Origin of the sequence: Nocardia sp. NPDC051911 (assembly GCF_040681035.1) — a bacterium.
Lineage (GTDB): Bacteria > Actinomycetota > Actinomycetes > Mycobacteriales > Mycobacteriaceae > Nocardia > Nocardia sichangensis.
Map to the genome: position 1 here is coordinate 191,442 of NZ_JBFAXY010000007.1, position 56,627 is coordinate 248,068.

General features: G+C 67.8%; 51 protein-coding genes (2 of these 51 cut by a window edge). 21 read left to right on the forward strand and 30 right to left on the reverse strand.

Annotated elements, in window-relative coordinates:
- A protein-coding gene (gene glnA / locus AB0L97_RS11410; RefSeq protein WP_355072810.1) for a type I glutamate--ammonia ligase crosses the window boundary here: on the forward strand, positions 1–553 show its final stretch. The gene continues 785 nt to the left of window position 1, outside the view; the window shows 553 of its 1,338 coding nt (coding positions 786–1,338); its start codon lies off the left edge, out of view; the stop codon is at positions 551–553.
- A gap of 57 nt (positions 554–610) precedes the next feature.
- Positions 611–3,622 (forward strand): bifunctional [glutamine synthetase] adenylyltransferase/[glutamine synthetase]-adenylyl-L-tyrosine phosphorylase, encoded by a 3,012-nt coding sequence (locus AB0L97_RS11415; RefSeq protein ID WP_356965079.1) that lies wholly within the window; start codon positions 611–613, stop codon positions 3,620–3,622.
- Between the two features lie 58 nt (positions 3,623–3,680).
- Here the strand turns inward: AB0L97_RS11415 and AB0L97_RS11420 are convergent, their stop codons facing one another.
- Positions 3,681–4,016, reverse strand: a complete 336-nt coding sequence (locus AB0L97_RS11420) for a helix-turn-helix domain-containing protein (protein WP_355072814.1) — start codon at positions 4,014–4,016, stop codon at positions 3,681–3,683.
- A 91-nt stretch (positions 4,017–4,107) separates the two neighbouring features.
- Between AB0L97_RS11420 and AB0L97_RS11425 the strand changes: the two genes are divergently transcribed.
- The gene (locus tag AB0L97_RS11425; RefSeq protein WP_356965081.1) at positions 4,108–4,449 is read left to right on the forward strand and encodes a hypothetical protein; all 342 of its coding nucleotides are present in this window, start codon (positions 4,108–4,110) and stop codon (positions 4,447–4,449) included.
- Positions 4,450–4,451: 2 nt separating this feature from the next.
- Positions 4,452–5,099 (forward strand): cysteine hydrolase, encoded by a 648-nt coding sequence (locus tag AB0L97_RS11430; protein WP_355072994.1) that lies wholly within the window; start codon positions 4,452–4,454, stop codon positions 5,097–5,099.
- A gap of 227 nt (positions 5,100–5,326) precedes the next feature.
- Here the strand turns inward: AB0L97_RS11430 and AB0L97_RS11435 are convergent, their stop codons facing one another.
- The gene (locus AB0L97_RS11435) at positions 5,327–5,638 is read right to left on the reverse strand and encodes a hypothetical protein (RefSeq protein ID WP_364427770.1); all 312 of its coding nucleotides are present in this window, start codon (positions 5,636–5,638) and stop codon (positions 5,327–5,329) included.
- 228 nt (positions 5,639–5,866) lie between these two features.
- Here AB0L97_RS11435 and AB0L97_RS11440 point away from each other — a divergent pair, with 228 nt between their 5' ends.
- From AB0L97_RS11440 to AB0L97_RS11450, 3 genes are all read left to right on the forward strand, one after another.
- Positions 5,867–6,559 (forward strand): class I SAM-dependent methyltransferase, encoded by a 693-nt coding sequence (locus AB0L97_RS11440; protein ID WP_364427773.1) that lies wholly within the window; start codon positions 5,867–5,869, stop codon positions 6,557–6,559.
- Positions 6,560–6,697: 138 nt separating this feature from the next.
- The gene (locus AB0L97_RS11445) at positions 6,698–7,642 is read left to right on the forward strand and encodes an endonuclease/exonuclease/phosphatase family protein (RefSeq protein ID WP_364427776.1); all 945 of its coding nucleotides are present in this window, start codon (positions 6,698–6,700) and stop codon (positions 7,640–7,642) included.
- Between the two features lie 298 nt (positions 7,643–7,940).
- Entirely contained in the window at positions 7,941–9,377 is a 1,437-nt protein-coding gene (locus tag AB0L97_RS11450; protein WP_364427779.1) for a metallopeptidase, read from the forward strand.
- A gap of 3 nt (positions 9,378–9,380) precedes the next feature.
- On the opposite strand, the gene AB0L97_RS11455 is transcribed toward AB0L97_RS11450, so the two are convergent.
- From AB0L97_RS11455 to AB0L97_RS11470, 4 genes are read right to left on the reverse strand one after another with little or no spacing between them, the layout of a single operon-like run.
- Positions 9,381–9,833, reverse strand: a complete 453-nt coding sequence (locus tag AB0L97_RS11455) for a 6,7-dimethyl-8-ribityllumazine synthase (RefSeq protein ID WP_364427783.1) — start codon at positions 9,831–9,833, stop codon at positions 9,381–9,383.
- Positions 9,834–9,842: 9 nt separating this feature from the next.
- Positions 9,843–10,730, reverse strand: a complete 888-nt coding sequence (locus AB0L97_RS11460) for a lysophospholipase (RefSeq protein ID WP_364427786.1) — start codon at positions 10,728–10,730, stop codon at positions 9,843–9,845.
- On the reverse strand, positions 10,727–12,097 hold the full coding sequence (locus tag AB0L97_RS11465) for a M20/M25/M40 family metallo-hydrolase (protein ID WP_355072825.1): 1,371 nt from the start codon (positions 12,095–12,097) through the stop codon (positions 10,727–10,729). The genes AB0L97_RS11460 and AB0L97_RS11465 overlap by 4 nt, the downstream gene beginning before the upstream one ends.
- Positions 12,094–13,761 carry a CocE/NonD family hydrolase gene (locus AB0L97_RS11470; protein WP_364427791.1) on the reverse strand — a complete coding sequence of 556 codons (1,668 nt, stop codon included), beginning with the start codon at positions 13,759–13,761 and terminating at the stop codon, positions 12,094–12,096. Before AB0L97_RS11470 ends, AB0L97_RS11465 begins: the two co-directional genes overlap by 4 nt.
- Positions 13,762–13,872: 111 nt before the next feature.
- Between AB0L97_RS11470 and AB0L97_RS11475 the strand changes: the two genes are divergently transcribed.
- Positions 13,873–14,787 (forward strand): DMT family transporter, encoded by a 915-nt coding sequence (locus AB0L97_RS11475; RefSeq protein WP_364427794.1) that lies wholly within the window; start codon positions 13,873–13,875, stop codon positions 14,785–14,787.
- Between the two features lie 331 nt (positions 14,788–15,118).
- Here AB0L97_RS11475 and AB0L97_RS11480 read toward each other — a convergent pair whose 3' ends face one another.
- A complete protein-coding gene (locus AB0L97_RS11480; protein ID WP_356965094.1) occupies positions 15,119–16,228 on the reverse strand; it encodes a glycosyltransferase in 1,110 nt (369 codons plus the stop codon).
- Between the two features lie 8 nt (positions 16,229–16,236).
- Positions 16,237–16,977, reverse strand: a complete 741-nt coding sequence (locus AB0L97_RS11485; RefSeq protein WP_364427798.1) for a polysaccharide deacetylase family protein — start codon at positions 16,975–16,977, stop codon at positions 16,237–16,239.
- Between the two features lie 614 nt (positions 16,978–17,591).
- On the opposite strand from AB0L97_RS11485, the gene AB0L97_RS11490 reads away from it, so the two are divergent.
- On the forward strand, positions 17,592–18,035 hold the full coding sequence (locus AB0L97_RS11490; RefSeq protein ID WP_364427802.1) for a hypothetical protein: 444 nt from the start codon (positions 17,592–17,594) through the stop codon (positions 18,033–18,035).
- Positions 18,036–18,097: 62 nt separating this feature from the next.
- Positions 18,098–18,832, forward strand: coding sequence for a DUF4191 domain-containing protein (locus tag AB0L97_RS11495; protein ID WP_355072836.1), 735 nt, complete (start codon positions 18,098–18,100; stop codon positions 18,830–18,832).
- A gap of 74 nt (positions 18,833–18,906) precedes the next feature.
- On the opposite strand, the gene AB0L97_RS11500 is transcribed toward AB0L97_RS11495, so the two are convergent.
- A complete protein-coding gene (locus tag AB0L97_RS11500) occupies positions 18,907–19,362 on the reverse strand; it encodes an RDD family protein (protein WP_364427805.1) in 456 nt (151 codons plus the stop codon).
- A 252-nt stretch (positions 19,363–19,614) separates the two neighbouring features.
- On the opposite strand from AB0L97_RS11500, the gene glnA (AB0L97_RS11505) reads away from it, so the two are divergent.
- The 6 genes from glnA (AB0L97_RS11505) to AB0L97_RS11530 all read left to right on the forward strand — a co-directional run bounded on the left by glnA (AB0L97_RS11505) (position 19,615) and on the right by AB0L97_RS11530 (position 25,999).
- Positions 19,615–21,051, forward strand: coding sequence for a type I glutamate--ammonia ligase (glnA, locus tag AB0L97_RS11505; protein ID WP_355072839.1), 1,437 nt, complete (start codon positions 19,615–19,617; stop codon positions 21,049–21,051).
- A 369-nt stretch (positions 21,052–21,420) separates the two neighbouring features.
- Positions 21,421–21,750, forward strand: coding sequence for a hypothetical protein (locus AB0L97_RS11510; RefSeq protein ID WP_364427810.1), 330 nt, complete (start codon positions 21,421–21,423; stop codon positions 21,748–21,750).
- 21 nt (positions 21,751–21,771) lie between these two features.
- Positions 21,772–22,119, forward strand: a complete 348-nt coding sequence (locus tag AB0L97_RS11515) for a hypothetical protein (protein WP_364427813.1) — start codon at positions 21,772–21,774, stop codon at positions 22,117–22,119.
- 85 nt (positions 22,120–22,204) lie between these two features.
- Positions 22,205–22,525 (forward strand): hypothetical protein, encoded by a 321-nt coding sequence (locus AB0L97_RS11520; RefSeq protein ID WP_364427816.1) that lies wholly within the window; start codon positions 22,205–22,207, stop codon positions 22,523–22,525.
- 254 nt (positions 22,526–22,779) lie between these two features.
- Positions 22,780–24,954, forward strand: coding sequence for a hypothetical protein (locus AB0L97_RS11525; protein WP_364427819.1), 2,175 nt, complete (start codon positions 22,780–22,782; stop codon positions 24,952–24,954).
- Positions 24,955–24,967: 13 nt separating this feature from the next.
- Positions 24,968–25,999 carry a hypothetical protein gene (locus AB0L97_RS11530; RefSeq protein ID WP_364427822.1) on the forward strand — a complete coding sequence of 344 codons (1,032 nt, stop codon included), beginning with the start codon at positions 24,968–24,970 and terminating at the stop codon, positions 25,997–25,999.
- Positions 26,000–26,003: 4 nt separating this feature from the next.
- Here the strand turns inward: AB0L97_RS11530 and AB0L97_RS11535 are convergent, their stop codons facing one another.
- From AB0L97_RS11535 to AB0L97_RS11550, 4 genes are all read right to left on the reverse strand, one after another.
- Positions 26,004–26,747 carry a hypothetical protein gene (locus AB0L97_RS11535; protein WP_364427825.1) on the reverse strand — a complete coding sequence of 248 codons (744 nt, stop codon included), beginning with the start codon at positions 26,745–26,747 and terminating at the stop codon, positions 26,004–26,006.
- A 245-nt stretch (positions 26,748–26,992) separates the two neighbouring features.
- A complete protein-coding gene (locus AB0L97_RS11540; RefSeq protein ID WP_364427827.1) occupies positions 26,993–29,188 on the reverse strand; it encodes an elongation factor G-like protein EF-G2 in 2,196 nt (731 codons plus the stop codon).
- A gap of 96 nt (positions 29,189–29,284) precedes the next feature.
- Positions 29,285–30,775, reverse strand: coding sequence for a serine hydrolase domain-containing protein (locus AB0L97_RS11545; protein ID WP_364427829.1), 1,491 nt, complete (start codon positions 30,773–30,775; stop codon positions 29,285–29,287).
- Between the two features lie 130 nt (positions 30,776–30,905).
- Positions 30,906–32,330, reverse strand: a complete 1,425-nt coding sequence (locus AB0L97_RS11550; RefSeq protein ID WP_364427832.1) for a WGR domain-containing protein — start codon at positions 32,328–32,330, stop codon at positions 30,906–30,908.
- Between the two features lie 135 nt (positions 32,331–32,465).
- On the opposite strand from AB0L97_RS11550, the gene AB0L97_RS11555 reads away from it, so the two are divergent.
- On the forward strand, positions 32,466–35,909 hold the full coding sequence (locus tag AB0L97_RS11555) for an aminoglycoside phosphotransferase family protein (RefSeq protein ID WP_364427835.1): 3,444 nt from the start codon (positions 32,466–32,468) through the stop codon (positions 35,907–35,909).
- Between the two features lie 25 nt (positions 35,910–35,934).
- Here AB0L97_RS11555 and AB0L97_RS11560 read toward each other — a convergent pair whose 3' ends face one another.
- From AB0L97_RS11560 to AB0L97_RS11595, 8 genes are all read right to left on the reverse strand, one after another.
- Positions 35,935–36,432: a hypothetical protein gene (locus AB0L97_RS11560; RefSeq protein WP_364427838.1), complete on the reverse strand. Its 498-nt coding sequence runs from the start codon at positions 36,430–36,432 to the stop codon at positions 35,935–35,937.
- A 994-nt stretch (positions 36,433–37,426) separates the two neighbouring features.
- Positions 37,427–38,188 (reverse strand): ESX secretion-associated protein EspG, encoded by a 762-nt coding sequence (locus AB0L97_RS11565; protein WP_364427841.1) that lies wholly within the window; start codon positions 38,186–38,188, stop codon positions 37,427–37,429.
- Between the two features lie 61 nt (positions 38,189–38,249).
- Positions 38,250–39,533 (reverse strand): hypothetical protein, encoded by a 1,284-nt coding sequence (locus tag AB0L97_RS11570; protein ID WP_364427844.1) that lies wholly within the window; start codon positions 39,531–39,533, stop codon positions 38,250–38,252.
- 13 nt (positions 39,534–39,546) lie between these two features.
- Positions 39,547–39,921 carry a hypothetical protein gene (locus AB0L97_RS11575; RefSeq protein WP_364427847.1) on the reverse strand — a complete coding sequence of 125 codons (375 nt, stop codon included), beginning with the start codon at positions 39,919–39,921 and terminating at the stop codon, positions 39,547–39,549.
- A gap of 15 nt (positions 39,922–39,936) precedes the next feature.
- Complete coding sequence (locus AB0L97_RS11580) at positions 39,937–40,434, reverse strand: DUF3558 domain-containing protein (protein WP_364427850.1); 498 nt, start codon at positions 40,432–40,434, stop codon at positions 39,937–39,939.
- Positions 40,435–40,626: 192 nt separating this feature from the next.
- Positions 40,627–41,136, reverse strand: a complete 510-nt coding sequence (locus AB0L97_RS11585; RefSeq protein ID WP_364427853.1) for a DNA-directed RNA polymerase subunit beta — start codon at positions 41,134–41,136, stop codon at positions 40,627–40,629.
- Positions 41,137–41,250: 114 nt separating this feature from the next.
- Complete coding sequence (locus tag AB0L97_RS11590) at positions 41,251–41,460, reverse strand: hypothetical protein (protein WP_364427856.1); 210 nt, start codon at positions 41,458–41,460, stop codon at positions 41,251–41,253.
- On the reverse strand, positions 41,457–41,672 hold the full coding sequence (locus AB0L97_RS11595) for a hypothetical protein (RefSeq protein ID WP_355072875.1): 216 nt from the start codon (positions 41,670–41,672) through the stop codon (positions 41,457–41,459). Before AB0L97_RS11595 ends, AB0L97_RS11590 begins: the two co-directional genes overlap by 4 nt.
- 280 nt (positions 41,673–41,952) lie before the next feature.
- Here AB0L97_RS11595 and AB0L97_RS11600 point away from each other — a divergent pair, with 280 nt between their 5' ends.
- Together AB0L97_RS11600 and AB0L97_RS11605 are read left to right on the forward strand one after the other, a co-directional pair.
- Entirely contained in the window at positions 41,953–43,170 is a 1,218-nt protein-coding gene (locus AB0L97_RS11600) for a helix-turn-helix transcriptional regulator (RefSeq protein ID WP_364427860.1), read from the forward strand.
- A 412-nt stretch (positions 43,171–43,582) separates the two neighbouring features.
- A complete protein-coding gene (locus tag AB0L97_RS11605; RefSeq protein WP_364427863.1) occupies positions 43,583–44,398 on the forward strand; it encodes a triacylglycerol lipase in 816 nt (271 codons plus the stop codon).
- Positions 44,399–44,583: 185 nt separating this feature from the next.
- Here the strand turns inward: AB0L97_RS11605 and AB0L97_RS11610 are convergent, their stop codons facing one another.
- From AB0L97_RS11610 to sucB, 7 genes are all read right to left on the reverse strand, one after another.
- The gene (locus tag AB0L97_RS11610; protein WP_364427866.1) at positions 44,584–45,171 is read right to left on the reverse strand and encodes a transglycosylase SLT domain-containing protein; all 588 of its coding nucleotides are present in this window, start codon (positions 45,169–45,171) and stop codon (positions 44,584–44,586) included.
- Positions 45,172–45,838: 667 nt separating this feature from the next.
- Positions 45,839–47,272: a DUF234 domain-containing protein gene (locus tag AB0L97_RS11615; protein WP_364427869.1), complete on the reverse strand. Its 1,434-nt coding sequence runs from the start codon at positions 47,270–47,272 to the stop codon at positions 45,839–45,841.
- A gap of 130 nt (positions 47,273–47,402) precedes the next feature.
- Entirely contained in the window at positions 47,403–48,443 is a 1,041-nt protein-coding gene (lipA, locus tag AB0L97_RS11620) for a lipoyl synthase (RefSeq protein WP_355072885.1), read from the reverse strand.
- Positions 48,440–49,201 carry a lipoyl(octanoyl) transferase LipB gene (gene lipB / locus AB0L97_RS11625; RefSeq protein WP_364427874.1) on the reverse strand — a complete coding sequence of 254 codons (762 nt, stop codon included), beginning with the start codon at positions 49,199–49,201 and terminating at the stop codon, positions 48,440–48,442. The genes lipA and lipB overlap by 4 nt, the downstream gene beginning before the upstream one ends.
- Positions 49,202–49,560: 359 nt before the next feature.
- A complete protein-coding gene (locus AB0L97_RS11630) occupies positions 49,561–50,097 on the reverse strand; it encodes an N-acetyltransferase family protein (protein ID WP_355072888.1) in 537 nt (178 codons plus the stop codon).
- Complete coding sequence (locus AB0L97_RS11635) at positions 50,094–51,002, reverse strand: TIGR01777 family oxidoreductase (protein ID WP_355072890.1); 909 nt, start codon at positions 51,000–51,002, stop codon at positions 50,094–50,096. Before AB0L97_RS11635 ends, AB0L97_RS11630 begins: the two co-directional genes overlap by 4 nt.
- Before the next feature lie 19 nt (positions 51,003–51,021).
- Complete coding sequence (gene sucB, locus AB0L97_RS11640; RefSeq protein ID WP_364427879.1) at positions 51,022–52,815, reverse strand: 2-oxoglutarate dehydrogenase, E2 component, dihydrolipoamide succinyltransferase; 1,794 nt, start codon at positions 52,813–52,815, stop codon at positions 51,022–51,024.
- Between the two features lie 326 nt (positions 52,816–53,141).
- On the opposite strand from sucB, the gene AB0L97_RS11645 reads away from it, so the two are divergent.
- The gene (locus AB0L97_RS11645; RefSeq protein ID WP_355072995.1) at positions 53,142–53,438 is read left to right on the forward strand and encodes an oxidoreductase; all 297 of its coding nucleotides are present in this window, start codon (positions 53,142–53,144) and stop codon (positions 53,436–53,438) included.
- Positions 53,439–53,641: 203 nt separating this feature from the next.
- On the opposite strand, the gene AB0L97_RS11650 is transcribed toward AB0L97_RS11645, so the two are convergent.
- Positions 53,642–55,153 (reverse strand): leucyl aminopeptidase, encoded by a 1,512-nt coding sequence (locus tag AB0L97_RS11650; protein ID WP_364427882.1) that lies wholly within the window; start codon positions 55,151–55,153, stop codon positions 53,642–53,644.
- Positions 55,154–55,162: 9 nt separating this feature from the next.
- The gene (locus AB0L97_RS11655) at positions 55,163–55,966 is read right to left on the reverse strand and encodes a TetR/AcrR family transcriptional regulator (protein WP_364427885.1); all 804 of its coding nucleotides are present in this window, start codon (positions 55,964–55,966) and stop codon (positions 55,163–55,165) included.
- 109 nt (positions 55,967–56,075) lie between these two features.
- Between AB0L97_RS11655 and AB0L97_RS11660 the strand changes: the two genes are divergently transcribed.
- Positions 56,076–56,627, forward strand: partial view of a GNAT family N-acetyltransferase gene (locus AB0L97_RS11660; protein ID WP_364427888.1) — the 5' portion only. The gene runs 102 nt beyond the window's last position; the window shows 552 of its 654 coding nt (coding positions 1–552); it begins with the start codon at positions 56,076–56,078; the stop codon falls past the right edge of the window.

The window sequence follows — 56,627 nt, forward strand, 5'->3', positions numbered from 1 at the left end:
CCCGATCAACCTGTCGGAGACGGCGCGCGCGTTCATCGCGGGCATCCTCGAGCACGCCCCGGAGATCAGCGCGGTCACCAACCAGTGGGTCAACTCCTACAAGCGCCTCATCCACGGCGGCGAGGCGCCCACGGCGGCCTCGTGGGGCCGGTCCAACCGCTCCGCCCTGGTCCGTGTGCCGATGTACACACCGAACAAGTCCTCCTCGCGGCGCGTCGAGATCCGCAGCCCCGATTCCGCGTGCAACCCCTACCTGGCCTTCGCCGTGCTGCTCGCGGCCGGTCTGCGTGGCATCGAGAAGGGCTACACGCTGCCGCCGGAGGCCGAGGACGACGTGTGGTCGCTGACCGTCGCCGAGCGGCGCGCGATGGGCTTCCGCGAGCTGCCCGGCACGCTGGACGAGGCGCTGCAAGCGATGGAGCGCTCCGAGTTGGTCGCCGAGACCCTGGGCGAGCACGTGTTCGACTTCTTCTTGCGCAACAAGCGCCGGGAGTGGGCGGACTACCGCAGCCAGGTCACGCCGTTCGAGCTCAAGGAATACCTGGGTTTGTAATCCGAGCGATGCCCGGGGGCGGCGTGCCCCCGATCGCGGCCAGGTAATTTGAGAACCATGGTCCGGCCCCCCTCTGCGCGCTCCGCTGTCCCCGGTGTCGGTCGGCTCGGATTGCTCGAGCCGTCCGCCGCCGCGTCGCTGCGCGAATTGGGCTGGGACAACGTCGAGAGCATTCCCGTGCTGTGGTCGCTGTCCCGCGCGCCGGACGCCGACCTCGCGTTGAGCACGCTCATGCGATTGCGCGAGAGCATCGGGGACGGTTGGGACGCGGTCGATTCGGCCATCCGTACGGATACGTCGCTGCGGGGCAGGCTGTTCGCGCTGCTCGGCTCCTCCAGCGCGTTCGGCGATCATCTCGTCGCGGCGCCGGAGTCGTGGGAAGGCTTGCGCCGCAAGGAGTTACCTGGACGCGACGAGCTGATCGCCGATCTGCTCGCCGTGGTCGACGCGGCACCGGAGGAGGGGCCGAACGCGACCCCGATGCTGTTCCGCGCCGCGATCTCGGGCCCCGAAGTGGCGGCGTCGCTGCGCAAGCGGTACCGCGATCACTTGATGCTGCTGGCCGCGCTGGATCTGGCGGCCACGGTGGAGAACGAGCCCGTGCTGCCCTACCAGGTGGTCGGCAGGCAGCTCACCGACCTGGCCGACGCCGCGTTGACCGCTGCGCTGGCGGTGGCGGTGGCGCGGGTCTGCAAGGACGAGCCGGTGCCGGTGCGGCTGGGCGTGATCGCGATGGGCAAGTGCGGCGCGCGCGAATTGAACTATGTCAGCGACGTCGACGTGGTGTTCGTCGCCGAGCCCGCCGACGCCACCGCCACGCGTCTGGCCGCGGAGATGATGAGCGTGGCGAGCCAGGCGTTCTTCGAGGTAGATGCGGCGCTGCGACCGGAGGGCAAGGCCGGTGCGCTGGTGCGGACGCTGGATTCGCACATCGCCTACTACAAGCGCTGGGCACGCACCTGGGAGTTCCAGGCGCTGCTGAAGAATCGTCCGGCGACCGGTGACATCGCGCTCGGCGAGCAGTACCGAGCCGCGCTCATGCCGATGGTGTGGTCGGCGTCGGAGCGTCCCGATTTCGTCGCCGACGTGCAGGCGATGCGCCGCCGCGTGGAGGATCTGGTGCCCGCCGACCTGCGCGAACGCGAACTCAAGTTGGGGCGCGGCAGCCTCCGGGACGTCGAATTCGCCGTGCAGCTCCTGCAATTGGTGCACGGGCGGGTGGACGAGACGCTGCACGTGCAGGGCACCGTGGAGGCGCTGACCGCGCTGGCCGCGGGCGGCTACGTCGGTCGCGACGACGCGGCCAATCTCACGGCTTCCTACGAGTTCCTGCGGTTGCTGGAACACCGGCTCCAGTTACAGCGGTTGCGTCGCACCCACACCCTGCCCGCCGACGACGACGAGGAGGGCATGCGCTGGCTGGCCCGCGCGGCGCACATCCGGCCCGACGGCAGGCAGGACGCGGTGGGTGTGCTGGGCAGCGAGATCCGCCGGAACGCGGTGCGCGTGCGGCGCTTGCACGCCAAGCTGTTCTACCGGCCGCTGCTGGATTCGGTGGTGCGGCTGGAACCCGACGCGCTGCGCCTGAGCCCCGAAGCCGCCATCCGGCAGCTGGCCGCTCTCGGCTACGCGGCGCCGGAACACGCCCTCGGCCACCTGAAGGCCCTCACCGGCGGCGTGTCCCGCAAAGGGCGCATCCAAGCCCTGCTGCTGCCGACGCTGCTCGAATGGCTCGGTGAGACACCGAATCCCGACGCGGGCCTGCTGGCCTATCGCCGCGTGTCGGAGGGGCTCGCCGACCAGATCTGGTTCCTGCGCGAACTACGCGACGAGGGGGCGATCGCCCAGCGGCTGATGATCGTCCTCGGCTCCTCCGAGTACCTGCCCGATCTGCTGATCAACGCGCCGGAGACGATCCGGATGTACGCCGACGGCCCGAGCGGCCCGCTGCTGCTCGGACCGCAGCCCGACGAGGTGGCCCGCGGCATCCTCACCGCCGCCGCGCGCTACGAGGATCCGAAACGCGCCGTGGCCGCGGCCCGTTCGCTGCGCAGGCACGAACTCGCGCGGGTGGCGTCGGCCGATCTGCTGGGCATGCTCGAAGTGCCGCAGGTGTGCCGGGCGTTGTCGTCGGTGTGGGTGGCGGTGCTCGAGGCGTCGTTGCGTGCGGTGATCCGGGCGGGCGAAGCGGAGCGGGGTGCGCCCGCGCCTGCCGACATCGCGGTGATCGGCATGGGCCGACTCGGTGGCATGGAGCTCGGGTACGGCTCGGACGCGGACGTGCTGTTCGTCTGCGACCCGCGGCCGGGCGAGGACGAGACCAAGGCGGTGAAGTGGGCGATCGGGGTGGCCGACCGGGTGCAGCAGCTGCTCGGCGCGCCGAGCACCGACCCGCCGCTGCACGTGGACGCCGGGTTGCGCCCGGAGGGGCGCAACGGCGCGCTGGTGCGCACGTTGGCCGCCTACGAGGCGTACTACCAGCAGTGGGCGCAACCCTGGGAGGTGCAGGCGTTGCTGCGCGCGCACCAAGTGGCCGGTGACCAGGAACTCGGGGTGCGTTTCCTGCACGTCATCGACAAGGTGCGGTACCCGGAGGGCGGTGTGTCCGCCGAGGCGGTGCGCGAGATCCGGCGGATCAAGGCCAGAGTGGACGCCGAGCGGTTGCCCCGCGGCGCCGATCCGGCCACGCACACCAAACTGGGGCGTGGGGGCCTGGCCGACATCGAGTGGACGGTTCAGCTGGTGCAGTTGCGGCACGCCCACGAGGTGCCCGGCTTGCACAACACCTCCACACTCGAGGCGCTGGACGTGATCGAGCGAACCGAGCTGCTGGACGCGCAGGACGTCGCGCTGCTGCGTGACGCGTGGCTGACCGCCACCAATGCCCGCAACGCCTTGGTCCTGGTACGCGGCAAACCCAGCGATCAGCTACCGGGTCCGGGGCGGCTGCTTTCCGCCGTCGCCCGCGTCGCGGGGTGGCCCAACGACGACGGCAGCGAATTCCTCGACCACTACATGCGCGTCACCCGGCGCGCCAAAGCGGTCGTCGAACGAGTCTTCGGCGCGTGAGGTTCCTGTCCGTGCGCACGTCCCTTTCGGCCTGACGAAATCGAGCCCGCGGCCGGGCTCAAGGACCGACGGTCAGACCCGCGCGGGCGGCGCGCTGTTCGCCCCAGTCGTAGAGCGCGGTGAGGACCGGGACGAGTGTGCGGCCCTCGTCGGTGAGGGTGTATTCGACCTGCGGAGGCACCGTGTCGAAGGTGGTGCGCCGGACCAAGCCGTCGGACTCCAGTTCGCGCAACTGCTGGACCAGCATCTTCTCGCTGGTGGTCGGCATCCGCCTGCGCAACTCGCCGTAACGGTGCACACCCTCCTTCAAGTGGGCCAGGATCACCGGCTTCCACTTGCCGCCGATCAGGTCGACGGTCACCTCCACGGCGCAGTTGTAGCGCTTGTCGGGCACCTGTCCTCCGGGTACTCACTGAAAAGTGCGTTCTTGTAACACTGTAATCATCGCGATTCCATGAATGCCGTTGGTATCGACCACCGCAATCATGGAGCGAAACATCGTGAAGGTCATCGTTTTCGACCGCTTCAAGCCAGGCGTCACCCTGGAGACGATCAACCCGTACCTGCCCGAGGAGGTCGCCAACGTGTGGCGGCTGTGGAAGGCGGGCATCGTCCGCGAGAACTACGCCCGCGCCGACGAGCCCGGCGTGGTGATCGTATTCGAGGTCGACAGCGTCGAGGAGGCGCGGAAGTACGTCGCGGACTTCCCGCTCACCAAGGCCGGATACCTGGAATGGACGTTCGTCCCGGTGCAGGCGCCGTTGCCGCTGGAGGCGCTGATGGATCCCGCCGTCGACGTCGCCGAGCCCTACGACCGGACCGCGTGAGCATGCGCCACGCCTTCGGCCTGAGCATCCCGCAGACCGTGCAGGAGGCCTGCGATCCCGCGCGGATGGCGCTGCTCATCTACGACATGCAGGTCGGCATCGTGCGGCAGATTCCCGGCGGCGAGGAGATCGTGCGCGCGTGCGTGCGGCTGCGCGACGCCGCCCGGGCGGGGGGTTTCCGGGTGTTCTACACCCGGCACATGTCCTTGCCGGTGGCGGCGTCGGGCGTCGCCCAGCTGCGCACCGCGATGTCCTGGCAGCGGGTGGACGACCCGGCGGACGTGCGTTCGAGCTTCCCGCAGGGTTCGCCGCAATTCCACTTGGTGCCCGAGTTGACGCCGGGTCCGGACGAGGTGGTGTTCGACAAGATCACCATGTCGGCGTTCGCGGCCACCCCGCTGGACTTCGCGCTGCGCGACTGCGGCATCGACACCTACGCCGTGGCGGGCATCGCCATGGAGGTGGGCATCGAGCCGACGGTTCGGCACAGCCTGGACCTGGGTTATCTGCCGATCATCGTCACCGACGCGTGCGGCGCCGGTCATCCGGCGGCGGCCGAAAGGTCGCATGCCACACTCGAATTCACCGGCGGATCGCTCACCACGGACACCGCCGCGCTGACCGAGGCCATGAGTCGGCACGCCCACTGACGCTGCGGTCCGCCGAACCGGTGTGCGTCGCGCGCCGGTTCCGTGGCCTTCAGCCTGCTCGCCCGGCCGAATGTGCCGCTATATCTCGGCAGGGAGCGAATCGGCCGATCCACGTTCCTGCGCGCGGTCTCCATGCGGCGCCCAAGTCGACCACCGGCCGGACGAGGCGCTGCTCGGTGTGGGATCACCACCAGGCCCGCGCGGTGATCTCCACTGCGCGGGCCGGGTCACGGACTCCCGCACGCCAGGTCGTCCTGCGGTGGGGTGTTCGCGGCGCCGGTCAAGATCTGGAAGCGATCGACGAACCGGCGCAAGGCGAGCCGGTCTTCGTCGCCGAGCCCGTTCGCGGTAGTGACGGTGACCTCGGTGCCGGAGCGGATTCGCAGGACGTCCCAGGCCACCGGCAGGACGGGCGCGTGCACGCGGCGGCCGTTGCCGCTGATCGTGATGGACGAACGATACGAGCCCGGAATGAATGCCAGCTCTTCCGCGATCTCGGCGGTGAGCGGTCCCTGTGCGCGAAATTGCTCGACGTACATTCTTCCCCCTCGTCACGTCGCCATCAGTTCTGGGCCAAGGGTAGACCGGCCGACTTCGTCATGGACGACGATCCGCCGCCCAGCCCACGGTCCGGCTTCGATCAGTGGCGTGTCGAGCGGTGCGGGAGATCTCGCCCAGCCCCGGTGTCATCCCGCCCGTCGAGCGGATCGAGCGCGTCGTGGGCGAGGGTCCCCGATATCGGACAGGTGCACTGATATTCGTTTGCTATGACGACGCCAGAGGATTTCGATTTCGATGCCATCTATAGGGGCACCGGCGGCCCGTTCGGTCCGGGTGTCAAAGCACCGTGGAGTATCGGCGAACCCCAACCCGAACTCGCCGCCCTGATCGACGAAGGGAAATTCCATGGTGACGTGCTCGACGTCGGCTGCGGGGAGGCGGCGATCTCGCTGTATCTGGCCGAGCGGGGTTACACCATCGTGGGATTGGATCTGTCGCCGACCGCGGTCGAGCTGGCCCGTGCCGAGGCAACCCGGCGCGGCCTGACGAGCGCTTCGTTCGAGGTCGCCGACATCACTTCTTTCACCGGCTACGACGGCCGCTTCGGCACCATCGTCGACAGCACGCTGTTCCATTCGATCCCGGTCGAGTCGCGGGATGGTTACCAGCAGGCGATCGCACGCGCCGCCGCGCCGGGTGCGTCCTACTTCGCGCTCGTGTTCGACCGGGCGGGCCTGCCCGAAGTGCCCCAGCCGGGGCCGTCGCCGGTCACCGCCGATGAGCTTCGGGAGGCGGTGTCGAAGTATTGGACGATCGATGAGATCAGGCCGGCGCGAATTCACGCCAACTTGCCCGCGGAGTTGCCCGAGGGCGCGCCTGTCCGGTTCGAAGGGATACGCGACGAGCCCGGCGGCCGCAAGTCGGTTCCGGCCTGGCTGCTGTCGGCCCACCTGGGCTGATTCTCCGACAGCGAAGTCGCGAGGTGCGTCGCCCGGGCGAGGGACATCGCCAGGCATCGAAGTGGCCGGGTTTCCTATGTGCCGGTCTCGAGCTGCACCAGATCAACAGCTTCACCGGCATTGCCTAGGCTCGACCGCATGCGTAGATGGATGGACCGGGCATTGTTCGGTGTGGGGTGGTGCGCAGTAGCCGCAGGCGCCATCGGGATAGCGCTGCACTTCGGGGCGTGGCAGCGGCGAGTGCTGGTGTTGCTCGCGTCGGGGGCGTCGTACTTCATGATCGGCGCGATCGTCGGCCTGGTGCTCTTGCTGATCGCGCACGGATGGCGCAGCGCCGCTGTCGCCGGGGTGCTGGCGGCGGCGACGCTGTGGACGCTGGTGCCCGCGTTCGTGCCGCAGGGCCGGGCAGCCGACGGTCCGAAGCTGACCGTCATGCAGTCGAATCTGCTGTTCGGCGGCGCCGACCCGGCCGCCGTTGTGCGCGCGGTGCGGGACGACCGGGTCGACGTGCTGACCGTGGACGAACTGACCGACGCCGCGCTGGAGCGGTTGGCGGGCGCGGGCCTGGTCGGTGAACTGCCCTACCACTACACCGAGCCCACCCGCGACGGCGGTGGCGGCACCGGCATCTACAGCCGATATCCGCTGCGCGACACCAAGAAATACGACGGATACATCCTCAACAACATCTCCGCGACGATGGATCACCCCGAACGGGGACCGATCACCGTCTTCGCGTTCCATCCGGTCCCGCCGCCGTTCGATTTTCCCGCGTGGCAGACGGAGATGCGCAAGACCAGGGAAATCCTCGACGCGCAACGGGGCCCGGCCATCGTGGGCGCGGATTTCAACGCGACCCGTGACCACACCGCCTTCCGCGATCTGCTACGCGGAAGCTTCGCCTCGGCCGCCGACCAGGCAGGCGCAGGCTTGCTGCCCACCTTCCCCGCCGACCGCGCGTGGGGACCGGTGATCGGCATCGACCACATCCTGCTCGCCGACGCCACCGCCGAAGAGGTGCGCACCCTCTCGGTCCCCGGCTCCGATCATCGAGCGCTGCTCTCCCACATCCACCTTCAGTGACCCCACACTGTCGGGCGCGCACAGACCCCGCGCGACGGCCGCCACATCGAACTTCGCCGCCAGCAGGGTCGCGATGCGCCCCGGTCGGCTTCTGGTGATCTTCGATTGTCGCGCTGAGGCCGCTCCCATCATCGACCGCACCGGATTCCCTGCTGCGCGCCTGACCAGGCGTGAAAGTGCTGCGCGCCTTGCCGATCCGGAGACGATCGTGGCGCTGTGATGCGCGCAGCGCGCTCGCGGCGATTACGATGTGAGCGCTCGGCGAGCCCGAGACGCGGTACTCGGGGAGGCGAGTTCGATGAGGAAGTACAGGCGATTCGGTGTGGCCGTGCTCGCGGTGGTGGCGCTGGTGTCGGCCGGATGCGCGCAGGGCACGAACGACCGTGCCGCACGGCAGGTCTCGCCGCCCGCCGACACCTGGGAACTGGCCGGGTCGATGACGGCTTCGGGCCCGAACGGTCCCCGCAAAGGTGTGCCGGACACGCCGATCACGGCGGAGAACGGCGATGGCGGCGCCATCGACAAGCTCGCCCTCAATACCATCGCCGACGTGCAGGACTTCTGGACCAAGGAGTACCCCGCGCACTTCCCCGGCACGTTCAAGCCGGTGATCAGGTTCATCTCCTGGGACGCCAAGGCGCCCAGAACGCAGTCGGTCAAGTTCTGCAAGTCCGACACCTACCAGGTGGTGAACGCGGCCTACTGCGGCGGTGACCACACCATCGGCTGGGACCGGGGTGTCCTGCTGCCGAAACTGGTGCAGAAGTACGGCGAGATGGCGGTGGTGATGGTGCTCGCCCATGAGTACGGGCACGCCATCCAAGGGCAGGCCAGACTCGCGGGCCTGCTGACCCCGCCGCTCGTGCAGGAACAGCAGGCGGACTGCCTCGGCGGTGTATTCCTGCGCCATGTGGCCGAAGGGAATTCGGCGCACTTCACGCTCAACACCACCGACGGCCTCAACGCCGTGCTCGGAGCCACGGTGGCGGTGCGCGACCGGGACCCGAACGATCCGGACAACGTGCACGGCTCGGCCTTCGAGCGGGTGACGGCGGTGCAGATCGGTTACACCGACGGCGCCGACGGGTGCAAGAAGATCACCAGGAAGGAGATCGCCCAGCGCCGCGGCAATCTCCCCACCACCTTCGAGCCCGGGGAGGAGCAGGCGCAACTTCCGGTGGACGCCGCCGCGCTGACCAGCCTGAGCCAAGCGCTGACCAAGATCTTCCCGGTCACGCGGACGCCGCAGTTCGACTACTCCGGGGTCGGCCGCGGTTGCTCGGACGGCACCGTCACCCGGCCGGTGTCGTACTGCCCGAGCGCGAACCGGATCGGCACGGACGTGCCCGCTCTGGCCCGCCGCGGCGGAACGATGACCGACGGCGACCCGCTGTCGGCGGTCGTGGACGGCGACTACAACGCGTTCGTCGTCTTCGTCTCGCGCTATGTGCTCGCGCTGCAACAGGATCGCAAGCTGTCGCTGACCGGCGCGGAGACGGCGGGCCTGCGCACCGCATGCCTCAGCGGCGTGGTGACCACCAAGTTGAGCGAGCCGGGCAGCGACCCGCACCTGTCCGCGGGTGATCTGGACGAAGCGGTCTCCGGCCTGCTCGCCGACGGTGCGGCGGCCGCCGACGTGAACGGAAAGGTAGTGCCGAGCGGCTACCAGCGGCTCGAAGCGTTCCGGACCGGCGTCCTGGACGGTGAGAGCGCCTGCCTGGCCAAGTTCCGGTAGTCGCTACACCGGCAGCGATCGCAGCGAGCTGAGCGTGCCCGCCAGTGCGCGGGCCGCCTCGGCGCCCTTGGTGAGGAAATGCTCGGTGAAGTACGTGACGTGCTCGCTGTGCTCGTGGAAGTGGTGCGGGGTGAGCACGACCGAGAACACCGGCACGTCCGTGTCCAGCTGGACCCGCATCAGCCCGTCGATCACCGCCGAGGCCACGAAATCGTGCCGGTAGATGCCGCCGTCCACCACCAGCGCGGACGCGACGATCGCGGCGTACCGGCCGGAATGCGCCAGGCGCTTGGCGTGCAGCGGGATCTCGAAGGCGCCCGGCACCTCGTAGACGTCGATGCCCGCGGGATCGAAACCGAGGTCGGCGTATTCGGCGCGGAAGCCCTCGTACGCCTTCTCGACGATCGAGCTGTGCCAGCTGGCGCGGATGAACGCGATGGATCCGGTAGTACTCATGGAGAGATACTACTGTTCGGTAAGGTGCGCTTCCAGCCAGCCGACGACGTCGTCGAGCACCTTCTGCTGCTCGGGCTCGTTGAACACCTCGTGGTAGAGGCCCTCGTAGCGGATCACCGTGAGGTCCTCCGACCCGGCGCCCCGCTCGATGAGATCGGAGCTGGACGGCGCGGCGATCGCGTCGGCGGTGCCGTGCAGCACCAGCAGCGGCACGGTGACCTTCGCCAACCGCTGCTTGACCGTATTCGTCGCGCTCAGCATCTCGGCGCCGGTGCGCGCGGGCAGCATGCCGCGATAGACCAGCGGATCGTTGTCGTAGGCCGTGACGACCGCCGGGTCCCGGCTGATCTGCGACGAATCCAGTTTCAGCACACCCAGATTCGGGGTGAGCCTGCTCAACACCGGTGCGAGCATGCGCTGCACCGGATTGCCCACCGGGATGTCCAGCGGCGGGGCGGACAACACGATGCCCGCCACGTCGATCGGCGCGCGGGTGGCCAGATACAGGGTGATCAGGCTGCCCATCGAGTGCGCGACCAGGAAGCGCGGCACGCCGGGCTGCTCTCGGGTCGCGATGTCCAGCATGGCGGCGACGTTGTCCGCGGCGCCCGCCATGGAGCCGATGTTGGCCTTGCTGCCCGCGGACTTCCCGTGCCCGATGTGATCGAGCGCGTAGACCGCGAAACCGGCGGCGACCAGACGCTGCCCCACATGGGCATAGCGGCCGGAATGCTCCGCCACGCCGTGCACCAGGACGATCACGCCCCGCGCCGCGCCCTCCGGCAGCCACGCCCGCCAGGCGACTCCGCTGCCGACACCGTCGAACTCGCCGGACTCGGTGCGGATCGCGGGCTGCTCGGTGGACGCGGTGTCGCCCGCCGTCGGCTCGGTCGTCATCCCTGCGCTCCTGACGTCGAAGGCGCGCCGACCGTAGCGAAATGCTCGATCAGCCGCCGGTTGAACTCGATGAGTCGAGCGTAGTTGACTCGCGAGATGCGCTCGTCGGTTCCGTGGATCGAGGCCAGGTCGCGCTCGTCCAGCACGATCGGGGCGAAATTGCACCGGGTGCCCGCCAGGTCGTCGTAGTGCCTGGAGTCGGTGGCGCCGGGAACGATGCCGGTGGTCACCGCGATGCCGGGGACGACGGCGCGGGCGAGATCGGCGATCAGATCGAATGCGGGGCCGGGCCGCGTTATCCGCGACGGCTCCGACGACATGCCTACCAGATCGAAGCGAATCCCCTTGTCGCGCACGACTTTCCGGCAGTGCGCCAGCACCGAGGCGACGGTGTCGCCGGGCAGGATGCGGAAGTTCACCATGGCCTCGGCCCGCTGGGGCAACACGTTCGCCCGCACTCCGCCGCGGATCACCGTCGGCGCCGTGGTGGTGCGCACCATCGCTTCGGTCTGCGGCTGGGCCGCCATCACCCGGGTGACCACCGGTGCGGCGAGATTCGCCAGGCCCAGCAGCAGTCGCCGCGGCGCGGGCATGACCTCGCGCACCCTGGTCAGCATGTCCGCGATCACCGGGGTCAGGCGCAGCGGCATCGGATGGTCCTGGATGCGGCCCACCGCCCGCGCGATCCGGCCGACCGCCGTCTGCCTGCCCGGCATGGACGAGTGCCCGCCGACCTCGGTGACCGACAACCGGACCGTCGCGTAGCCCTTCTCGCCGAGCATGATCGTCGCCACCGGCTGCCGCACGCCATCGACGACGCCAGCGGTGATCACCCCGCCCTCGTCGAGCAGCAGCTCGGCGCGCACGCCCGCCTGCCGCAGATGCTCGGCCATGCGCTCGGCGCCCTCGCCGCCGAAGACCTCCTCGTCATGCCCGAAAGCCAGGTACACGGTGTGCCGGGGGCGCAGGCCCGCGGCGAGCGCCGATTCGGCCGCCTCCAGGATGGCGAGCACGCGGCTCTTGTCGTCGATCGCCCCGCGGCCCCAGATGAACTCGTCGTCCACCACTCCCGCGAACGGCGGGTGGGTCCAGCGCTTGGCGTCGTCCACCGGGACCACGTCCTGATGCGCGAGCAGGATCGCGGCCACCCGGTCCTGGTCGGCGCCCGGCCAGCGGTAGAGCCTGCTGTGCGCGAACTTCCGCAGTTCGAGTTCGGCGTGCACCCGGGGGAACGACGTCCGCAGGTGCGCGTCGAGGCGGTCGAACGCCGCGCTGTCGGTGTCGCGCGGGTCGTCGGTGGACACCGTCGCGCACCGCAGCGCGGTGGCGAGGCGTTCGGCGGTCAGGTCGTCGACCGGCTCCGTCATCGGTCACCGGTGCGGTCGGGCAGATTCATGGACACCGTTGCATTGTTCAACATGCTCGGGTCGAGGGCGATGGTCTTCTCGTTTCGCCACTTCACGATGCCTTCGGTGAGCTCGCCCGGCAGATCGGGACGGCGCGTCGCCGTCAACAAGGGCAACTCGATGCTCGCGGAGGTCACCGTGACCGCGGCGAGGGCGGGGGAGTGCGACCACACGTCGTCGACCACGTCGGTGATCCGCACGCCGATGCGGTGGCCCGCGGCGATCGGCCAGTCCTGCGCGAGCAGCCTGACCTCGGCGGTGTCGCGGACCGGGGCGATCCCTCGGGTGATGACGGTCGCGCGCAGGTCGGGCGCGATGTCGTAGAGCTCGACCGCGACCGTCGCGTTCGGCGGGCCGCTGAGCCGGAGGATGGCGGTGGGAATGCCGGACAGATGCTGCTCGCCGGTAAGCGGCGCGGAGACCGACCAGATCTCGCGATCGGGTCCGGGAATCAACCCGCGATCGGTGTAATCGCCGGTCCGCAGCTCGACCGGAACCCGCCGGGCGTCGGCGGGCGGCCAGGCGCTCTCCGCGCGCCAGCGGCCGTCGAACTGGCCGACGGTGATCGGCGGGCCGGGCACCCGCACGTCGCGGGCGGCGACGTGCTTGTCGAAGAACGCGAGCAACTCGGTGTCGAAGTGGGGCGTGCCGCATTTGTCGTGGCAGGTGCGGTGTCCCCACTGGCCGAACCAGGCGCGGTGCTCGCCGGGCCCGAGGCCGTTCCACAGATCGAACACACGGTAGGCACGGGTGTTGTAGTCGACGAAGCCTTGACCGAGGAACAGCGGAATCGTGGCGCCGCGCAGCCGCGCGACGAGGTCGCGATCACGCCAGAAGGCGGTGTCGGGGTTGTGGTCGCCGATCTGGGTCAGGTACTGCTGGTAGCACTGCCACGGCAACTGCGTCGCGTTCGCCTGATATTCGCCGGAGTCTTCCGGACGCGGTGGAATGGAGGCGATCAGCAGGTGCTCGAGTCCCGCGAAGTCGGCGGGACGCACGCCGCTCTCGGTGATCGGTTTGCCGGAGAACTTCCACGAGACGCCCTGCATGTACAGGTAGGAGTACGGGTCGACGACCGGCTCGAACGCGCCCACCGCCGCGAGGCCCTTCGGGGCGGCGGCCAGGCCCATCAGGCCGGTCCAGGCTTCGTACGACGTGCCGAACAGCCCGACCCTGCCGGTGGACCACGGCTGGCTCGCCGCCCACTCCACGGCCGTGGCGACGTCGGCTCGTTCCCCCGGCCCGCCGAAGTCCGGGCAACCGTCGGAGCCGCCGAACCCACGCAGGTCGACGATGACGTAGGTGTAGCCCGCGTTCATGAAGAGGTCGGCGGTGAGGTTGTCGGTGGACGGGCCGCCGGTCAGGCGCGGCTCGCTCAGATAGGCCAGGTGCGCGCGATACGGACTGACGGTCAGGATGACGGGTGTGCGGGTGTCGTCGGAGACACCGGCCGGGCGCAGGACGTCCGCGTGCAGCCGGGTGCCGTCCGTGCCGTCGATGAACGCTTGCTTCCACTGATAGGGCACCGCCAGCGGTTCGGCGGCCGCTCGCATCGGGGTGAACGCGGCCAACAGCAACAACAGGCCGCACAGGGCACGAGACAGGACGGCTCGTTCGATCACCATAGGACTATCGAGTCTGCCCGGACGGCCGTCCAGCCCCCGGAACCGGGGTGGTCGTCCAGTAGCCGGGCGAACGCCATCCGGTGTTCATCCGGACCGGTCAGCATCGAGGCCATGCCGGAGCGCGGTTTCGGGTCCGTCGACTCGGTAGGGACGGTCGGTTTGGCGTTGTCGGCCGCGTTCCTGTTCGCGGTGTCGGCGTTCCTGCAACAAGGCGCTGCCAGGCAGGCGGCCACCGCGTCCGGGCAGGGACGATTCCTGGTGATCGCCGCGATCGCTCGTCGTCTGATCACCGACCGCCGCTGGCTGGCCGGACAGGGCGCGAACGTGGCCGGATTCTTCGTGCACGCCGTCGCGCTGCGCTTCGGCGCCATCGCGGTGGTGCAGGCGCTGCTGGTCGTGCAGTTGTTGTTCGCGCTGCCGTTCGCGGCATTGCGGCGTGGTCGCGCGCTGCTCGCCAGAGACTGGGCGGGGACGTCGGCGGTGTGCGCGGGGCTGATGCTGCTCGTCGGGCCGGGGATTCCCGAGCATTCGGCGGTGCGCACGCAGCTGCTCCCGGGGGCGTGCGCGGAGGTGTTCGGCACGGTCGTCGTGTTGTTCGGTCTGTCCCGGACGGTCCGCTCCACCCAGGTGCGGTCCGCGCTGGTGGCGGTGGCGGCGGGCTGCTGTTTCGCCACTACGGCGGTCCTCGTCGTGGTGGCGACGAGGACGCTGCCGGACCCGAGCTGGGCACTGCTGGGCATTCCGGTGTCCACCGTCCTCGGCGGCATCCTGACCCAGGAGGCGTACGCACGCGGGTCACTGCCCACGGCGCTGACCGCGATGACGATCACCGACCCGGTGCTGAGCTACCTGGCCGGTCTCACGCTGTTCACGGCGACGATCCACCCGCGCCCGACGCTGCTTGCCTGCGCGGCCACCGCGGTGATCGTCGGTGTCGCACTGCTGGCGAATTCACCGACGCTGCACGACGAGCGGGAGATGTCGGCGGAAGCGACCCGCCCGGCGGTACGGGCGAAGGCCGGGTGAACTCCGGCGCAATGCGGGGGCGCGCTGACCGAGGAAGGGGATCCGACGGGCACGAGCGGGGCGAACCACCGGGCCGATGCGAGCATCCGGCGCGATACCGGTCGCTGGGCATCCTGCGCGGTTGGAAACGGCGAATCATTCGCCGTGAGCGGCATTCGCACGCCGAGGCGCGGTGACCCGCACTTGCCCCATCGAGGCCAGCGCACGTGCCTTTGCCCGGCTCGTCGACGCCGGGAGTCCTGCGCGGAATCGGCGGCACGCAGGTCGACGCCCCGGGTGGGCGACTTCAGCGGTTGGATCAACGCGATCGTGCCAACGCCGGGGTTGTTCCTCAGGCCGAGCGGGCCGGAGTCTCGTAATCGGCGTAGAGCGCGAGCATGCTCTGCACCGTCGCCGACCACGGAAAGCGTTCCGCCGCGGCACGGGCCGCGCGACGACGCTGGGCCGCGGGCAGGGCGAGCAGTTCACGCACGCCGTCGGCGAGGCCGCGCGGAGTCCCGTCGCAGACGAGGCCGGAGCCGGGGTCGCCGACGAGTTCGCGAGCCGCGCCCGCCGCGGGAACGACGACCGGAGTCCCGCAGGCGAGCGCCTCCAGCACGGCGAGGCCGAAAGTCTCGGCAGGGGAGGGAAACACTGCGACGTCGGCCGCGGCGACCAGGGCGGCCATCGCGGTCCGGTCGGTGAGATGGCCGTGGAAGACGACCGGAAGCCCTGCCGCCAGCTGCTCCAGGCGAGAACGCAGCGGGCCGTCCCCGATGACCGACAGCACGCAGCGCACACCGGATTCGACCAGGACGCGGACCGCCTGGATGGCGCGTTCGGCTCGTTTCTCCCGGGACAACCTGCTCACCAGGACCAGCCGCACCGGATCGTCGGAGCGGTCGTCGCGCCGGTTCTCGGTCGACGGGCGAAAGGTCGTGAGGTCGACGCCGAGCGGGATCCTGCGCACGTTGCGCGCGCCGACCCGGGCGAACTCGGCGGTGGCGAAACGCGAAGTGACCACGACCTTCTCGGCGCGCACCCAAAGCCGCCGGTTGGCCAGGTCGGCCGCGGCGGTGAGCGGGAAGCCGCGCGGCACCCGCGAGCGCAGGATGGCGTCGATGCGTTCGTGGGAGAACAACACCAGCGGAACGCCCGCCCCGCGCGCCCACGGCGCCAGCCAGCGGACGCTGAGTTTGTCGCTGCACTCGAGCACGTCCGGGGCCAGCCGATCGAGCACGGCACGGGTGCGCCGGGCGGTGAGCACGTGATAGCCGGCATCGCCGAACTTGGGGCTGCGCACGGTGATCCGATGCCCGGACGCGGTGTGCTCGTCGGCGTCGCGCGGACCGGGCACGACGAGGACCCGGTCGTGCCCCGCCGCCGAATAGCCGCGTCCGATTTCGTCGAGGCACGTGCGCAAACCGCCGGAGGCGGGAGTGTAGAAGTTGGCGATCTGCACGATCCGCACTAGTCGACCGCCGATCCGACCAGCTGGCGATAGGTGATCGCGTGCGCGCCGGTGCGCAGCACCGCGTCGATGGCGCGCAACGTGGTGTCGCGCAGGCCCGGTCTGCTCAGATCGTCGGGATGCAGCGCCAGACGGACCAGCCCGCCGCGTTCGGCCGTGCGGCGCGCCGCCGTCTCCAGCAGCGCCGCGCCGAACCGCTCGGACCAGCCGCCGCCCGGCCGGTGCGAGAGCGCGAACCCGTGGAACCGGCGTCCGGTGCGCAATTGCTCGGCGCCGAAGTGGGAGGTGGTGTAGGTGAAACCCGCCGCGCGCAACGCCTGTTTCGCGCCGGGCGAGGCGAGCCAGCCCGGCGGCGTGAAACCGGTAGTCGGCAGACCGGCTTCGATCATCACTTCGGTGGCGGCGCGCAGTTTCACGGTGGCCGTGCCGACATCGATGGCGGCGAACTCGGCCGCGCCGCGCGCCACCGCATGCGCTACCGCGCGGCGCGGCCGATCACCCTCGGGCCCCGCCCGGTGCGACCACCCGTGCACCAAGACGTCGTCACCGGCCTGCCTGCGCTCCCGCAAGAACGCCGCGTAATCGGGTTCGTCGGCCAACCGCCTGCCCCGCCACGGCCCCGGTATCACCAACAACGACACGGGAATTCCGAACCGATCGGCATCGGCGCACCAGCGCTCCGTCTCCGCCGCACTCGCCGGTGCGACGTCATGGACGCTCACCACCAACCGCGCACACACGTCGGGGAAGCTAACACCGCCCGGTGGCCGTCAGCTGAACAGCGCGGTGCACTCGGCTGAAAGATGCGTACCGCCGATCACCAGATGTCCGTCCAGGCGGGCCGCACCGGCAGATCGAAGGCGACGGAACGCTCGCACCAGCAGGGGCGCCTATGCGTTTTCCGGAACCCGGGCATGCGACGACTCGGCCCGTGGTCGAGGTGAACAGGTACTGGGTTCCCACCCGATACCGCTCCTACTCGTCCCACGCCGGACTCCATGCCGCCGAGACGAAATCCATAGCGCGATTCCAAGCGCGAACCCGAACGCTACGGTCTCCCATCGAAAGCATTCCGCCGGACCCATTCCTGCGTCGGCGGAAAACGCCGGGGCGGAAACGAAAACCTCAATTGCGCTCCGGGGTTTCCGCTGCCTGGTCCGTGCGCGCCGCACCGGCCCGACTCGGTGTCGCCGGTGGAGACGCCGCAGGTCCGGCTGGTGCTCGGCCGAGAGCCGATATGGGATATGGCAAACGGCTATAGCCCGAACGAACTACGCAACGTCGCAACGAGTTTCGTCTGGTGTCCCGGCCGGGTCGGCGTATGATCAGGCCAGTGCGAATACCCGGGGGAAGAATGAGCGAGCCGGCGACAGCGGACTGGGAACGGTTCGTGCAATCGCTGGCGCACTGCCTCTCGGAGCTGCCCTCGCGGGCAACCCTGATCATCGCCGCCCCCGGAAATCGCTATGTCCAATTTGTCCAATACGACATCAAATTGTCCGCCGAACTGGCCGGGAACAATTACCTGAGCGACCCGATCCCGGAGACCGCCGCACAGGAGTTGCGCGCACTGGGCTGGCACGAGCCCGCGGATCGGCACGACGCGGACAACTGGACAAGGATCCTCTTCTGGCCCATCGCGCCGAGCAGCTTGCTCGAGTTCGCGCGCTCGGTCGCCGTCGGCCTGCGCGACGCCCTGGGTGTGGCGGCGCCGGTCGAGTTGCGCGCGATGGGCTGGACCGAGGCCTCGGGTGACCTGGATCTCACCGTGCTCGGATCGATCGCGCGCCGCGGGTAGCGCCCGGTCGGGCCGCTGTCCCACGGCGAAGCCGCGACTACCTGGGCACTATCCTGAGTGTCATGGCAGCAGGTAAGCCCACCAAGGAAGCGAAGGCCGCGGCGAAGGCGGCCCGCAAGCAGCAGTCGAGAGAACGCCGCAAGCAGTTGTGGCAGGCGTTCCAGATGCAGCGCAAGGAAGACAAGCTGCTGCTGCCGCTGATGATCGGCGCCCTGGTCGGCATCACCGCCGTCTTCGCCGTCATCGGCCTGATCTTCGGGCTGACCTGGTTCCTGATCCCGCTTGGCGTGGTGCTCGGCGCGCTGGTGGCGTTCATCATCTTCGGCAGGCGGGTGCAGAAGAGCGTCTACCGCAAGGCCGAGGGGCAGGCGGGCGCCGCGGCCTGGGTGCTGGACAACCTCCAGGGCAAATGGCGGGTGAGCAACGGCATCGCCGCCACCACGCAGTTGGACGCGGTGCACCGGGTGATCGGCCTGCCCGGCGTGGTGCTGGTCGCCGAGGGCTCACCGCAACGGGTCAAGTCGCTGCTCGCCCAGGAGAAGAAGCGCACGGCTCGGCTGATCGGCGACACCCCGATCTACGACGTCGTCATCGGCAACGACGAAGGTCAGATTCCGCTCAAGGACCTGCAGCGTTACCTCACCAAGCTGCCGCGCAACATCGACACCAAGCGGATGGACCTCATCGAAGGCAGGCTGGCCGCCCTCAGTGCGCGCAGCGGGCCCGCCCTGCCGAAGGGGCCGATGCCCGCGGGCGCCAAGATGCGCGGCGTGCAGCGCACCATCCGCCGCCGCTGACCTGCTCGCTCGAAAGGCCCGCCGCCCCGCCCGGGGTGCGGGCCTTTCCGGTCGTCACCGCGCGGGTCGGAAGATCAGCGTGAACGCACCAGCGCCGTTCCGGTCGCGCGGTCGTGCATGCCGCGCCCGTCGGCGTCGGTGAACAGCGCGGGCACCACGAACACCAGCAGTACCTGCCTGGCCAGCGCCCGGACGAAGCCGACCGGCGCAGCCGCGTCGATGCGCACCGTGCGCAGCCGCAGGAAATACTGCCCCGGCGTGAACCCGAAGAGCGTGACGGCGCCGACGCCGATGACGAACCAGATCAGCAGCGTCAAGCTCGACGCCGAACCGCTGCGCGTGATCAGCGCCGCGATGCCGAGGGCGATCAGCCAGTCCACGAACAGGGCGGCGATGCGGCGGCCCATACCGGCCAGCGAGCCCGCTCCGGCCTTCGGCAGGCCGAGTTGCGCCCCGGGGAACTCGGTGGTTGCCGGGCCACCGGAGTCGGCAGGAGGTCCGGAGAGCCAGGAGCCGGTGATGCGTGCCATGCACCCCAGAATAGGCGCGCCCGGACCGGCGCCCGGTACCGCATAAGCGGAGTTCAGCCTCCCCGCGCACCGCGGCGCGGGCAGGACTACCATGCATTTCGAGTCATGGTGGTCAGTACCACGCTGCCGGACGCACGTGTAACACCGGCGAAACAAATCCTTGACTGCCGGGAAACACGGCATCCATAGCGTCTGGTCGCGACGAACCCATGCAAGCGACACTGGCTGGGAACCGATCCGTAAGGAGAACAAGTGACGTTCAGCACGGCCGACGAGGTCATCAAATTCATCGCTGACGAGGACATCGAGTACGTCGACATCCGGTTCAGCGACCTGCCCGGTGTGCAGCAGCACTTCTCGATCCCCGGGAAGGCCTTCACCACCGACCTCGCCGAAGAAGGGCTAGCGTTCGACGGCTCCTCAGTCCGTGGGTTCCAGTCCATCGACGAGTCGGACATGCTGCTGCTGCCCGACTTCTCCACCGCGCGTGTCGACCCGTTCCGCGCCGCCAAGACGCTGAACCTCAACTTCTTCGTGCACGACCCGTTCACCCGGGAGGCCTACAGCCGCGACCCGCGTAACGTCGCGCGCAAGGCGGAGGAGTACCTGCGTTCCACCGGCATCGCCGACACCGCGTACTTCGGCCCCGAGGCGGAGTTCTACATCTTCGACTCGATCCGCTACGACTCGGCCATGAACGGCGCCTTCTACGAGATCGAGTCGGTCTCGGGTTCCTGGAACACCGGCGCGGAGTTCAACCCGGACGGCACCCGCAACCGCGGCTACAAGGTCCGCAACAAGGGCGGCTACTTCCCGGTCGCGCCCTACGACCACTACGTCGACCTGCGCGACAAGATCTCGACCAACCTGCAGAACTCCGGCTTCGAGCTGGAGCGCGGCCACCACGAGGTCGGCACCGCCGGTCAGGCCGAGATCAACTACAAGTTCAACACCCTGCTCGCCGCGGCCGACGACCTGCAGCTGTTCAAGTACATCGTCAAGAACACCGCGTGGCAGGAAGGCAAGACCGTCACCTTCATGCCGAAGCCGCTCTTCGGTGACAACGGCTCGGGCATGCACGTGCACCAGTCGCTGTGGAAGGACGGCAAGCCGCTGTTCCACGACGAGGCCGGCTACGGCGGCCTGTCCGACCTGGCCCGCCACTACATCGGCGGCATCCTGCACCACGCGCCGTCGCTGCTGGCGTTCACCAACCCGACGGTGAACTCCTACCACCGCCTGGTCCCCGGCTACGAGGCCCCGATCAACCTGGTGTACTCGCAGCGCAACCGCTCCGCCGCGGTCCGCATCCCGGTCACCGGCAACAACCCGAAGGCCAAGCGCCTCGAGTTCCGCGCGCCGGACTCCTCGGGCAACCCGTACCTGGCCTTCGCCGCCATGATGATGGCCGGCCTGGACGGCATCAAGAAGAAGATCGAGCCGCTGGCCCCGGTCGACAAGGACCTCTACGAGCTCCCGCCGGAGGAGGCCAAGAACATCCCGCAGGCCCCCACCAGCCTCTCGTCGGTCATCGACCGCCTCGAGCAGGACCACGACTACCTCACCGAAGGCAACGTCTTCACCGAGGACCTGATCGAGACCTGGATCACCCTCAAGCGCGAGGGCGAGATCGCCCCGGTGAACCTGCGGCCGCACCCGTACGAGTTCGAGCTGTACTTCGACGTGTAAGTCGACGCAGGTCCTGCTGCGCGGAACGACGCGGTAGTAGACGAGCCCATCTGGTTCGTGACCATTCATTGGTCGCGAACCGGATGGGCTCGTTCGCGTCTGCGTCGAAGCTCACACCAGCTCCATGGCTGCCATCGGCGCGCTCTCCGGCCTCGTTCTCACGCATGGGAAGTCGGTGTCGAGCGTGAAGAATGGTTACGAATCATCCATGTGAGGAGGTGGCATGCGGAGAGAGGTCGGCACCGGCCCGATCGTGCGTCGGATGACCATGCGGCCTGCTCGGACGCTGCCAGGTCTCCGTGTTGTAGCGCAGAATGATCTCCCCTTGCTCGGCGGCGTGCGGGGATCGTTGCCGGGTGGGAGGTCCGCATGATGCATCCGTATACGGCGGCGGCGCTGGAATCCGGCCGCGAGTTCGTGCATACCGTCGACGACATGATGGAGCGGATCAAGGGCGTCCGCGCTCGACGGCCCTCGCCCAGCGCCAGGGTGATTCCGGAGGTCGACGGGAAAGGTCGCCTCACCGATCTGTACATCGCCGAGGGAACGATCGCGCATTCGTCGAGTAGCCAGGAGTTAGTGGCCGACATCATGGCGGCGATTCGGGACAGCACCGAAGACGCCCTCCGGCAGCACCGGCTCGCCATCCAGCAGACGGCGTGGCCCCCAGCGGTGTCGTTGCCGGAACCGAAACTCTAGACGATACCCAGGAGTGTTGCCGTGGTAGAGCTGGGCATCTCGGGCGCCGTCGAGGGCGAAGCGCCGCCCGATTGGCTGAATTTGATCTACGAGGTGTTCAATCCCGACTATTCCGTCGGGGTCGCCTGCGATCGAAGCGGCACGATCGTCGGTCTGCACCTCGGCGACGAGGTGTGGGAGAACACCGACAGCTGGCTCGCGGCCGAAATCGTTCGAGTTGCCCGCCTGGCCTACCAGAAGTCTCGGGTGGGGCGGCGTGCGGAGTTGCTGTACAACGGCGCGTTGCCGCGCCTGGCCGACTCGTTGGGTTTGCCCACCGAGGCCGACTACAACCTCATGGAGAAGGCGGAGTTCGGCGCCGGGTACTGAACCCGTCCAGACTTGCTCTCGATGTCCCCAGAGATGGGGATGCTGAAGAATGGGGAAGTCGGTCGGAATGGAGAGGTTCGTCGATATGACCAGCGAGTTCGATCAGGATTCACAAGAGTGGCGCCGAGTTCGCGACGTCAACCAAGACATGGTCCCCGGCCTGCGGGAACGCGCGAAGAACGATCCTGATTACGAACCCAATTTCATCGCGACGAATGGCTGGGCGGCCTACGGGTTCCTGGAGAATTACGGTCGACCGTACCGGCGTGATCGTGCGGTCGGCTGGACCTCGGTGGCCGATGGTCGTCAGGGCACGAGCGATAATTCCAACACCACCGCGGGGGCGATCGAGGACACCGACGGAGCGGGTGGCGCGGCGGTTCGGAGTGCGTCGGCGGAGGTCTGAGCTTCAACGGCCGGCAGGTATCCGGCGGGCGGATTCAGAATGGCTGCAATCGGCTCGCGACCGTTCGGAACCACGATTCTGATCGTGGGTTCTGCTGAAGGGTGCAAAACGATCCGGGCTTCGTCGACCGGGCCCAATGCCCGTGATGCCCGTGATGTGGGTTGGCGGCGGCACTTCCCCTGATCGGCGATCGAGGCAACGGCACAGGGCTCTCGCGACAGGCGCCGCGGTGAACCGCCCGTCTAGGAGGACGCATGACCAACTACTTCACTTATGACAAGAACGGCAACTATACAAAATCGACGAGCCGTCCTGAGTCTGGCTTCTACACCGCGCAGGAAGGGCCTGGTGGCGCAGTAACCCTGTATGAGGCAAAACCAGGTGGGGATCCCAAGAAAATCGACTCTTGGGACCACCCTCGGGACATGGATTACGTGGTCACCCCGGATGGTACCGCATACAAAGTCAAGCTGGTCGACAACGTATATCGTGCCGACCCGGACAAGCGCGATGAAAAACATGATCACAAGCCCGCCGACACCGGGCCCTCGGCAGAGCAGAGGGAGGCGGACGAGAAGAAAAAATACATGGAGGGTCTGGAGAAAGATCCAGAAGAGGGCGATAAATTCGATGACTTTCCGCTGAAGATCAAACTCCCTCCCGGTAGCCCTTCGGACGACCTGACGACCTATATCAGTTTGGCGAACCACCAGCTCAAGTACCTCGAGAAACAAATGGGCGACAAGAAGAAGCCGATCGCCTTGACTTCCCCGGAAAAGGGCAAAGATACTCTTATTTGGGACAACAACCTCAGTAAATCGTTCACGGATTCGATGGGGAAAGGCGCGGAGGCGCAAGCCGGGGGAAAGGGCGAAGCAGTCGATGCTTACAAATCGGCTTCCGCATTCCTCGACGAGTTGGACGCCCAGTGGTCGGCCAGGGACGACGACTTCAAAACGGAGAATCTGAAGCTCACCGCCGACAACGATCGTACATATCGGAAAATGTGGGACAAAGTCCAATCGGCGCATGAGGACATCTGGGCGGCACTCAAGAAACCTCATGCTGGATACTTCGGCGGAAGTACTTTCAGTGACAGCAACTTCACAGCTCCTGGTATTCAAAATGTGGTGGAAGAGGAGCCGGTCTACGGAATCGTCCGTGAGACCGTTCAGTTCTGTGTAGATCAGGTCGCCGATTACGCGACTCGAGCCGAGAGCGCGGGGAAGAAATACGGCGATTTCCCAGGATTTCCCACCGACAAGGGGGACAAGGGAGACGACAAGGGCGATAAAGGCGACGACAAGGGCGATAAAGGCGACGACAAGGGTGACAAGGGCGACAAGGGCAACAACAACGCGAACAACAACGGCGCGACCAACAACGGCGGTGTGAACAACGGCGGTTACAACGGCGGCTATAACGGTGGGTACAACGGCGGCGCCAACAACGGCACTCAGGGCACCGCAGGCACCGCACAGCAGGCCAGTCAGAACGAAGACTTCAGTTCCACCTACGACGACCTGCTCGGGACGGACACCACGGGCACGGCGGACACCACCCAGACCGCCCTCGACAACACCGGTACGGGCGGCACCACCGGGTCGAGCACGGTCACCGCTGTGCCGAGCACGGCGATGCAAGGCGGAACAGGCTCGGGATCGGGGTCGGGCGGCACCACGGCCACACCGGCCGCCACTGCCACTCCGGCCAGCACCGGAAACGATATGTCCAGTCTGATGACACAGATGGCCCTGATGAACGCCCTGCAGGGCAACCAGACCCGTCAGCCCACCGGCGACGACAGCCGCTACGACGACGACCGGGATTCTCGGCATGAGCGCGACCGGCGGGAACGAGAGCGCGCTACGCAGGCGTCGACCACCCAGCAAACCGCTCAGCCCTCTCCTGCCGGTGTGACCGCGCCGACCTACGCGGGCACTCCGCCGCCGGTGACGACGCCGGGCACCACGGTGGATGTCCCCATCGACAACACGAATGTCAAGGCAGCCCCGCCGGTCGCGGAGGCCTTGCAGAAGCAGGTGCAGAACGTCGCCCTCGACGCGGTATCCGCGTACAAGGGGACTGCGGGTGAGTTGACAGCGGACCATCCGCCCGCGGTGGTCAACGGCCCCGGCGAGTTGAAAACGGGCGATATTCTTCAGTGGGAGCGACACAGCGCGTTGATCGTGCGGGATCAGGAGCAAAACCGGTTGTACGTCCTGGACGGCGGCCATCTCGTTCCACTGGATCCCAACAATCCACCGTTGAAAGAAAAGTACGGTGATTTCACGGGATACGTGCATCCAACCGGTTTGGATGCCGGCAACGCCAATCTGGGTGCCGCGGCGGCACCGCCGCCCACCACGAGCCAGGCACAGCAGCCGACCGCTCCACCGCCCGTAGGGCCACCACCGCAACAGACCTGAGCGGCCGGACAGCATGGCCGCACAGAAGGACATCGTCATCGCGGCGGCGACCGGCTATGGGTGGCCCGAAGTCGAGCCGTGGGCAAGGAGCCTCGCCGCGAGCGATTTCGCCGGTGTGGGTGCGGTCATCGTGTACGACCGCGATGTCCGCGGCGACGCCATCGCCGATAACCTGGAATCACTGGGGTTGTATCCGATACGCATGTCGCTTCGCGGCAGTATCTACAATCAGCGGTTCGAAGATGTCGCCCAGGTATTGCGGACATTCAGGCATTCGCTTCGATTCGCCGTGGTCACCGACGTGCGCGATGTGTACTTTCAGGCGGACCCGATCCAGTGGTTGGAAAACCACTTGAGCCGCACCTTCGTCGCTGTCAGCGAGGGGGTGCGGTACTGCGACGAAGGGTGGAACCGGGACAATCTGCGCCATGGCTTCCCCGAACTCGCCGAGCGCGTGTGGTCGAAGGTGGTCTGCAACGTCGGTGTCCTTGCCGGTCGAGCCGATGCCATATCCAATCTGTGTGTGGCCATTTCCCGTGTCGCCGCCTCGTCTGGAGTGCCGGTCGCGGATCAGAGCGGGTACAACGTCCTGCTCGACATGGAACCGTTTCGTTCCGCGGTGCAGTTGGTGACATCCGACGACGGATTCGCCTGTCAGGCTGGGACGTTGGCGGATCCGAACCGGGTCGGAGTGCTGCGCCCGTTTCTCCTCGAGCCCGAGCCGATCTGGTCCGGAGCGGACGTGCGGACGTCCACGGGCAAGTTGTATCCGATCGTGCATCAATACGATCGGGTGCCCGAATGGAAACGGGCGTTTTCGGCCGAACTGCGGTCTACTCCTGTGCGGAGGCCGGGTTCTTCTCGAGCAGCCCTGGTTCGCGTCCTCGGGGATGCCGACGGCGCGTCGGTCTCGGATGTCGCCCGAAGCTTCGGGGTGCCTCGGGATAGATCAGCGATACCACTGTATTCCGCAGACCAGAAGATGGATTCGGCGGCGCGTCGACCGAGAGTGAAGCCGGGTCGGCCAGGTAGCGCGGGCGGATGAGCCGTCAGCTCGCCTTATCGATTATCGGGTCCCCGTCGGCCAGATCGTCAGCAGCCGCGGAACGTTGCCGGATGGTGAAGTCGAAGCTGCTGTAACGATCGCGACCGTTCCCGGCATCTTCCCAGGTGAAGCCATACTTGCCGATATGTTCCAGGCGGATTCGAGTGTCGGCGTGGATGGCGAAGCCGCTTTTTCGCGCGCGTTCGCAGAAGGAGTAATCCTCGCCGAGGTACCAGTGGTTCTCGCCGTCGGGAATGATCATGGGCAGGAAGAACGGGATGTTGGCACGGCCGAACTGTGTATTGCAGACCGGAAGCTTTTCTCGTTGCAGGATCTTCTCGTAGACATTTCTTCTGGTGAGCAGGAACCCGCAGGCCGCATAGCGGATCTCGATGACGCCGCCGCCTTCGCCGAATGTGATTTTCGTGGTGCCGGGCAGAAGACTGCAGACCAGTTCGCGCGCCATTTTCTTGGCATAGATACCGCCCACCACCGGCAAGTCGTGCGATCGCAACATCTCGACGGATTTCGGTTCGAAGCGAACGTCCGCATCGATCCACATCAACTCTTCGAAGCCCTGTGCCAAAGCATCCGTGGCGATTTGGCTGCGCGCTTGGTCGATCGCGGAACAGCCGTATACGCGCCAGACCGGATATCCGCGTCGTTCGAGTTCCGCCAATCCTTCCGCGCATCCGGGCTCGATGTAGTCGTGCACCGGGACCAGCACGACACAGCGGGAAGGATCCATTTTCTCCACCTGGTAAGGGCCTCGTATGCGGGGCCAACTGTACTGTGCGGCCGGAGAACCACACTATGTGGGAAGGAGGGACTTCAGGGCATCCGGCGGGCAGAACCCCGGTCGAGCTTTCGGACGCCTCTCACAGGCTGATCTGCCGACGGACGTCACCGGACGATGCGATGGACGTGCGCGGACAGCGGCGGTGGCTGGCGCCCTGGTGCATCGGCGAGGCCGAGTGGGTCAACAGAAGCGGACTACGCTCGTGCCTTTTCGCCCCGCACCGAGGCGGCGACCTGGTTCGGCATCGGTTCGTGGCGCGCGTACCTACGGGTGAAATCGCCGGTGCCGTGGGAGATCGAGCGCAGGTCGATGGCGTAGCGGCTGAGTTCCAGCTCGGGGACTTCGGCGTGGATCCGGGTGCGCCCGGCGCCGTGCGGCTCGGTGCCGAGGACGCGACCGCGGCGGCTGGACAGGTCGCTCAGCACCGGTCCGACGTATTCGTCGGTGACCAGCACCCAGACCTCGGCGAGAGGCTCCAGCACTCTGATTCCCGCGGCCGCCGCTGCCTCACGCAGGGCGAGGGCGCCCGCGGTCTGGAAGGCGGCGTCGGAGGAGTCGACGGAATGGGCCTTGCCGTCGAACAGGGTGACGCGCACGTCCACGAGCGGATATCCGGCGGTCAATCCGCGGTTGGCTTGCGCGCGGACGCCCTTCTCCACCGATGGAATGAACTGGCGCGGGACCACTCCGCCGACCACCTTGTCCACGAACTCGATCCCGGACCCTTCGGGTAGCGGTTCGACTTCGATCTCGCACACGGCGTACTGGCCGTGTCCGCCGGACTGCTTCACATGCCTGCCGCGCCCGGTCGCCTTGCCCGCGAGAGTCTCTCGCAACGCCACCTGGTGATCGGTCACGTCCACCTGTACGCCGAACCGGGTCCGCAATCGTTCCAACGCTACGTCGCGGTGCGCTTCGCCGAGGCACCACAGCACCAGCTGGTGGGTTTGCGCATTGTGCTCCAGCCGCAGCGCCGGGTCCTCGGCGGCGAGCCGGGCGAGGCTCTGCGACAGTTTGTCCTCGTCGGCTTTGCTGTGCGCGCTGATGGCGATGGGCAGCAGGGGATCGGGCATCGGCCACGGCTCGATCCGCAAGGGGCTGTCGGTGGACGAGAGGGTGTCGCCGGTTTCGGCGTGACCGAGTTTGGTGACGTAGGCGATGTCGCCCGCGATGGCCTGGCGTAGCGGGCGTTGCTGTTTGCCGAACGGAGCCGAGATCGCGCCGACCCGCTCGTCCAGCTCGTGGCACTCGTGGCCGCGATCCTCCAGGCCGTGCCCGCTGACGTGCACCGTGTCGTCGGCGTGCAAGGTGCCGGAGAAGACGCGGACCATGCAGACTCGCCCGACGTACGGGTCGGACGCGGTGCGGATGACCTCGGCGGCCAGCTCGCCGTCCGGGTCGCAGCGCAGCGGATGCGGCTGCGCGCCGTTGGCGGCGGTGATGGGGTGCTCGACCGGCGTCGGAAAGCCGCCGGTGATCAGGTCGAGGAGTTCCACCGTGCCGAGGCCTTGCTTCGCCCCTTCGGGCGCGGGCGCGGCGAACAGCACCGGATGGAAGCTGCCCCGCGCGACCGCGCGCTCCAGGTCGGCGACCAGCGTGGCCAGGCTGATCTCCTCGCCGTCGAGGTAGCGCTCCATCAGGCTCTCGTCTTCGCTTTCCGCGATGATGCCCTCGATGAGGCGATTGCGCGCCTCCTCCAGCGCGGGCGCCTGATCGGGCGAAGGGTCGCCCTGGACCTCCTCGCCGGAGGAGTAGTCGCCCACGCAGTGCGGCAGCAGCTCCACCATGCCGGTGACCGGCCGGTGACCGTCCGGATTCTTCGGGCCGTACACGGGCAGGTGCAGCGGCAGGATGCTCTCCGACGAGCCGCCGCCCAGCACGGTGCGGCAGGCCTCGGTCATCACGTCGTACTCGTCACGCGCCGTGTCCAGATGGGTGATCACGATCGCACGCGGCATCCCGACCGCGGCGCACTCCTCCCACAGCGCCCTGGTCGCTCCGGCGATCCCGTCTACGCCCTCGGCCGCCGAGATGACGAACAGCGCCGCATCCGCCGCGCGCAGCCCTGCCCGCAGTTCGCCGACGAAGTCCGCGTATCCGGGCGTATCGATCAGGTTGATCTTCATGCCGCCCCACGCCACCGGCACCACCGACAGCTGCACGGACCGGTGCTGGCGATGCTCGATCTCGTCGTAGTCCGACAGCGAGGTGCCGTCCTCGACCCGCCCGGCGCGATTGACCGCCCGCGCGGTGAGCGCCATGGCGTCGACCAGCGTGGTCTTTCCCGACCCGCTGTGCCCGACCAGGACCACGTTGCGAATCTGCTCGGGGCGGTCCGCCGTCATCACGCCGCCGTCGCCCGCGGCAGCTCCGTTGGTCTTGTCCACCATGTGTCTCGCTCCTTCGCCCGACACCTGCCGTACATCCACCTTCCCACCGGGCGTTGCGTTCCGTCGACGAATCGGCAGATCAGGGCGCGGAGCCGGTCATTCGCAGGCGGGCGAGGGCGGCCCGGTCCCGGCGATGTTCTCGCACGCCCAGTACCGGTCGATACGCCAGGAGCCGTCGCGCGAGACGAACGGCACGATCGTCGGACGGCGGCCGTTCGGTCCGGCGAGAACGACGGTCGCGAGGAGGTAACCGCCCGCGCCGGTCACTTTGCCGACCGTCGTGGTGATCGAGGTGAAGGCCTGAGCGACCCGGGTGATCAACTCCGGGTCCTTGTCGTCGTCCGCGATCCGCAGCGGTTTCCGCTCAGTGGGAACCGCCGGGTCCAGCGTCTGTCGTAGTCGATTGTCGAGATCGGTGACCGTGGGCGCCGGTGGATCGGGCTGGGTGTTCGCCGGGGCGTCGGGCACCGTGCCCGGATACAGCTGACGGGCGATGCCGAACCAGATGACCGAGGCGGTCACCCCGAGCAGGGGTGGAGAAGTGAATTCGTTGACCGCGACGGTGACGCTGACGTCCTGCTCGGGGAGATAGCCCATGTGGGTGGTGTAGCCCAGCACCGCGCCGCTGTGGCCGAGCCAGCGGCCGGACTCCACCATGCCGAGTCCGTAGCGCAGGTTTCCGGCGAACTGGGTCCTGGCCCGGAAGGTCTCCGGTTTCAGCAGATCGCCGCGGCCCAGCATGCGGGCGTAGTCGGCCAGGTCGGAGATAGTGGACACCATCGTGCCCGCCGCACCGAAGAGCGCCGGGGTGGTCCGCGCGGTGACGTCGGTGGGCGCTTCGTCGAAGTAGGAGTACCCGCGACTCTCAGGCGCGGGCATGGTGGCGTCGGTGGGATACGTCGTGGCGCGCAACCCGTGCGCGGCGACGACTTCACCGATGACTTGGGGCACCGGCTTCCCGAAGACCTTCTCGAGCACCAGACCCAGCAGGTAGAACTCGGAGTTCGAGTACTCCACGCGGGTACGCGGTGGCTTCGCCCGCTCCGGCTGAGCGATGATCGCGCGTAACCGGTCGCCCTCGTGCCATTCGGATGCCGTAGGCTCCGCGTCGAACTGTTCGGCGAAGGCCGGATAGTCCCGGAGATCCCAGACGCCGCCCTGCATGCCGAGCAGGTCGCGGAGAGTGATGGTGCCGCCGTTGGGCACTCCCGGCACATATCGTTCCAGCACGTCGTCCAACGAGAGTTTGCCCTCGTCGGCCGCGCGCAGCACCGCGGTCGCGGTGAACGTCTTGGTGATACTCCCGATCCGGACATGATCCGCTACGTCCATCGGACGACCCGTCGCGAGATCCGCTGTGCCGTAAGCCCTGACGAAGGACCCCCGTTTCGGGTCGTGCACCGCGACCAGTACCCCGGGGGCCAGCCGCGCGTCCATTTGCGGCCGCACGATGCGGTCGATCCGCTCGGCTGCCTCGGTTGGAAAGCCTCGTTCCTCGCGCTCGTCCGATGCGCATCCGGCCAGCAGCGCGGCCACCGTCGTCAGCGCCACGGCGACCGCACACAACGATGTGAATCGTCCCCTCATCGAGCCCCCCTGTTCGATAGCGCTTTTGTCAGTGTGCCAGGACCACCGAACAGCCGTGTTCCCATCAGGGACGTCCCTCGCACATCTCGCGCCGACGTGCGAGGAACGCTCCATCGGGAACGTCTGCCGCTCAGGACAACCGGCGGATGTCCCCACGGACGCGGTAGAAGCCGCCGCGCGCCGACTCCGCTATGCCGTCGACCACGTAACGAGCCCCAGCCAGACGAATATCCTTGGGGAACTGCACATTCCACCCCTGGTGATATCCAGGCGAGACGACTCGCACGCGCAGCGAACTGCCCTGGCTCACGCACTCCACGACGATTCCGCTACCCGCTTCGGAGGTGATCTCGACGGTGTCGCTGGGCACCACCGCCGAGATCTCGGGAGCCTTCACCGACACCGTTTCGGGCAGCACACCCTGCTCGGCGTCGCGGATGGCGGCGTCGCCGACATCGAGACAGGCCAGCGCGCCGGTCGTGGTGACCAAGTACAGCTTCTCGTCGTGGTACTGCATGGAATACGCCGAGCCGCAGCCGGTGGCGAGCTTCCACACGCGGTTCCCGGCGGCGTCGAAGCAGTACACCGAGGAGTAGTTGTCGCCGGCGAAGACATACCGGCCGTCGGGCGAGGTGGCGCAGGAGAAGACCGCGGCGTCGCACTGATAGACGCGCTCGGCCCGGCCGCTCTTGGCCACCATGCGGACCTGGTTACGGGCGGTGCCCGCGTAGACGGCGTCGGATTCCTGCCAGCCGAACAGGACGCCGCCGCCGGTGCCCATTTGCCACAGGGTGCTTCCGCTGTCCAGGTCGTACTTGGTGACGCCGGCGGAATGCCCGTGGTAGACGCCGTTCGCGTCGATGCGCACCATCCAGCCCGAATCGCCGGTGCTGCGCCGCGTCCACAGCGACTCCTCCTCGTAGTCGATCACGGTGATCCCGCCTTGGCGGTCGGAGACGCCGAGGATGCCGTCGTGGATGTCGAGCCAGTAGATGTCGACATCGGCCGCGATGTCGTAGGCTGCCCGAGGCACCTTGCCCGACAGGTCGTAGACGCGCCCGTCGTCGCAGCCGGCGTAGATCCAGAAGTCGTCGGCCACGATGCACTTGACCGAATCCGGCAGGCGGTACCGGCCGGTGACCACACCGTCGGGAGTCAGGGTGAACACGTCGCCGCTCTCGTTGCCGACCCAGCAGCGGCGCTCGTCGACGAAGATGCCGAAGGCGGCGGCGCCGGAGTCGAAACTCCACAACACGGGCGCTGCCTTCGCCGTGGAGCGGCCGCTGCTGATCGCGCGCCTGGTCACCGGACGCCTGGCCCGCGCGCCCAGCACGGCGGGCGCGTAGCCCTTGCGCACCTTCTCGCCGATCTTCTTCGACGCGGCCGCCTGCGCCTTCTCCTCGGAGGCGAACGAACTCACCTTCGTCTGCCCTTGTTCCCCGATGCGACCGAAGCGGACGCTCACTTGCGTACCCGCGACGATCACCTCGTAGAACTTGTGCGCGGTACCACTGTCCTCGGACAGTTCGAGATAGGTGGTTCCCCCGATAGTCATAGCGCCTCGCCTGTTTTCGTCAGATCAGAACGAGACGAAAGTTAGCAAGAGGCACCGACATTCGACGGCGCGTGCGAGATCGCCGGTGGCCGGCTCTGGCACAATCGTGCCGGGCTCGTGAGGAGGGGGTACGCCATGGTGTTGACCGCGCGGTTCCAGCCGGGATCGACCAGCCGTCCGTTCGTCGACCGCGCGCCGGTGCTGACGCGGTTCGACGAACTGCTCGCCGAGGCCGCCGGGCATCCCCGCGTCATGCTGCTCGGCGGTGTCGGCGGGATCGGCAAGTCCCGGCTGGTCACCGAACTGCGGGCGCGGGTCGGCAAGAAACACCCGGCGGCGGTGCTCGACCTGCAGGTTCCGAGTCATCGCCAGGCCGCGGACGGACTCGCCGTGCTGCGCATGCAGTTCGGCGCGCAGAAGATCAAGTTCCACCGCTTCGACATCGCCCGCGCGGTGTTGTGGCAGCGCATGCACCCGCATCTGCGCCTGACCTCGGACGCGCTCGCGCTCGCCGAGCACAGCGAGATCCTGACCGAGATCCTCAACGACGCCACCGGCATCCCGGTCTTCGGCACCGCGACCCGGTTGCTCGAACTCGGCGCTCGCAAGGTGATCCGCACCCACCGGATCCGCCACGATCCGGTCCTCGGGGAACTCGACCGGTTGAGTCTCGCGGGCCTGGAAGAAGCCGTCTCCTACCTGTTCGCGGAGGATCTGAAGAGCGGGACGGAGGGGAAACCGTATGTGGTCTTCCTGGACGCCTACGAAGCGCTGATAGGCGGCGCCGATCGTGAAGGCCGCGCGGCGGCGTCCGATGCCTGGCTACGCGATGTGGTCGCGCAGCTGGACACCGGGTTGGTGGTGATCGCCAGCCGCGAGCCGCTGGGCTGGGAGCGGCACGACTCGGAGTGGTCGGCCCGCATCCGGGCCGTGCCCGTCGACGACCTGCCGATGGACGCCCGCTTCGAATTGCTCGACTCCTCCGGCATCGAGGATCCCGACGAGCGCGCGGCGATCGCCGCTTCGAGCGCGGGTGTCCCGTTCTATCTGCATCTGGCCATCGATGCCCGTACCCGCGCGGGTTGGGTGACGCCCGCCGAATTGGTGTCTCCGGAAACGATTCTCGAGCGTTTCCTCCAGCACGTGCGCCCCGACGAAGTTCGCATGCTGGAACTGCTGGGCCTGCCGCGCACCTTCGATCGGGAGATCTTCACCGCGGTCGCCCGGCAGTTCGAGCTACCGCACCACATCGCCGCGTGGAAGTCCCTGGTCGCGTACTCGTTCGTGTACGCGGCGGACGAGAACGACGAGGGTGAGCGCTTCCAGCTGCACCAATTGATGGTGGACGCGTTGCAGTGGCGTTTGGACCCGGACGTCCGGCGCACTCTGCACGGGGTGCTGCACGACCTGTGGTTCGCACGCGCCGAACGGTCGCTCGGCCGGGTCGCGGCCTTGCGGGAGGCGGGATATCACGGTGTCCGGTCCGGGCTGCTGTCCGCGGTGACGTTGCTGGGATACGTCGACCGGATCGAGGCGGCGGGTGGCAGCCAGGGCATCGGCGGAGTGATCAGCGATCTGGACCGCTATCTGAGCGATCCGCATGAGAACCTGACAGGTATGGCGGAACTGTCGGAACTCACGCGGTGCCTGGAAGCGGAAGCGGCGGTGCTGCTCGGCGACGCCAAACAAGCCGATCGGCTCACCCGGGAGGTCGCTTTGGACCGGACCGGCCCGATCGCGGAGCGGTTGGCAGTCGCCGCGGCGAACGCACGCCGCATACTCGGCGACACCGACGACGCGTTGGCCATCTATCACGACGTGTGGTCGCGCGGATCGGGGCGGGCCCGGCTCGTCGCGGGGCAGTGGGCGGCCGATTTGCACATGTGCCAGGGCCGATTCGGTCAGGCGCTGAGCATGTGCGAGGAACTCGTCGCGATGGCGGAGGACGACCACGAGTTCCTCGGCGACATCGCCCGGTTGCGTCATCTCGCCTACCGATTGGCGTTCGACACCGAACGCGCCGCCCGGTATCTGACGGAGGCCGACACCCATTATCGAGCCGCGGGCAGCGTTGTCGGACAGGCGAATGTCGCGACGAACCTGGCGGAACTCTTGGCGCTCACGGACCCGGCCCGGGCGATCGAGGCCGCCGGAGCGGCGATCGTGCGGCAGCGTGAACTCGGCGCGTTGCACGAACTCGGAAAGGCCTACACCGCATTGGGTCTGGCGCGGTTGTCGCTCGGGGAGCTGGATGCCGCCGAGCACGCGCTCGCCGAAGCGTGCGAGATTCTCGAGCAGGCCGGGTACCGCTCCGGTCGGGCCAGGGCCGAACTGTTCCGCGCGGGGGTCTTCGCGCGCCGCGGGAGGCGCGACGATGCCGTCCGCAGTGCCCGCTGGGCCATCGCGGAATTCCAGGGGGCGAACGTCTATCCGGGGCTGGTCCTCGTCGCGCGAGCGGTCCTGGCGCTGTACGGCTGGACCGAACCCGACATCTCCGAAGCCGCGGCGGCCGCGCGGTCGCGCATTCAGCCGCCGACGCCCGGATCGGGATTGGACCGCGACGCCGCACGCGTGATCGCCCGGGTGATCGGTGTCGACGCCGAGGCGATGTACGTCGAAGCGCTGTCCCGATCGCAGTCGGCCGCGGGGTACTACAACCACAACGTCCGCGTCGACGGCGTCGCCGGTGCGGTGAACGTGCGGATTCCGGTAGCCGGCGCCGATGTGATGGACCTGCGGCAATGGCCCGAACCCGCGGTGCTGATCGCGATCGAGCCCTTCGTCGCCGCGGCGCCGAGACTGCGCTGGGAATCGGTTCACCCCGCCTATCAGATCCACGACTACATCGACGGCGACCTGCTGGATCACATCGCGCCGCGCGGGGTCCGAGTTCCGGCTCATGTACCGGCTGATGTGGCGGCGCTGTTCGGGGAACTTCGGCGCATCCCCCGAGATCTACTGCCGCCGGTCGAGCCGGACTGGGGTGACGAACCCGCTGGGTTCGCGCGCCGATTGTCCGCCGTCACCGCCCGCGTGCACCGTGACAGCAGTGCGGAGTTCGGCGAGCTGTACCGCCGCTTGGGTGTGCCCGATCAGCCGCTCGAGCACATCCTCGCGGCGTGGGACACGCTCGAGGCCAGGCCTTTTCGAATGCTGCATGCCGACGTGCACCGGAAGAACATGATCGTGCGAAACGATCGGGTCGTATTCCTGGATTGGGAATTCGCGCTGTACGGCGATCCGGTCTACGACGTGGCCACGCATCTGCACAAGATGGGCTACCTGCCGGACGAGCAGGAGGCGTTCCTCGCAGCGTGGGTCGCCGCCGAGCCCGAGGCCGCGATCGGGCAGTGGCGTCGCGACCTGCGGACCTACCTCGCACACGAGCGGGTCAAATCGGTTGTCGTCGATGCGGTCCGCTACCGCAAAGCAATCGGGCAGGGCGGGGCCGACGCGGCGGCTGAGGCGGCGTTGGTGGCCAGCATGTGCGGAAAGCTGCGGCTGGCGCGAGACGTGTGGGGACAGACCGAGCCGGTCGACGACGCGGCGGTGGAAGCGGCGTTGCGCGGGCGTGATTGACGCGGCGATCCGCGTACGCCCGTGCTCACCGGGTCGGGGCCCCGATCGAAATGCCGGTGATGAACTCCGCGACGATCGTGTGATCGGGATACTGCCGTCCGTAGACGGCGACGATAGCGCCGACGCGGATGTCCGTCGCCTGTTTGGCAACCAGGACGTTCACCTTGGTGTTGGCGTCGGCGCGTACTTTGACGCTGCTGCTGGTGAACGCGTTTCTGACCACCAATGTCGTGCCGTCATTGGCGACGACCTTTCCGAAGGTGACACCGATGCCCGTCCGGACGGGCGGGGGAGCGGCTACCGGCGCGGTCGTTCGCATGGTGGACGTAGGTGCCGGAGTGCTCGGTGCGCTGGTGCGCAGCGCCGTGGATGACGCCGACGTCCCCGTCGGGTGATTCACCAGCAGACACCCCGACACCAGCAGGAGCACCACACCGACGCAGAGTCCGACGAAAGCGGCCGCGCCCGAGTGATGCAGCCGGTGCGGCGCGTCGTCCTGACGTGGTGGTGGCAGCGGAGGCATCGCCATCACTGTGGTCTGCGAATCGGATTCGCTCTTCGGTGCGAGTGCGCCCGGATGTACTCGTGGCTGCGGCGGTGCTTGGTTGTGCGCGTTCGACGATGCGCCGGGCCCACTCGCGGCGGCGGTGATGGATCTGGTTATTGATCTGGAAAGTGTTGCTGCCGAGAATGATTCGGGATCCCCGCCGACTCGCGCCAGCCGGCCCACCTCCGCCGGCTTCCGTCGGTGCGTACTCCAGCGAGGCATAGGGCAAGGTTATGTTCACCCGGCGCTGTGTTTGTTGTCACTGGCGGGAGTAGCGGTGTGACCTGCATCGATGGGCCGTTGTCGGGCTGATGGGCCGTTCGCGTGGCGACTACGTGGCGCAACAGGCACTGCGGTTGATGCCGAAATCGTCTGTGGGGCAGCGTACGTCGCTCATCGACCACAGCACCCCGCCACCTCTCGCCAGGCGCGAGTGCCCCGCAAGCTCCGGACCCAGCTGGACTCGAACTTGCTCCGAGCGATGGCGTCGTTGCGGCGGGCGATCCCTCGCTGGGGCCACACACGAAGTCACGGTCACCGTGGCGGGTTGATTCGGCGGCCGTTGTGGAGCCGGGCGCGTTCTTCCGGGGGTGAGTACATACGTGGCGTGAGTAATGCCCGCGTCATCGGATTGAACTACAGTTCGGCGGGGGCTGGTCGACGTGCAGTGGTTGCAGCAGCTCTTGTGTCCGGTGCGCGGGCTGTAGAGTGAAGCAGCCCGCTGTCCCCGCTCGGCGGCGTGGTCCCGATCGACTTGTGCAGGACCTCTCGGCCTCTGGTCGTCTCCCCGCTCAGCCGGGTTCGACGATCCGGTCGTCGCTGAGCCGGTACACCACACGTAGGCCATCGAACAAGGCCTGCCACCGAAATCAAGGTCTTGTCCGGAGAATCGGGCTGGTGGACTCCGGTGCGTTTGCGGCGCTGGATCGTTGGCTACTTTCTCTGGCGCGCCTGGTCCCGGCTAGGTGGGTCAGGTGTAGCTGGGATCGTTTTCCTCGCGGAAGGCCGCGACCGTTGCGTGTACGACCCGGTCGAGTTGGGTTCGCACTTCCGTGGTGTCGGCGGGGACGGCCTTGATGGTGGTTCCGCTGCGGACGAGGTAGCGGCCGTCGGGGTAGTCCATCACGTGGAAGCCGCGGGCGGGCGCCGGGCGGTTGTCCCAGGCCGGGCCCGCGTAGACCGCGACGTGGGCGATGGTGGTGCGGGGGCGTTCGAAGAACTGCTCGGCTCGGGCCCGGGGCGGGGCCGGTGCGCCCACGCGGTACGGTTCCTCGTCCTCGGCGTCGAGTTCGTGCCGGGAGATCTCGATGCCGGGGCCGCTGCCGCGTGCGGCGTCGGGTAGGTGGTCGATGACCCGACGGCTCACGCTCTCCGCAGCGATCAGTGACATGTGCACGGCTCCACCGCGATCCGGCGATGCGGTGGGCTCCTGTACCAGCAGCACGGCATGCCGATAATGGACGGCCGCGTGGACGCGCAGTTTGTCCTCCCCGCTGAATCCCGCCATCTCGATGCGTGCCTCGGGTTCGGCCAGCACACGCAGAGCGCTGTACAGGGACTCGTCGAGGCGGCGGTGCAGTCCGGCGGCTTCGGACTTCCACTCCGACTCGTAATCGGCGACGGTCTCCGCCGTGGATCGGTACTGCAAGGGGTATGGCAGCACGTCGCGCTCGACGGCCCGCCACAGCACCGTGAAGCCGAGCGCGGTGAACGACCAGTCCCGTCGGCTCATGCGACCGGCTCCTTCGTCATGGACCGCGCGCGTGGTGGCGTGGCGTCGAGACCGGTCCGGCTCATTCGCCGATCACCGGTGGCACCGACTTCACACTGTTCTCCGCACCGAGACCGGTGAGTTCCTCACCGTTGCGCTGGTTCACCAGGTAGTCCTTCGTCTGGTGCTCCTTGTCGTCGTCGCCCTTGCCGCGAGCGCCCGGCGCCATCATGCCCGGCATGCCGCTCGCTCCCGGCCGACCGGTGCCGGGCCGCGCGGAAGCGGCGGCGGGAACGCCGCCCGGGACACCGTTGATGCTGCGACCCGGTGCGGGAGCGCCGAGGCCGGGAGCGTTCGGGTTGAGTGTGCCCGGGCTGTGCGTGCCGGGAGATCCGGGACTCGGTGTTCCGGGGCGGGTCAGCGATGGATCGGTTCCGGGATTGGTGCTCGCCGGTTGGGTCGACGGGTTCGTGCTCGCGGGTGTGGTCGCGCTCTGTTCGGTCGTGCTTTCCTGCTCGGCAACAGGATTCGTGCTGGACGGGACGGTGGTCTCCGGCGTGTTCTCGGTGCCCGGTTGCTGTGCTGGGTCCGCCGTGGTGGCTTTGCCGGCGGTGCCGGTGCCGGTGCCGGACGACGACGGCTGCCAGCCGTTGTTCGGCGTGTACGGCTGATCGCTCGAATTGTGCACCGGGTTGTACGGCTTGGGCACCAGTGGAACGCCGGTATCGGCTTCCCGGACGGCAGGGTAGAAGACGTTCTTGACGACGTTCACGGACGCGTCGTGCGCGGCGTCCTCGCGATGCTGGTTCAGCTTCCAGGTCGGGCCCGGCACCCAACTCGCGACGTCGCTGGTCCACGTATGGGCGGGTGCTTCTTGCACGGCGGGCCGGGTGACCTCGATACCCGACCGGATGATCTTCACCTTCTCGGCGACGATCTGCACCGAACTGATCAGTCCGCCGGACTTGTCGACATATTCCTTGATCCCGTCCGCCGCGGCCTTCGCCGCCGCCCCCTCCCATTTGCCTTCCATGGCCTTGCCGATCTCCGGGGCGAAACCTTGCAAACCCTGCTCGAGCCGGTTGCGAATGGACTCCCACCGCTGGTGCAGCGCGACGACTCCATCGATCGACATCGCCTGCACGCGTTGATAGAGATCGTCCATGCCGTCCGGGTTCTTGTACGCGCTCTCCGGAACTTTCGGCGACTGGGTCTGCAAATCACTACCGGCGCGCATGATTTCGGTGATGCGGTTCCGCGCGATGGCCGCGTCGGGGCTCTCATCGCGCGAACCGCTGTCCGGCGGGCCGGATTTCGACTGCTCGTACAGCGCGGCGCCAATCGCTACCAAGAACGGCAGGCCCATGATTATCCCCCGGTCAGTTCAGCAGATTGCTCGTATCTTGCGCGTTGGAGTCGTCCGTCGCGCCGATGCGGTCCACGGAAATCTGGATCGTATCACGCATCAGGGTCAGTACTTCGATGTGCTCTTTGAGGGCGGAGTCCACATCCCCGTCGCCGCCGATTGCCTTGGCCCCCAGCATGTTCGCTAGATCGATGGAGCAGTCGAACTTGCCGAGGCCCGTGACCATCTCGACATCCTTCAGGTTCGTGCGGAGAGAGTTGTAGAGCTGGATCTGACGATCGCAGGCATCCCAGCATGCTTTCGCAACCGAGCGGTCCAGGTAGAGGCGGCCAGCCTTCGCTTCGTCAGCGAGGTATCGCCAGCGCGATACCTCCTCTTCCATAGCCATAGATGATCTCCTTGGTCAGCGCGGAAATATCGGGACTAGAGTCTCAGCGGCTTTCATCGCCCTGGTGCATGGCGCGATCACATTCTTCGATGAGGCATGGTTGTAAATCGTGATACTCAGTGCGCCATGGCTTGCGGGAAAGACCAGGTCGCAGTCTTCATCGAACTTGTCCTTCGCTCGACGGTACTGAACGCCGTTTCGGTCGCCGACGGAAATATCGGTGAAGTCGATATTTCCTTCCTTCCTCCTGAAGTCGTCCACGGAATGAATTGTCGACCAGATGCCGAGTGTGAAGTCGGCATTGCTCCAGTTACAGTGCTTCCAACCGGGCTCTTCGACGCCGCCCACCCCGGACTCTCTCGTCGACGGGCCCACGCCGATTTTCTGAAGTACCTGATCCGATACTTGCGTGCACGGATCCCACAGGGCGGCCGTGGCCGCCGAGGTATCGATCGTGCTGGGCGTGGCAGTCCCGTTCGTGCCCGAATCACACCCCGAAGCGACCAGCGCCACCCCAGCGAGTGCTACAACTGTCGCCCTCGTCCGTCGTCCCACGAAGCCTCCCGATCCGGGCCGTCAAAGTCGTCCCTGAAGTCTATGACGCATATACAGGGTCTCCGGTTCCATCGGATTCGGTTCGTTCGGATCAGGAGCTTCGGGTCGTTGCGTCATCTGATCGACGGGCGCGCAGGTGGGTGAGCGTTGCTAGGGTTGGTCTCGCGGCTGGTCGGGCTTTTGGAACCCATAGTGGTGGTGTGCAGTTCGGTCCGCGCAGATGATGATCGACTGGACGACGGTGCTGATGTGCGGGCGGAACGCGTCGCGTGGTGCGACGACCCACCGGCGGTATCCAGTTCGTTCGTCGGCGGGGGAGGGCAGCAGGATCTCGCCGCCATCGGGGACGATCGTCGCGGAGGCGCGCAGCAGTGCGACGAAGATGTCGGTGTCGTTGGCGAGCTGGTGGGTGTCGTCGGGGCGGACGAGGATCGTCCAGCGTCCGGAGCCGTGTGCGATGACGGGGCCGAGCAAGTATTGCCCGGCGAGGTCGGAGTGGACCATTCTGCCGAGTTGTTCGGGCACGGTGACCGCGCCTACGTCTCCCGCGCGCAGGGTGATTCGCCGAGTTTCCTGGTGTACGTAGCACGGCAGGCCGTAGACGTGCCGGTAGCGCTGGCAGCGGGTGAGTGTGGGATCGGAGGCGGGATCGGTATTCATGGCCGCTCCGTCAGCACGAACCGGGGTGGAGTCGGCCTTGTTCGAGTTGGGCAGATCGCATCGTTGCAGTCTCCGTTCGCATTTCGAGGATGAAGGGGTGGCGGCGCGGAGCGATCAGTCCCACAGCTGTGCGCAAGGAAGGTGCGGGAGATCGTCGTCCAGGTCGTCGTCCACAGTCACCGTGATTTCCGGGAACCGTTGCGCCAGTGCGCGTGCGACGCTTTCGGCCTGTTCGGCGCTCGCCTGGTAGTCCAGGCGCAGCGGACCGGTTTCGATTTGGATGTGGCGGCGTCGGTTCGGCGGCCCGGGAGCAGCTGCCGTCACTGCGGCCTGCTCGGGTCCGGCACCATCCGTCCGCTGTCGACCAGCACCTGTCGCGCCGCCGCTTTGCGTGCGCAGTATTTCGCGCGGCAAGCCACATGGATCTGCATCACCTCATGGGCCTGGCGGATACTGAGCGGCCGCATCGGCGCTTGGTGGGCGGCCGCGTCACACAGGGCGATGAGTTGGTACATGGCGAGGGAATGCGTGGACACGGGAAACCTCTCTGTCTCGCGGATCGACCGGTGCCCGGTACCGGGGGCTGTCGCCACCGGCCCGCCACTCTGGCGGGCTGGTGCGCCGCGCAGAGCGCGGCGTCGCCCCGGTACCGGGCACCCGCGACCGAACGTAGGTCGCGCGAACACCGAGGTGGGAGCACGGATCGCGGTTTCCGTTCCGGCTATGCGAAGAGCCGTATATCCTGCCGGTGCAATCGCTTTCGGGGTAAAAGCTGTGGGGAAATTCGACCAACGATCGGGGGGCTCGGCCATGTACATGACCACGGGCGAAGTGATTCGGCGCATCAGGAAATCCGTCGGCATGACGCAGACGGAATTGGGCGCGCTCATCAACTTCTCGCAGCCCGCCGTCTCGGGTCTGGAGCGCGGCGGCCCGGCCTCGCACGACGTCCGGGTCCTGCGGCTCGTAGCCCGTGCACTGGACGTTCCGCTTGCCATACTGGTAGTGGAGTCGGACCGGGAGGCAGATGTGGACCGTCGCAACTTCTTCAAAGCAGGGGCATCAGTAAGCGCGGGGGCCGCCATGATGTCGGTTTCCGCCGCCGCGAACGCCGCGTCGGCGTCCGCAGGGAAAGTCGGCGCGAGCGATGTCGAAGCGATCATCGACAGCGTGAATCAGATCCACGAACTGGATCTGGTGGTCGGCGGCGACCGTTTGTGCCGGGTGGCGGCCAATCAGGTCCGCTATGTCGAGCAGCTTCTCGACCAGGGGAGTTACACCGAGGCGGTTGGTCGGGCGCTCACCAGCGCCGCCGCCGAGATGATGACCGCCGCCGGGTGGGTGCACTACGACGCCGGGCGTCTCGATGATGCTCGGCGGTATTACGCGGACGCCGCGAACGCCGCCAATGCGGCCGGTGACGGGATCGCTGCGGCGCATGCGCTGGGGAACGCCAGCTTTCTGATGGCGAGTCGTCCCGGAGACGACGCGAAGGGCAATCCTCTTGCCGTGCAATACGCACAGGCCGGGGTGCGGGCATCGCTCCGCGAGGGTGGTCCGAAACTGCGGGCGTTGATGGCGATCAGGGAGGCCGAAGCTCACGGGGTACGCGGTGACAAGTCCGCGATGACGGCGGCGATCAGCCGGGCGCACCGTGCATTCGAATCGACTCGTGGGCACGACCCGGATTGGGTCTACCTGCCGGAAGGCGAATTCGTCGGTGGCATCGGCTGGGCGCAGATGCGGCTCGGCGAGCACTCGCAGGCGACATCCAACCTGCAAGCCGCGATCGAAAGTTCATCGGCATGGCCCAGGGAGCGCGCCGCGTGGCAGGTCCATCTCGCGGAGAACTTCACCACGTCCGGTGACGTCGCACGAGCATGCTCACTGCTCGCCGAAAACTACGACACCATCGCCGGACTCGCGTCCACCCGCCTGCATCAACGCATCGATGCCATCGCGAATAAGGTTCGCGGTCATTCCCGGGTTCCAGAGGTTCGAGATTTCTTGGCCCGGCGCGCGGCACAAGTCTGATACCTCGTATCCATTAGTCGGCATCGACCAGCTCGTGGGAAGCGCGAACCAGGACTCGCCGCATCGAGGTCTAGCTCGAAGGTGGGTCTTGGCGCGGTGCGCCGTCCCTGGTGCCGCGTCCGGAATTTGATGCGGTACCCACGGTCCGGGGTGGCAGCCGCAAGCTGGCCCATATCCCGCTGCGCGGCAAGCGGCTGGTCCGGATTCAGCGGGCGGTGGTGATGGCGTCGGCACAAGCGTCAGCCGGTCGGACTCATCGCCAAGCTGACGTGAGTATTCGGAATCGTATATACGGTAGGCGGCCCGCGACTTCAACGGGCACGGGTTCGAGGCTCTGGACTCCTCTCCCGGCCTGCCCTCTGCTGCCAGCTCGTCGGCGCGGCGTAGCTTCGCCCGGGACCTTCTTCGCGGAATGTCGCGACAGATCCAAGGACTCGGCGACGAGTTGAAACAACCAAGTCTCACAATGCCCCCGGATGAGCTTCGAGGCGCTACCTTCTGTCTGCTCGCAGTGCAGCGAGCAGATCGGAGTCAAATCATGCGCATCACATCGATCACGCGCCGCCTAGGCATGGCCGCAATCACCCTGGTCACGACGGCTACGGCCGCACTCGGCATCGCCACGCCACAGGCGGCTGCGGCACCGGCGCGAGATCCGATCCTTTTCGTCCACGGCTGGCACGGATCGGCGGCGGACTGGGATTACATGTGGAGCAGATTCCTCGACGCGGGATACTCCGCAGAAGAGATGGCACGATCCAGCTACGACACCACCCAGTCGAACAAGGACATCGCACTACAGGTGAAAGCGCAGGCCGATGCGCTGCGCGCGAAAACCGGTGCCGCCAAGGTCGACATCATCTCCCACTCGATGGGCGGCCTCAACAGCCGCTGGTACCTGAAGAAGCTGGACGGCCTGAATTTCGTCGACGACTGGGTCTCCATCGCCGGCCCCAATCACGGCACCGACGTCGCTAACGGATGCTTCGACGCCTCCTGCGCGGAGATGCGGCCCGGCTCAGCCTTCCTCGCCGAACTCAACAGCACCGACGAAACCCCCGGCCGGGTGAACTACGGCACCTGGTGGTCGCCGTGCGATGAGATCATCAACCCCGATCAGAGCACAATTCTCAGCGGTGCCACCAATACCCAGACGGCGTGCCTCGGCCATATCGCGCTGCTGTCCTCGTCGACGGTTTTCGAGGGCGTGCGCGACTTCGTGAAGTAGTCGGCTGAGCCCAGCCCGGCAAAGCTGTCCGCAAGCGTCGACGGCCTCCGCGTCGAGGAAGTCCAGCCCGAGTCGTGGGGACAGGGCCGAAACAGCGGTGCCGCGGTGGTGCGGTCGCACCCGGAAACGGCAGCGCCTCCGCGTCGAGGAGACGAGGAGGCGCTTGCCGGATCCGAGTTCGAGGCTCAGTAGGCCCCGTTGACGTTGTCCATCGAGCCGTACCGATGAGCCGCGTAGTTGCAGGCGGCGGTGATGTTGGCGACCGGGTCCCAGATGTCGAAGGCGGTGCCGTCGACGTGGTAGGCGTTGAAGGTCGGGTCGATCACCTGGAGCAGGCCCTTGGAGGGGGTGCCTTTGGCGGCGTTGGAGTCCGACAGGTTGATGGCCTTGGGGTTGCCGCCGGATTCGCGCATGATGTTGCGGTGGATGCCGTCGTAGCTCCCCGGAATGCCGTGCAGGCGCATGACGTCGAGGGACTGGCGGATCCAGCCGTCGAGGTTGTTCTCGTAGACCTGCGGCGGGGCGGGCACGAGACCCTCGGGCGCGGGCGCGGGCAGCCCTGGCAACGCGGGCAGCTCGGGCAGCGCGGGCAGTCCCGGCAGAGCCGGGAGGTCGAACGGCGCGGCGACCGGCGTAACGGGCGCCGGAGCGCTGTCATCGGCCACCGCCACACCGGCGGAGAAGCCGACGGCGATCACGCCGACGGTGGCGGCGAGGGCAGCGCCCTTACGAAGGGACGGGCGGCGGAGGAAAGAAAGGCGTGCGTCAGACATCGAGAAATCAGTTCCTTGTTCGTGCGGCGATCCGGCCGGGAAAACCCAGCGCGGATCCACGGCGGGCACCAGGTAAGGTGTTCGCCATCTCGGCTCGTGTGCGGTTTTCGGATTTCGTTGTGAAGGCCAGGGTTCGAATTCCTGGCGGCGCGACGCGCTGCACGACTCGGGGGCGATGCCCGTCGGTGCCGCTGCCGTACCCGAAGAGAAACAAGCCGTGGGCTGTGGAGCTGTTTCCCAGGTCCCTCTCAGACCTGATCTCAGCTTGATCACGGCTGGTTAACGCACGGCAAACAATCAGTTAATGGTCCGGATAAGCGATCTTGTAAGCGTCGATCGGCTATATCTATCAACGCCACTACCAGGCATTTTGCTAACAAACGTGATTTGGACCACAAATTAGTATTTTGCAGTAACGAGACCAACTTGGTCTCGATCCGATTACTGGAACTCTGTATCCACGCTTGTGCTGACAACTCGGAGCGGGCATGGGCAATTACCTCGCGACTACCTCGCAACCAGTCCTACCGGCTTGCAAGATCGCGCTCCGCGAAAAGTTCCGCCCGTCCGTTGAGTCGATTCCGTTCGCACCGCTCGGCATCCTCGAGTCGTGGACGCAGATTATCCGGGCGTCCGCTCGGCTCAACAGACCGATTCGGAGCGAGATTCACTCCCATGCACGAACGAGATCCTCTGGCCCCCAATGCAATGCCAGCGGCAAGTTCTTCGCGACGCCGGAACGCGAGACGGCTACGAGTGCGGTGCCGTGATCGGTTCCGGGCACTGCGGACAGTGAACGGGCGAGACTGTCGTAATCATGGCGGTCGAACGGGCGATCTTCGAGCCACTTGATCGAGCCGACGAAATGCACCGCCCTGGCGACCGGTTCTCGATCGGCCCCGATCAGGTCGATTTCGGGATTGTTCTGCCGGTTCCACCAGCCACCGACCGCCTCGGTGTCCGGCCACCTCGCATCGGGCAGCAGACGCATGAGGGATTCGCGGACCAGCGGTTCGATAGCGCGTCCGCGCCAGGTGGTCCAGGAACGTTCGATCCGGTTCAGTGCGACATCGCCACGGCCGCGTTCGATGAGTGGAATGCCGCGTTCCAGGAAGGCGAGCCAGAACCGGAGATAGGGGTCGGCGATTCGGTAGCGTTTGTTCTTGGTATCCGGCTTCGTGGACAGCGGAAGATCGCCAGCCACGATTCGCTTGTCCTGCAACATGTTCAGCAGCGGATTGAGGGTGCCCGCGGGCAGTGCGTTCGTTCCACCGGCTTGGGCGGCGATGGTACTGAAGGTTCGTTCTCCGCTGCCGATGGCTTCCAGGACCGCGCGCGAGCGCATTCCCTCCGGAAACTCCCCTAGCAGCGACAACTCGCCTGCCACGAGCAAAGGAGCCAGCGGGTTCGCGGCCGCGTCACGCAGGAAGTCGGTACGGCTCATTCCTGGGCGCCACGAACTCACGATCTCGGGGAACCCGCCGGTGATCAGCAGCGCGTCGACGCTGTCGGCGGCGTCGAGGCCGGTCATGGCCTGCACATCGGCCAAATGCAGCGGTTCGATGGTCATTTTCGTCGCGCGTCCGAAGAACGGCCGGTCGCGTGATCCGAGGGCCTCCATGACGGAGATGTCGCTGCCGACCAGGAGCAGTAGCACCTGCTTGGCCGACAGGTGGCGATCCCACACCGTCTGCAACGCGCCTTCGAACTCCGGATCCTGTTCGACCAGCCACGGCACCTCATCGATGACCGCGATGCAGGGCGCGTCATCGGGTAAGGCGATCGCCAGGGACCGGAGAGCTTGATTCCAGTCGCCGGCCTGCAACCCGCTGATCAACTCCGCGCGCCCGAACCCGGACTGAGCGACCGTAGCGGTGAACTCCTCCCGCTCGGCAACGGGATTGCGCCCGCGCGTTGCCTGAAAGACCAGGTAGCCGTGGTCGGAACGATCGCAGAATTCCTGGACGAGCCGCGATTTACCGACCCGTCGGCGACCGGTCACGATGACGGCACGGCCCCGGGTGGTGCCGGTGCCCTCGATCACCGAGTTCAATTGACGAGTGAGCAGGTCGAGGTCTGCGGACCTTCCGGTGAACTCCACACTCGCCTCCTGAACTAAGGTGACAACTTACTAAGAATCAATCTTAGTTTACTCACCGAGAGTGTGGTCTGCTTCGGACACGCGTCGGCCCTCGCGCGCGAAGGCTGTGCGCGAGGGCCGACAGTAAGGATCAGTTGCCGAAGCGGGCCAGCACCGAGCTGGCCTCCTGGGAGGCGGTGCCTTCTTCGGCGAGGTGCGCCATTTCCGGGGCGATCTCGCGGCCGTGGTGGGCCATCGCCTGGGCGTAGAGCCGCCCGGCCCGGTAGGAGGAGCGGACCAGGGGGCCCGCCATGACGCCCGCGAAGCCGATTTCCTCGGCCGCCTCGGAGTGCTCGACGAATTCCTCCGGCTTCACCCAGCGGTCCACGGGGTGGTGGCGGGGGGAGGGGCGCAGGTACTGGGTGATGGTGAGGATGTCGCAGCCTGCCTCGTGCAGGTCGCGCATGGCCTGGGTGACTTCCTCGGGGGTTTCGCCCATGCCGAGGATGAGATTCGACTTGGTGACCAGACCGGCTTCGCGGGCGGCGGTCAGGACCGCGAGGGAGCGCTCGTAACGGAAGGCCGGGCGGATGCGCTTGAAGATGCGCGGAACCGTTTCGAGGTTGTGCGCCAGCACTTCCGGGCGCGCGGAGAAGACCTCGGCGAGCTGGTCGGGGTTCGCGTTGAAGTCGGGGATCAGCAGTTCCACGCCCGTGTGCGGATTCAGACGCTTGATGGCGCGGACGGTTTCGGCGTAGAGCCAGGCGCCGCCGTCTTCCAGGTCGTCGCGGGCGACGCCGGTGATGGTCGAGTAGCGCAAGCCCATGGCCTGGACGCTTTCGGCGACGCGGCGGGGCTCGTCGCGATCCAGGGCGGCGGGCTTGCCGGTGTCGATCTGGCAGAAATCGCAACGGCGCGTGCACTGTTCGCCGCCGATCAGGAAGGTGGCCTCGCGGTCTTCCCAGCATTCGAAGATGTTGGGGCAGCCCGCTTCCTCGCAAACAGTGTGCAGGCCTTCGCGCTTCACCAAACCCTTGAGTTCGGAGTACTCGGGCCCCATGGTGGCGCGGGTGCGAATCCACTTGGGTTTGCGCTCGATGGGGGTTTCCGCGTTGCGGGCTTCGATGCGCAAGAGCTTGCGGCCGTTGGGTGCGGACGCGTTGTGTGGTGTCGGGGTATCGACTGAGGTCACTTGATCGACCTTACGCCGTCGCGTTCGTGGTACGCGGGGGTGGTGTCACCAGGAGTGACGCGGGAGATATCGTGCTCGCCGACCGGCAGGTCGCCGTCGAGCGCGCGGATGATGGCGTCGGCCACCAGCGGCTTGATCTCGGCGACGGTCACTTCTCGACCGAGTTCGCGGGTCAACGTGGTGACGCCCGCGTCGCGGATGCCGCAGGGGACGATGGCCTGGAACCCGTCCATGGCGGCGTTGCAGTTGAACGAGACGCCGTGCAGGGCCACGCCACGCTGCACGCGCACCCCGATCGCGGCGATCTTGCGTTCGGCGTACAACTCGGTGGCGGGCAGCCAGACGCCCGAGCGGCCCTCGACGCGGCCACAGACCAGACCGAGGCCGGTGCACACGGTGATCAACGCCTCCTCGAGGCGGCGCACGTAGTCGACGACGTCGACCGGCTCGGCGAGCCGCACGATGGGGTAGCCGACCAGTTGGCCCGGACCGTGCCAGGTGATCTTGCCACCGCGGTCGACCTGCACCACCGGACTGCCGTCGATGGGCAGGTCGTCGGCCTCGGTGCGGCGGCCCGCGGTGTACACCGACGGATGTTCGAGCAGCAGCAGATGATCGGATCCGTTGCCGTCGGCGCGCTGCTCGGCGATGCCGCGTTGCAGGTCCCAGGCGGCGTGATAGTCGATGAGTCCGAGATCCTCGACCACGATCGGGGTCGTATCGAATCGGGCGGACCGGGTGGTGCGCGGGTTGATCACAGCGACGACGGTACGCCCACGGGGACGGCCGGTTCCAGCACCTGGATGTGGGAACCCCCACAGTCGTGGCGGGGTTGCCAGGTGGAGAGCTGGAGGGTTGCCCTTACGCTGACCGGAGAAGGTTCCCGGTCCTTGTTCGGCCTGATCTCAGACAGGCGATCTCGCATCCTGGAGGCTGTCGCCAGGTCCATGCGATGGGGTCTCGCGGGCAGGTGCCGAGACCGCAGTATCTGAAGGACACGCTCGCAGCGACGCCGAGGCTCGACTACGGCCCGGCTGCCCTGCGTAGACGAGCGCATTGCCGCGCGAACAACTGGTACTCCGCGCGAGATTCGGCAGGTGAGGTGCGAAGATGCGGGTCAGTCGACCTCGACCGGCAAGGTCAGCTGCATGAGGGTCAGATCCATCCAGCGGCCGAATTTGTGGCCGACCTCGGGCAGCACGCCGACGGTGCGGAAGCCGAAGCGTTCGTGCAGCACGATCGAACCGGTGTTGGAGGATTCGATGGCGGCGATCATGGCGTGCACGGCGCCCGCGCGGCGCGCACGGTCGATCAACTCGGTGAGCAGGGCGGTGGCGATGCCGCGACGCTGGAAGCGTTCGTCGACGTACACGGAGTTCTCGACCGTGTAGCGGTATCCCGATTTGGCTCGCCAAGGCCCGTAGCTCGCGTAACCGGCCAGCTCCCCGCCGATCTCGGCGACCAGCACGGGCAGGCTCGCGCCGGTGCGGGCCTGGAACCAGCCGAGCCGTTCGTCCAAGCCGACGCGCTCGGTGTCCCAGATCGCGGTGGACGTGGCGATATTCGCGTTGTGGATGTCGAGGATCGCCGGAAGATCGTCGGTGGTGGCGTCGCGGATGACGGTGGCGGGCCTGGTGTCGAGTCGGTCGGTCATCGAACATCTCCGGGTCGTCCCACCGCGGCCGCGAGCGCGGCGCCGATGGTGGGATGGTGGAACTGGTAGCCCGCTTCCTCGAGCGCGGTGGGAATGGCCCTCGGGCCGTGCAGGATCGCCTCCCGCGCCATCTCGCCGACCAGCGCGTGCAGCGCGAATGCCGGGATGACGAGCGGAGTCGGGCGATGCAGCGCCCGGCCCAGCGCGCGGCTGAACTCGGCGTTGGTGACCGGTGCGGGACCGACCACGTTGATCGGACCGGACATCGTGTCATGGGTGAGCGCGAAGACGATCGCGCCGATCTCGTCGGCCATCGAGATCCACGGCGTGTACTGGCGACCGTTGCCCAGCCGCCCGCCCAAGCCGACCGCGTACAGCGGATGCAGCATGCCGAGCAGGCCACCGGCCCGGGACAGCACCACGGCGCTGCGCAACAGCACGGTGCGCACCCCGGCCGCCGTGGCGGGTTCGGTCGCCTTCTCCCAGTCACGGCACAGCGCGGCCAGGAATCCGGAACCGGCGGGCGATGACTCGTCCACCACCCGATCGCCGGTCGCGCCGCCGTAGTAGTGCACGCCGCTGGCGTTGAGCAGCACGGGGACACCCGCGTCGGCCACCGCCCCGGCCAGCACGTCGGTGGGCGTGATCCGGCTGTCCCGCAGCTCTTGTTTGAAACTGCCGTTCCAGCGGCGCCGTCCCACGCCCGCGCCGCACAGGTTGACCACGGCGTCGGCGCCGCGAAGCGCCCGCTCGTCCAGGTGGGCGCGGGCCGGGTTCCAGGCGAATTCGTCCGGACCCGCGGTTTTCCTGCGCACCAGCCTGGCGACCTCGTGCCCGTCGCGGCGCAGAGCCGCGACGAGCGCCGTCCCGATCAACCCGGACGAGCCGGCGATCACGACCTTCATACGTGCCGCGGGACCTTCCTCACAGGCCGAGATCGGCCTCGAACGCCGCTTCCTCGAGCCGGTGACGGATCGTGGTCAGGAAGCGCCCGGCGTCGGCGCCGTCGATCAGGCGGTGGTCGTAGGTGAGCGGCAGGTAGCACATCGAGCGGACGCCGATGGACTCGTTGCCGGTCTCGTCGGTCACGACGACCGGACGCTTGACGATCGCGCCCGTGCCCAGCATGGCCGCCTGCGGCGGAACCAGGATCGGGGTGTCGAACAGCGCGCCCTGGCTGCCGATGTTGGTGATGGTGAAGGTGCCGCCGGCCAGCTCGTCGGGCTTGAGTCCGCCGTTGCGGGCCCGGTTGGCGATGTCGGCGATGGCCCGCGCCAGCCCGGCCAGCGACAGGTCGCTGGCGTTGTGGATCACCGGGGACAGCAGGCCCTGCTCGGTGTCGACGGCGATGCCGAGGTGCACCGAGGCGTGGTAGGTGATCTCCTTGCTGGACTCGTCGTAGCTGGCGTTGACGTTCGGGTGCACGCCCAGCGCCTCGACCACGGCCTTGGCGAAGAAGGGCAGGAACGTCAGGTTGACGCCTTCGCGCTCCTTGAACGCCGCCTTGGCCTGATTGCGCAGCGCCGCGATCTTGGTGACGTCGGCCTCGTGCACCTGGGTCAGCTGCGCGGTGGTCTGCAGCGACTCGCGGGTCTTGGTCGCGGTGATCTGGCGGATGCGGTTGGCCTTCTGCACCGTGCCGACCAGGTGGGCCAGCTGGGAACGGGCGGCGGCGGGCGCGGCGGGCGCCTGTGCGGCGGGCGCGGCCGCGGCGGGAGCAGCCGCCGGAGCAGGAGCCTTCTTGGCCTCGGCGGCGGCGAGCACATCCTGCTTGCGAATGCGGCCCCCGACACCGGAACCGGTGATCGCGGCGAGGTCGACGTTGTGCTCGTCGGCCAGCTTGCGGACCAGCGGAGTGACGTACGGGGTTGCGCCGTTGGAGGATTCGGCGGCCGCCGCGGCGGCGGGCGCGGGAGCCGGTTCGGGCTTGGGAGCCGGAGCCGGAGCCGGAGCCTGGGCGGGCGCGGGAGCCGGGGCGGCGGCGACCGGGGCCGGTTCGGGCTTCGGGGCCGGTTCGGGCTTCGGAGCAGGTGCCGGAGCAGGTGCCGGGGCGGGCGCGGGAGCCGGGGCGGCGGCCGCCGGTGCTCCGCTGCCGATGACGCCGAGCTGCCCACCGACGGCCACGATGTCGTCTTCCTGGGCGGAGATCTCCAGCAGGGTGCCCGCGACGGGCGAGGGGATCTCGGTGTCGACCTTGTCGGTGGAGACCTCGAGCAACGGCTCGTCGACGGCGACCTCGTCACCGACCGCCTTCAGCCAGCGGGTGACGGTGCCCTCGGTGACCGACTCGCCGAGTTCCGGCATCTTCACCGGCGTGCCGTCACCCGACGACGCGGGAGCGGCCTGGGCGGCGGGCGCGGGCTGCTCGGCGGGAGCGGGCTGGGGCTCGGCGGCAGGCGCTTCCTCCGAAGGGACCGGGGTCTCCTGCGCGGGCGCCGCGGCTTCGGGAGCGGGCGCGGGAGCGGAAGAAGCCGCCTCACCGGGCTCGCTGATCACGCCGAGCTCGCCGCCGACCTCGACCACGTCGTCTTCGTTCGCGACGATCTTCGACAGCACACCCGCCGCGGGGGACGGGATTTCGGTGTCGACCTTGTCGGTGGAGACTTCGAGCAGCGGCTCGTCGACCTCGACCGTGTCTCCTTCCTGCTTCAGCCACCTGGTCACCGTTCCCTCGGTGACGCTCTCACCAAGAGCGGGCATCTGGACGGAGAAGGCCATGTCCGTTGACTCCTCTGACTGCTCGACGGGGTTCTACAACAGTTGATCTCACTGCGGACGCCCGGCGCGGGTCGCGACGGGAGTCCGGAAGCCACCGATCATTGTGCGTGGCACCGGAGATCCGTGTGGTTCTTGTACCGCGGTCCATCCTTGCACTCGCGCGCAAGCCATGTAGCACAGGGCGGCGTACTGCGCGGAGCTGGCAGTATGGGAAGACCGGCGGTGAACATTCTCCGGTGCAGGAAAGGAGGTCGGCGTCGTTGGGTTTGCTGGATCGTTTCCGCGGCGGCGCCGCCTGGGGTGGCGGCACTTCACGTGGGGGTTCGGTGTCCGGGCCGGACGCTCGTTATCTGGCCGATTGGGTGCGCACGCACGTGGGCGTCGAGGGCTACATCGAACCGAAGACCACGGTGACAGATGTCACAGTCGTCCTTATTGCCGCGGATGGTGAATGGACACGCCGGATCGTCGGCGAGCGCGGGGCGCAACGGCTTGCCAAGGATTTGCACATCCCCGTCTACGACGTCCGCAAGACCGGGTATCCGCAACGCATGCGCGACTACGACGCGCGTAAGCGGGTGGAGCGGCAGCGCGAGATGGAGCGGGATCTGTACGACCTCTGAGCCGTCGGATTGTCCGTTGCGCCCGATTCCCGCCGGACCCGTGGGGGTGCCGGGGAGCCGTCTCGCTTGCCGTCAGTGACGCGAGCCGGCCGCGCCGGAATGTCGGTCCGGAGTCCGGCCAGGAGCATGGAACACGTGATGCGGTCGGGCGGGGTGGCCTGTGCGCGTCGTCCGGGAGTCGTCCCGGACGACGCGCGTCGCGCTCACTCCCCGGCGATGTCCTGGAGCACGGCGATCAGCGTGCGAACGGGGACGCCGGTGCCGCCCTTGCCGATGTAGCCGAACGGACCGCCGGTGTTATAGGCCGGGCCCGCCACGTCGAGGTGGGCCCACTGCACGTTCTCCGGGACGAACTCCTTGAGGAACAGCCCGGCCGAGAGCATGCCGCCCCAGCGGTGCGGCGCGACATTGGCCAGGTCGGCGATCTTGGAGTTCAGGTCGCCGCGCAGTTCGGCGGGAAGCGGCATGGCCCAGCCGTTCTCCCCGACCTCGCGGGAGATGCGGGCGACCCGGTCGCGGAAGTCGTCGGTGCCCATCACGCCGGGCGTGCGGGTGCCGAGCGCGACCATCTGCGCCCCGGTCAGGGTGGCCACGTCGATCAGGTACTCCGGGTCGTCCTCGCTCGCGCGCACGATCGCGTCGGCGAGGATCAACCGGCCCTCGGCGTCGGTGTTGAGCACCTCGACGGTGATGCCGCCGTACTGGGTAAGCACGTCGCCGGGGCGCTGCGCGGTGGCCGACGGCATGTTCTCCGCCATCGGCACGGTCGCGGTGACGGTGATGGGCAGGCTCAGCCGCGCGGCCAGCAGCGTCGTGGCGATCACGGCGGCGGCGCCCGCCATGTCGGAGGTCATGTTCTCCATGTTCTGCGCGGGCTTGATGGAGATGCCGCCGGTGTCGAAGGTGATGCCCTTGCCGACCAGGGCGACCTTCTTCGGGCCGCCCGCGTAGGTGATCCGGATCAGGCGCGGCGGGCGCGAGGAACCCTTGCCCACGCCGAGCACGCCGCCGTAACCGCCCGCTTCCAGCGCTTTCTCATCGAGCACCTCCACGGTGAGGCCCGCGGCCTCGGCGAGTTCCTGAGCACGCGACGCGAACTCGGCCGGGAACAGGTGGCTGGGCGGGGTGTTCACGAAATCCCGTGCGGTGGCGACGGCCTCGGCGGTGACCTGCGCACGGAACAAGGCTTCTTCGCCGAATCCCGGCTCGGGCACGAGCAACTCGACGCGGGCCACCGGCCGCTCGTCCGGCTTGGGCGCCGACTTGTCCGAGCGGAACGGCGTGAACGAGTAGGCGCCCAGGTAGAAGCCCTCGGCGGCGGCGCCGATATCCAGCCCGGACAGCGTGGTCACCACCAGTTCGGTGCCGGACAGCGAGCGGGCGGCCACACCCGCCGAACGGCGGATCTGCTCGGCGTCGAGCTTCTCGGCGGAGCCGAGGCCGACGGCCAGGACGCTGCTCACGCCGTCCAGCCCGACCGGCGCCGGGATGCGGGTCAGCTCCTCGGCTTTGCCCTTGGCGCCCACCACGCCGAGCTGATCGAGCAGTTCCGTGCGCACGTCGGCGGTGAGCACGTCGCCGAACAGGTCCTCGGGCACGATGGCGGGACCGTCCTCCGAGGAGGTCAACCCGATGACGAGCACATCGGTGTCCGCGCCGATGGTCTCGGTGCGTGCCAGTTCCGGTCCGAGCGAGCGATCTGCAACAGCGGTCATTGGCACAGGCTATTCGCTTCGTTCCGGATGGCGCACCGCGACGCCGTCGAGCAGGAGTTCCACCGAGGTCGCGAGCAGGTCGTCGAAGTCCATCTCGAAGGTGGAGTCGAGGCCGGTGAAGTAACGGTGCAGGACGGGACGCAGCGCCGGGTCGAGCAGTTCGGCGAGTTCGCGTGGCGCGGCCGTCTCGGCGGCGTCGCGCGGATCGCCGAGGCGGTCGGCGCGCTCGGAACTCCACAACAGCGCGAGCCCTTGGACCAGGCCCGACAGTGCGAGGTAGATCGCGAATCCGGTCTGCCGGGTCAGGCCGGGATGGTCGAGGGCGGCGAAGTTGCGCTCCAGGACGTCCAGCAGCGCCGGGCCCAGCGGCGGACGGACGCGCGCCAGCAGCGGCAGCATCCACGGATGCCTGCGGTAGAGGCGCCACTCCTCGCGCGCTTCGTGCCGTAGCCGGGGACGCCAGCCGCCGCACTCCGTCCCGGGCGGCGGGATCTCGTCGAGCGCCAGCTCCGCCATGCTCGCCAGGAGCGCTTCGCGGTCGGGGAAGTGGCGGTAGAGGGTGGCGGTCGCGACGCCGAGCGCGCCGGCCAGGCGGCGCATGGTGAGACCGTCGAGCCCGTCGCGGTCGGCCAGCTCCACCGCCGCGCGTGCGATGCCGACGGTGGTGAGCCGCGCCGGACGGGTGGGGCGGCGCACCGGAATCGCCGCGCGGCGGGCGCGATAGGCGCGGGCCTGGCAGGAGCGCGAGCAGTACTTGCGCCGTCGGCCCCGGCTGGGCTGGGCGAGGTCGCCGTGGCAGATAGCGCAGGTCATCCGGATTCCGTTTCGACACACGAACAGGTGTGACGAAATGGTAGTGATACGGCTTCGACCTGCCTAGATTCATGCGTGAATACGGTGTTCGCAGGGAAAGGGGAGGCGGATGGAGATCACCGCTCGCCAGGCCGGTGTCCAGGACCGTGACGCGCTGATCGAGGCGTTCGGCATCGCCAGCGCGGACGAGGTGGTGACCGCGTGGGTGCTCGAAGGACAGCCCGACACGGGTTTCCGTACCGCGTTCGTGCCCGGTCTGGTCGATCGAGCGTTGCGCGACGACGAGATCTGGGTCGCGGGCGCGGGCGAGGAGATCTGGTCGATGTCGATCTGGCAGCACGTCACCTCGGTCGAACGATTCGCCGACGAAGCCGCCGAGGCGCGGACCATGCTCGAGCAGGCTCCCGATCTGCGCGTGGCGCAGCGGCTGGTGATCGTCACCGACCTGCTCGCCCGCGAACACCCCCGGGAGTTCCCGCATCGGTACCTGCAGGTGATCGTCACGGTGCCGGAGCATCGCGGAAAGGGGGCCGGTGCGGCGATTCTCGCCGATCGGTTGAAGGCGGCATCCCAAGCGGACGTCCCGGCGTTCCTGGAAGCCAGCACCGAACGATCCGCCCGGCTCTACAGCCGCTGCGGATTCGCGCCGACCGGAACGACG

Excerpts from the sequence above, each read along its gene's own strand:
- AB0L97_RS11415 (WP_356965079.1), top strand. The coding sequence starts at position 611 with ATGGTCCGGCCCCCCTCTGCGCGCTCCGCTGTCCCCGGTGTCGGTCGG.
- AB0L97_RS11425 (WP_356965081.1), top strand. The coding sequence starts at position 4,108 with ATGGAGCGAAACATCGTGAAGGTCATCGTTTTCGACCGCTTCAAGCCA.
- AB0L97_RS11430 (WP_355072994.1), top strand. The coding sequence starts at position 4,452 with ATGCGCCACGCCTTCGGCCTGAGCATCCCGCAGACCGTGCAGGAGGCC.
- AB0L97_RS11435 (WP_364427770.1), bottom strand. The coding sequence starts at position 5,638 with ATGTACGTCGAGCAATTTCGCGCACAGGGACCGCTCACCGCCGAGATC.
- AB0L97_RS11440 (WP_364427773.1), top strand. The coding sequence starts at position 5,867 with ATGACGACGCCAGAGGATTTCGATTTCGATGCCATCTATAGGGGCACC.
- AB0L97_RS11445 (WP_364427776.1), top strand. The coding sequence starts at position 6,698 with ATGCGTAGATGGATGGACCGGGCATTGTTCGGTGTGGGGTGGTGCGCA.
- AB0L97_RS11450 (WP_364427779.1), top strand. The coding sequence starts at position 7,941 with ATGAGGAAGTACAGGCGATTCGGTGTGGCCGTGCTCGCGGTGGTGGCG.
- AB0L97_RS11455 (WP_364427783.1), bottom strand. The coding sequence starts at position 9,833 with ATGAGTACTACCGGATCCATCGCGTTCATCCGCGCCAGCTGGCACAGC.
- AB0L97_RS11460 (WP_364427786.1), bottom strand. The coding sequence starts at position 10,730 with ATGACGACCGAGCCGACGGCGGGCGACACCGCGTCCACCGAGCAGCCC.
- AB0L97_RS11465 (WP_355072825.1), bottom strand. The coding sequence starts at position 12,097 with ATGACGGAGCCGGTCGACGACCTGACCGCCGAACGCCTCGCCACCGCG.
- AB0L97_RS11470 (WP_364427791.1), bottom strand. The coding sequence starts at position 13,761 with ATGGTGATCGAACGAGCCGTCCTGTCTCGTGCCCTGTGCGGCCTGTTG.
- AB0L97_RS11475 (WP_364427794.1), top strand. The coding sequence starts at position 13,873 with ATGCCGGAGCGCGGTTTCGGGTCCGTCGACTCGGTAGGGACGGTCGGT.
- AB0L97_RS11490 (WP_364427802.1), top strand. The coding sequence starts at position 17,592 with ATGAGCGAGCCGGCGACAGCGGACTGGGAACGGTTCGTGCAATCGCTG.
- AB0L97_RS11495 (WP_355072836.1), top strand. The coding sequence starts at position 18,098 with ATGGCAGCAGGTAAGCCCACCAAGGAAGCGAAGGCCGCGGCGAAGGCG.
- AB0L97_RS11500 (WP_364427805.1), bottom strand. The coding sequence starts at position 19,362 with ATGGCACGCATCACCGGCTCCTGGCTCTCCGGACCTCCTGCCGACTCC.
- AB0L97_RS11510 (WP_364427810.1), top strand. The coding sequence starts at position 21,421 with ATGATGCATCCGTATACGGCGGCGGCGCTGGAATCCGGCCGCGAGTTC.
- AB0L97_RS11520 (WP_364427816.1), top strand. The coding sequence starts at position 22,205 with ATGACCAGCGAGTTCGATCAGGATTCACAAGAGTGGCGCCGAGTTCGC.
- AB0L97_RS11525 (WP_364427819.1), top strand. The coding sequence starts at position 22,780 with ATGACCAACTACTTCACTTATGACAAGAACGGCAACTATACAAAATCG.
- AB0L97_RS11530 (WP_364427822.1), top strand. The coding sequence starts at position 24,968 with ATGGCCGCACAGAAGGACATCGTCATCGCGGCGGCGACCGGCTATGGG.
- AB0L97_RS11535 (WP_364427825.1), bottom strand. The coding sequence starts at position 26,747 with ATGGATCCTTCCCGCTGTGTCGTGCTGGTCCCGGTGCACGACTACATC.
- AB0L97_RS11540 (WP_364427827.1), bottom strand. The coding sequence starts at position 29,188 with ATGGTGGACAAGACCAACGGAGCTGCCGCGGGCGACGGCGGCGTGATG.
- AB0L97_RS11545 (WP_364427829.1), bottom strand. The coding sequence starts at position 30,775 with ATGAGGGGACGATTCACATCGTTGTGTGCGGTCGCCGTGGCGCTGACG.
- AB0L97_RS11550 (WP_364427832.1), bottom strand. The coding sequence starts at position 32,330 with ATGACTATCGGGGGAACCACCTATCTCGAACTGTCCGAGGACAGTGGT.
- AB0L97_RS11555 (WP_364427835.1), top strand. The coding sequence starts at position 32,466 with ATGGTGTTGACCGCGCGGTTCCAGCCGGGATCGACCAGCCGTCCGTTC.
- AB0L97_RS11560 (WP_364427838.1), bottom strand. The coding sequence starts at position 36,432 with ATGCCTCCGCTGCCACCACCACGTCAGGACGACGCGCCGCACCGGCTG.
- AB0L97_RS11565 (WP_364427841.1), bottom strand. The coding sequence starts at position 38,188 with ATGAGCCGACGGGACTGGTCGTTCACCGCGCTCGGCTTCACGGTGCTG.
- AB0L97_RS11570 (WP_364427844.1), bottom strand. The coding sequence starts at position 39,533 with ATGGGCCTGCCGTTCTTGGTAGCGATTGGCGCCGCGCTGTACGAGCAG.
- AB0L97_RS11575 (WP_364427847.1), bottom strand. The coding sequence starts at position 39,921 with ATGGCTATGGAAGAGGAGGTATCGCGCTGGCGATACCTCGCTGACGAA.
- AB0L97_RS11585 (WP_364427853.1), bottom strand. The coding sequence starts at position 41,136 with ATGAATACCGATCCCGCCTCCGATCCCACACTCACCCGCTGCCAGCGC.
- AB0L97_RS11600 (WP_364427860.1), top strand. The coding sequence starts at position 41,953 with ATGACCACGGGCGAAGTGATTCGGCGCATCAGGAAATCCGTCGGCATG.
- AB0L97_RS11605 (WP_364427863.1), top strand. The coding sequence starts at position 43,583 with ATGTCGCGACAGATCCAAGGACTCGGCGACGAGTTGAAACAACCAAGT.
- AB0L97_RS11610 (WP_364427866.1), bottom strand. The coding sequence starts at position 45,171 with ATGTCTGACGCACGCCTTTCTTTCCTCCGCCGCCCGTCCCTTCGTAAG.
- AB0L97_RS11630 (WP_355072888.1), bottom strand. The coding sequence starts at position 50,097 with ATGACCGACCGACTCGACACCAGGCCCGCCACCGTCATCCGCGACGCC.
- AB0L97_RS11635 (WP_355072890.1), bottom strand. The coding sequence starts at position 51,002 with ATGAAGGTCGTGATCGCCGGCTCGTCCGGGTTGATCGGGACGGCGCTC.
- sucB (WP_364427879.1), bottom strand. The coding sequence starts at position 52,815 with ATGGCCTTCTCCGTCCAGATGCCCGCTCTTGGTGAGAGCGTCACCGAG.
- AB0L97_RS11650 (WP_364427882.1), bottom strand. The coding sequence starts at position 55,153 with ATGACCGCTGTTGCAGATCGCTCGCTCGGACCGGAACTGGCACGCACC.
- AB0L97_RS11655 (WP_364427885.1), bottom strand. The coding sequence starts at position 55,966 with ATGACCTGCGCTATCTGCCACGGCGACCTCGCCCAGCCCAGCCGGGGC.